This window comes from Celeribacter litoreus (assembly GCF_020165855.1).
In the GTDB taxonomy this organism is placed as follows: Bacteria; Pseudomonadota; Alphaproteobacteria; order Rhodobacterales; family Rhodobacteraceae; genus Celeribacter; species Celeribacter litoreus.
The window spans coordinates 1,037,430-1,093,691 of the sequence record NZ_JAIUFY010000005.1 but is presented as its reverse complement, the minus strand read 5'-3'; the positions used below and the strand labels follow the sequence as shown (position 1 = coordinate 1,093,691).

57 protein-coding genes (2 of these 57 running past the window's edge) are annotated in these 56,262 nt (G+C 59.0%); 32 read left to right on the top strand and 25 right to left on the bottom strand.

Features of this window, described 5'->3' with window-relative positions:
- A protein-coding gene (locus LA304_RS07365) for a DUF2339 domain-containing protein (RefSeq protein ID WP_224502463.1) crosses the window boundary here: on the bottom strand, nt 1-282 show its start. Its footprint begins 2,598 nt before the window's first position; only the first 282 of its 2,880 coding nucleotides appear in the window; its start codon is at nt 280-282; its stop codon lies off the left edge, out of view.
- 297 nt (nt 283-579) lie between these two features.
- Here LA304_RS07365 and LA304_RS07360 point away from each other — a divergent pair, with 297 nt between their 5' ends.
- Nucleotides 580-1,206 carry a PRC-barrel domain-containing protein gene (locus LA304_RS07360; protein WP_224502462.1) on the top strand — a complete coding sequence of 209 codons (627 nt, stop codon included), beginning with the start codon at nt 580-582 and terminating at the stop codon, nt 1,204-1,206.
- 90 nt (nt 1,207-1,296) lie between these two features.
- Here the strand turns inward: LA304_RS07360 and LA304_RS07355 are convergent, their stop codons facing one another.
- From LA304_RS07355 to LA304_RS07330, 6 genes are all read right to left on the bottom strand, one after another.
- On the bottom strand, nt 1,297-2,280 hold the full coding sequence (locus tag LA304_RS07355; protein WP_224502461.1) for an ABC transporter substrate-binding protein: 984 nt from the start codon (nt 2,278-2,280) through the stop codon (nt 1,297-1,299).
- Nucleotides 2,281-2,346: 66 nt separating this feature from the next.
- Entirely contained in the window at nt 2,347-3,183 is an 837-nt protein-coding gene (locus LA304_RS07350; RefSeq protein WP_224502460.1) for an ABC transporter permease, read from the bottom strand.
- Nucleotides 3,180-4,043: an ABC transporter permease gene (locus tag LA304_RS07345; RefSeq protein WP_224502459.1), complete on the bottom strand. Its 864-nt coding sequence runs from the start codon at nt 4,041-4,043 to the stop codon at nt 3,180-3,182. The genes LA304_RS07350 and LA304_RS07345 overlap by 4 nt, the downstream gene beginning before the upstream one ends.
- A gap of 103 nt (nt 4,044-4,146) precedes the next feature.
- Nucleotides 4,147-4,923: an ABC transporter ATP-binding protein gene (locus tag LA304_RS07340; protein ID WP_224502458.1), complete on the bottom strand. Its 777-nt coding sequence runs from the start codon at nt 4,921-4,923 to the stop codon at nt 4,147-4,149.
- Nucleotides 4,924-5,019: 96 nt separating this feature from the next.
- Nucleotides 5,020-6,474 (bottom strand): dihydropyrimidinase, encoded by a 1,455-nt coding sequence (hydA, locus tag LA304_RS07335; protein ID WP_224502457.1) that lies wholly within the window; start codon nt 6,472-6,474, stop codon nt 5,020-5,022.
- Between the two features lie 105 nt (nt 6,475-6,579).
- On the bottom strand, nt 6,580-7,827 hold the full coding sequence (locus LA304_RS07330; RefSeq protein WP_224502456.1) for a Zn-dependent hydrolase: 1,248 nt from the start codon (nt 7,825-7,827) through the stop codon (nt 6,580-6,582).
- Between the two features lie 324 nt (nt 7,828-8,151).
- Between LA304_RS07330 and LA304_RS07325 the strand changes: the two genes are divergently transcribed.
- Nucleotides 8,152-8,724 (top strand): DoxX family protein, encoded by a 573-nt coding sequence (locus LA304_RS07325; RefSeq protein WP_224502455.1) that lies wholly within the window; start codon nt 8,152-8,154, stop codon nt 8,722-8,724.
- Nucleotides 8,725-8,924: 200 nt separating this feature from the next.
- Nucleotides 8,925-9,542: a TetR family transcriptional regulator C-terminal domain-containing protein gene (locus LA304_RS07320; protein ID WP_224502454.1), complete on the top strand. Its 618-nt coding sequence runs from the start codon at nt 8,925-8,927 to the stop codon at nt 9,540-9,542.
- A 142-nt stretch (nt 9,543-9,684) separates the two neighbouring features.
- Here the strand turns inward: LA304_RS07320 and preA are convergent, their stop codons facing one another.
- Nucleotides 9,685-10,986, bottom strand: coding sequence for an NAD-dependent dihydropyrimidine dehydrogenase subunit PreA (gene preA, locus LA304_RS07315; RefSeq protein WP_224502453.1), 1,302 nt, complete (start codon nt 10,984-10,986; stop codon nt 9,685-9,687).
- Nucleotides 10,987-10,989: 3 nt separating this feature from the next.
- The gene (locus tag LA304_RS07310; protein ID WP_224502452.1) at nt 10,990-12,327 is read right to left on the bottom strand and encodes an NAD(P)-dependent oxidoreductase; all 1,338 of its coding nucleotides are present in this window, start codon (nt 12,325-12,327) and stop codon (nt 10,990-10,992) included.
- 310 nt (nt 12,328-12,637) lie between these two features.
- On the opposite strand from LA304_RS07310, the gene accB reads away from it, so the two are divergent.
- From accB to aat, 3 genes are all read left to right on the top strand, one after another.
- Complete coding sequence (accB, locus tag LA304_RS07305) at nt 12,638-13,126, top strand: acetyl-CoA carboxylase biotin carboxyl carrier protein (RefSeq protein WP_224502451.1); 489 nt, start codon at nt 12,638-12,640, stop codon at nt 13,124-13,126.
- 11 nt (nt 13,127-13,137) lie between these two features.
- Nucleotides 13,138-14,484 carry an acetyl-CoA carboxylase biotin carboxylase subunit gene (gene accC, locus LA304_RS07300; protein ID WP_224502450.1) on the top strand — a complete coding sequence of 449 codons (1,347 nt, stop codon included), beginning with the start codon at nt 13,138-13,140 and terminating at the stop codon, nt 14,482-14,484.
- 89 nt (nt 14,485-14,573) lie between these two features.
- Nucleotides 14,574-15,209 carry a leucyl/phenylalanyl-tRNA--protein transferase gene (gene aat / locus LA304_RS07295; RefSeq protein WP_224502449.1) on the top strand — a complete coding sequence of 212 codons (636 nt, stop codon included), beginning with the start codon at nt 14,574-14,576 and terminating at the stop codon, nt 15,207-15,209.
- On the opposite strand, the gene LA304_RS07290 is transcribed toward aat, so the two are convergent.
- From LA304_RS07290 to LA304_RS07230, 13 genes are all read right to left on the bottom strand, one after another.
- Nucleotides 15,172-15,732 (bottom strand): DUF2155 domain-containing protein, encoded by a 561-nt coding sequence (locus tag LA304_RS07290; protein WP_224502448.1) that lies wholly within the window; start codon nt 15,730-15,732, stop codon nt 15,172-15,174. The genes aat and LA304_RS07290 overlap by 38 nt on opposite strands.
- Complete coding sequence (gene mlaD / locus LA304_RS07285) at nt 15,729-16,181, bottom strand: outer membrane lipid asymmetry maintenance protein MlaD (RefSeq protein ID WP_224502447.1); 453 nt, start codon at nt 16,179-16,181, stop codon at nt 15,729-15,731. Before mlaD ends, LA304_RS07290 begins: the two co-directional genes overlap by 4 nt.
- Entirely contained in the window at nt 16,181-16,564 is a 384-nt protein-coding gene (locus LA304_RS07280) for an NADH:ubiquinone oxidoreductase subunit NDUFA12 (protein ID WP_224502446.1), read from the bottom strand. Before LA304_RS07280 ends, mlaD begins: the two co-directional genes overlap by 1 nt.
- 178 nt (nt 16,565-16,742) lie before the next feature.
- Nucleotides 16,743-18,005 carry an ATP-dependent Clp protease ATP-binding subunit ClpX gene (gene clpX / locus LA304_RS07275; RefSeq protein WP_224502445.1) on the bottom strand — a complete coding sequence of 421 codons (1,263 nt, stop codon included), beginning with the start codon at nt 18,003-18,005 and terminating at the stop codon, nt 16,743-16,745.
- A 259-nt stretch (nt 18,006-18,264) separates the two neighbouring features.
- The gene (locus LA304_RS07270) at nt 18,265-18,888 is read right to left on the bottom strand and encodes an ATP-dependent Clp protease proteolytic subunit (RefSeq protein ID WP_224502444.1); all 624 of its coding nucleotides are present in this window, start codon (nt 18,886-18,888) and stop codon (nt 18,265-18,267) included.
- 304 nt (nt 18,889-19,192) lie between these two features.
- Entirely contained in the window at nt 19,193-20,287 is a 1,095-nt protein-coding gene (locus LA304_RS07265) for a DUF1513 domain-containing protein (protein WP_224502443.1), read from the bottom strand.
- A gap of 48 nt (nt 20,288-20,335) precedes the next feature.
- Entirely contained in the window at nt 20,336-21,370 is a 1,035-nt protein-coding gene (locus LA304_RS07260; RefSeq protein WP_224502442.1) for an imelysin family protein, read from the bottom strand.
- Between the two features lie 10 nt (nt 21,371-21,380).
- Nucleotides 21,381-22,988 (bottom strand): di-heme oxidoreductase family protein, encoded by a 1,608-nt coding sequence (locus LA304_RS07255; protein ID WP_224502441.1) that lies wholly within the window; start codon nt 22,986-22,988, stop codon nt 21,381-21,383.
- Between the two features lie 53 nt (nt 22,989-23,041).
- Nucleotides 23,042-24,292, bottom strand: a complete 1,251-nt coding sequence (locus LA304_RS07250) for an imelysin family protein (protein WP_224502440.1) — start codon at nt 24,290-24,292, stop codon at nt 23,042-23,044.
- Between the two features lie 186 nt (nt 24,293-24,478).
- Nucleotides 24,479-25,624, bottom strand: a complete 1,146-nt coding sequence (locus tag LA304_RS07245) for an ABC transporter permease (protein WP_224502439.1) — start codon at nt 25,622-25,624, stop codon at nt 24,479-24,481.
- Nucleotides 25,621-26,571, bottom strand: a complete 951-nt coding sequence (locus tag LA304_RS07240) for an ABC transporter ATP-binding protein (RefSeq protein WP_224502438.1) — start codon at nt 26,569-26,571, stop codon at nt 25,621-25,623. Before LA304_RS07240 ends, LA304_RS07245 begins: the two co-directional genes overlap by 4 nt.
- 3 nt (nt 26,572-26,574) lie before the next feature.
- The gene (locus LA304_RS07235; protein WP_224502437.1) at nt 26,575-27,537 is read right to left on the bottom strand and encodes an HlyD family secretion protein; all 963 of its coding nucleotides are present in this window, start codon (nt 27,535-27,537) and stop codon (nt 26,575-26,577) included.
- Nucleotides 27,537-28,199: a TetR/AcrR family transcriptional regulator gene (locus LA304_RS07230; RefSeq protein WP_224502436.1), complete on the bottom strand. Its 663-nt coding sequence runs from the start codon at nt 28,197-28,199 to the stop codon at nt 27,537-27,539. Before LA304_RS07230 ends, LA304_RS07235 begins: the two co-directional genes overlap by 1 nt.
- 282 nt (nt 28,200-28,481) lie before the next feature.
- Here LA304_RS07230 and LA304_RS07225 point away from each other — a divergent pair, with 282 nt between their 5' ends.
- From LA304_RS07225 to LA304_RS07210, 4 genes are all read left to right on the top strand, one after another.
- Entirely contained in the window at nt 28,482-30,143 is a 1,662-nt protein-coding gene (locus tag LA304_RS07225) for an NAD(P)-binding protein (RefSeq protein WP_224502435.1), read from the top strand.
- Nucleotides 30,136-33,753, top strand: coding sequence for a pyruvate:ferredoxin (flavodoxin) oxidoreductase (nifJ, locus tag LA304_RS07220; protein ID WP_224502434.1), 3,618 nt, complete (start codon nt 30,136-30,138; stop codon nt 33,751-33,753). Before LA304_RS07225 ends, nifJ begins: the two co-directional genes overlap by 8 nt.
- Before the next feature lie 213 nt (nt 33,754-33,966).
- Nucleotides 33,967-34,392: a cupin domain-containing protein gene (locus LA304_RS07215; protein WP_224502433.1), complete on the top strand. Its 426-nt coding sequence runs from the start codon at nt 33,967-33,969 to the stop codon at nt 34,390-34,392.
- A 139-nt stretch (nt 34,393-34,531) separates the two neighbouring features.
- Nucleotides 34,532-35,191: a L,D-transpeptidase gene (locus LA304_RS07210; protein WP_224502432.1), complete on the top strand. Its 660-nt coding sequence runs from the start codon at nt 34,532-34,534 to the stop codon at nt 35,189-35,191.
- 35 nt (nt 35,192-35,226) lie between these two features.
- Here the strand turns inward: LA304_RS07210 and LA304_RS07205 are convergent, their stop codons facing one another.
- Together LA304_RS07205 and LA304_RS07200 are read right to left on the bottom strand one after the other, a co-directional pair.
- Nucleotides 35,227-35,499 carry a hypothetical protein gene (locus LA304_RS07205; RefSeq protein WP_224502431.1) on the bottom strand — a complete coding sequence of 91 codons (273 nt, stop codon included), beginning with the start codon at nt 35,497-35,499 and terminating at the stop codon, nt 35,227-35,229.
- Between the two features lie 98 nt (nt 35,500-35,597).
- Entirely contained in the window at nt 35,598-36,563 is a 966-nt protein-coding gene (locus LA304_RS07200) for a 2-hydroxyacid dehydrogenase (protein WP_224502430.1), read from the bottom strand.
- Between the two features lie 320 nt (nt 36,564-36,883).
- Between LA304_RS07200 and LA304_RS07195 the strand changes: the two genes are divergently transcribed.
- The 15 genes from LA304_RS07195 (at nt 36,884) to LA304_RS07125 (ending at nt 49,013) form a co-directional block, all read left to right on the top strand.
- The gene (locus LA304_RS07195; protein ID WP_224502429.1) at nt 36,884-37,435 is read left to right on the top strand and encodes a Na+/H+ antiporter subunit E; all 552 of its coding nucleotides are present in this window, start codon (nt 36,884-36,886) and stop codon (nt 37,433-37,435) included.
- Entirely contained in the window at nt 37,428-37,691 is a 264-nt protein-coding gene (locus LA304_RS07190) for a monovalent cation/H+ antiporter complex subunit F (protein ID WP_224502428.1), read from the top strand. Before LA304_RS07195 ends, LA304_RS07190 begins: the two co-directional genes overlap by 8 nt.
- A complete protein-coding gene (gene mnhG, locus LA304_RS07185) occupies nt 37,688-38,026 on the top strand; it encodes a monovalent cation/H(+) antiporter subunit G (protein ID WP_224502427.1) in 339 nt (112 codons plus the stop codon). The genes LA304_RS07190 and mnhG overlap by 4 nt, the downstream gene beginning before the upstream one ends.
- Nucleotides 38,023-38,274 (top strand): hydrogenase subunit MbhD domain-containing protein, encoded by a 252-nt coding sequence (locus tag LA304_RS07180; protein ID WP_224502426.1) that lies wholly within the window; start codon nt 38,023-38,025, stop codon nt 38,272-38,274. Before mnhG ends, LA304_RS07180 begins: the two co-directional genes overlap by 4 nt.
- Nucleotides 38,271-38,978 (top strand): Na(+)/H(+) antiporter subunit B, encoded by a 708-nt coding sequence (locus LA304_RS07175; protein WP_224502425.1) that lies wholly within the window; start codon nt 38,271-38,273, stop codon nt 38,976-38,978. Before LA304_RS07180 ends, LA304_RS07175 begins: the two co-directional genes overlap by 4 nt.
- Nucleotides 38,975-39,334, top strand: a complete 360-nt coding sequence (locus tag LA304_RS07170; RefSeq protein ID WP_224502424.1) for a sodium:proton antiporter — start codon at nt 38,975-38,977, stop codon at nt 39,332-39,334. The genes LA304_RS07175 and LA304_RS07170 overlap by 4 nt, the downstream gene beginning before the upstream one ends.
- A complete protein-coding gene (locus tag LA304_RS07165) occupies nt 39,328-42,453 on the top strand; it encodes a proton-conducting transporter transmembrane domain-containing protein (protein WP_224502423.1) in 3,126 nt (1,041 codons plus the stop codon). The genes LA304_RS07170 and LA304_RS07165 overlap by 7 nt, the downstream gene beginning before the upstream one ends.
- Nucleotides 42,450-43,367, top strand: coding sequence for a respiratory chain complex I subunit 1 family protein (locus LA304_RS07160; RefSeq protein ID WP_224502422.1), 918 nt, complete (start codon nt 42,450-42,452; stop codon nt 43,365-43,367). The genes LA304_RS07165 and LA304_RS07160 overlap by 4 nt, the downstream gene beginning before the upstream one ends.
- Nucleotides 43,368-43,377: 10 nt before the next feature.
- Nucleotides 43,378-44,067 (top strand): NADH-quinone oxidoreductase subunit B, encoded by a 690-nt coding sequence (locus LA304_RS07155; protein WP_224502421.1) that lies wholly within the window; start codon nt 43,378-43,380, stop codon nt 44,065-44,067.
- Between the two features lie 8 nt (nt 44,068-44,075).
- On the top strand, nt 44,076-44,618 hold the full coding sequence (locus tag LA304_RS07150; RefSeq protein WP_224502420.1) for an NADH-quinone oxidoreductase subunit C: 543 nt from the start codon (nt 44,076-44,078) through the stop codon (nt 44,616-44,618).
- On the top strand, nt 44,618-45,796 hold the full coding sequence (locus tag LA304_RS07145; RefSeq protein WP_224502419.1) for an NADH-quinone oxidoreductase subunit D: 1,179 nt from the start codon (nt 44,618-44,620) through the stop codon (nt 45,794-45,796). The genes LA304_RS07150 and LA304_RS07145 overlap by 1 nt, the downstream gene beginning before the upstream one ends.
- Nucleotides 45,797-45,801: 5 nt before the next feature.
- Nucleotides 45,802-47,598: an FAD-dependent oxidoreductase gene (locus tag LA304_RS07140; RefSeq protein WP_224502418.1), complete on the top strand. Its 1,797-nt coding sequence runs from the start codon at nt 45,802-45,804 to the stop codon at nt 47,596-47,598.
- Nucleotides 47,595-48,089 (top strand): ferritin family protein, encoded by a 495-nt coding sequence (locus tag LA304_RS07135; RefSeq protein WP_224502417.1) that lies wholly within the window; start codon nt 47,595-47,597, stop codon nt 48,087-48,089. The genes LA304_RS07140 and LA304_RS07135 overlap by 4 nt, the downstream gene beginning before the upstream one ends.
- 121 nt (nt 48,090-48,210) lie before the next feature.
- Entirely contained in the window at nt 48,211-48,375 is a 165-nt protein-coding gene (locus LA304_RS07130) for a hypothetical protein (protein ID WP_224502416.1), read from the top strand.
- Nucleotides 48,375-49,013, top strand: coding sequence for a ParA family protein (locus tag LA304_RS07125; RefSeq protein WP_224502415.1), 639 nt, complete (start codon nt 48,375-48,377; stop codon nt 49,011-49,013). Before LA304_RS07130 ends, LA304_RS07125 begins: the two co-directional genes overlap by 1 nt.
- A gap of 16 nt (nt 49,014-49,029) precedes the next feature.
- On the opposite strand, the gene LA304_RS07120 is transcribed toward LA304_RS07125, so the two are convergent.
- Nucleotides 49,030-49,422, bottom strand: a complete 393-nt coding sequence (locus LA304_RS07120; protein ID WP_224502414.1) for a RidA family protein — start codon at nt 49,420-49,422, stop codon at nt 49,030-49,032.
- Between the two features lie 253 nt (nt 49,423-49,675).
- On the opposite strand from LA304_RS07120, the gene LA304_RS07115 reads away from it, so the two are divergent.
- The 7 genes from LA304_RS07115 to LA304_RS07085 form a co-directional block, all read left to right on the top strand.
- Nucleotides 49,676-50,671 carry an ABC transporter substrate-binding protein gene (locus LA304_RS07115; protein WP_224502413.1) on the top strand — a complete coding sequence of 332 codons (996 nt, stop codon included), beginning with the start codon at nt 49,676-49,678 and terminating at the stop codon, nt 50,669-50,671.
- A gap of 65 nt (nt 50,672-50,736) precedes the next feature.
- Entirely contained in the window at nt 50,737-51,543 is an 807-nt protein-coding gene (locus LA304_RS07110) for an ABC transporter ATP-binding protein (protein ID WP_224502412.1), read from the top strand.
- A complete protein-coding gene (locus LA304_RS07105; protein WP_224502411.1) occupies nt 51,540-52,394 on the top strand; it encodes an ABC transporter permease in 855 nt (284 codons plus the stop codon). The genes LA304_RS07110 and LA304_RS07105 overlap by 4 nt, the downstream gene beginning before the upstream one ends.
- A gap of 8 nt (nt 52,395-52,402) precedes the next feature.
- Nucleotides 52,403-53,677 carry a cytosine deaminase gene (locus LA304_RS07100; protein ID WP_224502410.1) on the top strand — a complete coding sequence of 425 codons (1,275 nt, stop codon included), beginning with the start codon at nt 52,403-52,405 and terminating at the stop codon, nt 53,675-53,677.
- A gap of 4 nt (nt 53,678-53,681) precedes the next feature.
- Nucleotides 53,682-55,097 (top strand): FAD-binding oxidoreductase, encoded by a 1,416-nt coding sequence (locus LA304_RS07095; RefSeq protein WP_224502409.1) that lies wholly within the window; start codon nt 53,682-53,684, stop codon nt 55,095-55,097.
- Nucleotides 55,094-55,684, top strand: a complete 591-nt coding sequence (locus LA304_RS07090) for an NAD(P)H-dependent oxidoreductase (RefSeq protein ID WP_224502408.1) — start codon at nt 55,094-55,096, stop codon at nt 55,682-55,684. Before LA304_RS07095 ends, LA304_RS07090 begins: the two co-directional genes overlap by 4 nt.
- Nucleotides 55,684-56,262: the 5' portion of an NAD(P)H-dependent oxidoreductase gene (locus LA304_RS07085; RefSeq protein ID WP_224502407.1), read on the top strand. It continues 42 nt past the right edge of the window; only the first 579 of its 621 coding nucleotides appear in the window; its start codon is at nt 55,684-55,686; the stop codon falls past the right edge of the window. The genes LA304_RS07090 and LA304_RS07085 overlap by 1 nt, the downstream gene beginning before the upstream one ends.

The window sequence follows — 56,262 nt, the reverse complement described above, 5'->3', positions numbered from 1 at the left end:
TTCAGTCCGCTCATCCGCTGCGACGAGGTCGTCGCTTGGGGACAGTTCGGCCTCCGGCGCCACGTCTGTCTTATCTGGCGCAGAGGCAGGCCGCGCGTCCGTCTCATCCGTTCGCACAGCGCGTCGCGCGAGCACGGACAACCGCGCTTCGAGTTGCTCGACTTTGTCCTCCAGACTGCGCTGTCTTTCCTGAAGCCGTGAGAGCCGCGCCAGAACCACGAAGAAAGCAACGCCCAAAAGCAGGACAAACACGGTCGTCAAACCTCCGAACCCGAAATACATAGCGTCCCTCCCCAAATGGCCACTTCACGTGCATTGGAAATAATTCAATCTATGACTTACAGCTTGGTGGATCGGACGGGTGCTGGCAAGCATTCGCAAAAATCCACATCCCGACCGCATCTGGCCCGGCTCGGGGAAAAGTCTCTAATGGAAAAAAACAAAACAGAAGTAAAGCACTGTTTTTATTATATTTTAAATCTCAACCCATGCACCCCAAGAAACTTTCTCGGAACATCAGAGGGCCCTTCTTCATTGAGACCCCATACCGAATGCAAACGCATGAGAGAGGACCACACAATGATTTCTATCAAGAACACCCTGATGACCACCGCCGCGATGATCACCGTTGCTGCGACCCCACTCTTCGCAGAGATGACGACTGAGGCGGATGCTTCGATCTCTGACGACGGCGTGACGATGCAGAGCGAGACGAGCGTCGAGACCAATGTTGTCGAGGACACTGTTGAGACCGCGGAGACCGAGACTGAGGACGCCATCGACGCGACCGAAGAGATGGCAACCGACGTGGCAGAGGCCACCGAACGCACTGCTGGAGATCTCTGGGACACCACCAAAGAAGGTGCGAAAACCATTGCCGCCGCCGCGAAAGATTTCGGCAAGGAAACCGTGTCCGAGATCGTCGGCACTCGCGTGATGTCGCAGACCGGCGAAGACATCGGTGAGATCGACGCCCTCGTAGAGGTCGACGGTGAAGCCAAAGCGATCGTTGGTGTTGGCGGCTTTCTCGGCATCGGCGAGCACGACGTCCTGATCGAGATGGATCAGTTTGCCATGGTCGGCGAAAACAGCGTGATGCTCGATGGTGCGACCGAGAGCGAGATTGAATCCATGCCAGAGGTCGATCTCGCGGACTATACGGAAATTGATGGCGAGATGAGCATCGAAGACGCAATGGCGTCCTAATCCAACCGTGTATCACGCTCCCCCCCATTGAGCGTGAGGCCCGCCCCGGATTTTAGTCCCCGGGGCGGGTTTTATCGTTTCACGCGACGCTTACTTCAGAGCTGCGTCGGTGATTTCGAGGGTGTAGGCACCTTCCGGCTCTTTGGTGATGACCGGATCGGAGCCACCTGCGAGAAGGGACGCAACGGTGCGCTCGTAATCGGCCACATCCAGAGCGCCAGCGGAACCAGCGGTCAGTTTGGCAACTTCAGACATCATGCGAACCTGATGTTCCATGGTCTGCGCACCGGTTTCATCGTACTCGAGCACGATTTCAGCAGCTTCTTCCGGGTTTGCCTCTGCGTATTTCCAGCCTTCCATGGAGGCGGCAACGAAACGAACCATCTTCTCTTTGAAGGCTTCGTCAGCGAGGCTCTCTTCGAGGACGTAAAGACCGTCTTCGAGGGTCGCGACGCCCTGATCTTCGTATTTGAAGGTGATCAGATCGTCGGCGGAGATACCGGCGTCAATGACCTGCCAGTATTCGTTGTAGGTCATGGTGGAGATACAGGCCGCCTGTTTCTGCAGGAGCGGATCAACGTTGAAACCCTGCTTTAGAACGGTCACGCCGCCCTCGGAGCCATCGGTCGGGATGTCGAGTTTGCCCATCCAGGACAGGAACGGGTACTCGTTGCCGAAGAACCAAACGCCGAGCGTCTTGCCCGGGAAATCTTCAGGAGACGCAACGCCGCTCTCTTTGAGACAGGTCAGCATCATGCCGGAGGATTTGAACGGCTGGGCGATGTTCACCACAGGCGCGCCGTTTTCACGGGCAGCCAGAGCGGACGGCATCCAGTCAACCATGACATCGGCGCCACCACCGAGAAGAACCTGAACCGGTGCGATATCCGGGCCACCCGGTTTGATCGTCACGTCCAGATCAGCCTCTTCGTAGAAGCCTTTTTCAAGCGCCACGTAGTAGCCCGCAAATTGAGCCTGTGTCACCCACTTGAGCTGCAGCGTCACCTCGTCAGCGGCGAAGGCACCGGTTGCCATAGCGGCCAGAGCGGCGGCGCTCGTCAGTAGCTTTTTCATAGTAATACAACCTCCAAGTTGTCGAAATGGCAGGGTTTTTCCCTTAGCCGTTTAGTAGATGCGGTGTTATCCGCGTTGGGACGGGTGCCAAAATGTGACCCCTTTTTCGATCAGCGACACCAGCCCGTAAAAGGCTGATCCCGTGATAGCTGCCACCGCAATCTCTGCCCAGACCATATCAAGTCCGAGACGTCCGACTTCGGTGGAAATCCGAAACCCCATCCCTTTGATTGGGGAACCGAAAAACTCTGCGACAATCGCACCAATAAGCGCCAGCGTTGTCGCAATTTTAAGCCCGTTGAAAACAAACGGCATGGCCGCAGGCAGGCGCAATTTGAGGAGCGTCTGACCATAGGAGGCCGAATAGGTGCGCATCAAATCCCGCTGCATCGTATCCGTGGCCGCCAAACCCGCAACTGTGTTCACAAGCACAGGGAAGAACACCATCACAACGACCACGGCGGCTTTGGATTGCCAGTCAAACCCGAACCACATGACGAGGATCGGTGCGATCCCGACAATCGGCAGCGCCGCGACAAAGTTCCCGATGGGCAGAAGCCCGCGCTGTAGGAACGGAGAGCGGTCGATGAGCACAGCGGTGACAAAGGCCGCGCCGCAGCCCATCAGGTAGCCACTCAGAGCGCCCTTAACGATGGTCTGCACAAAGTCTTCCCAAAGTGTCGGCACAGACGTCACGATCTTCGCGCCAATCGAGGTTGGCGCCGGCAGGATCACGGGCGAGACTCCGAATAGGCGCACGACCATTTCCCAGATCAGGATCAACGTGATGCCGAACAGAACCGGCACGACCCACTGGGTTTTGCGGCGCGCCGCAAAGCGGGTGTTGAGCCACCAAAGCCCGAGCCAGACGGCGAGAACGAGGAGTGTATAGAGAAACGTCATTTCGCCATCCCCATCCGTTTGAGAACAACCTTTTCAAGGATACCCACGATGATCACGAGCGCGGCTGCAAGTGCGGCCGCTGCGAAGAGCGCGGACCAGATCTGGATCGTTTGACCGTAGTAAGAGCCGGACAAAAGACGCGCCCCGAGGCCACGCACCGCACCAGACGGAAGCTCCGCCACAATGGTCCCGACCAAAGCTGCGGCAACCGCGACTTTGAGCGAGGCAAAGAGATATGGCATCGACGACGGCAGACGCAGTTTCCAGAAGGTCTCCCCACCAGAGGCGTTGTAGGTTTTCATGAGATCAAGCTGCATCGCATCCGGCGCGCGTAGACCCTTCACCATCCCCACAACGACGGGGAAGAAGGACAGATAGGCCGCGATGATCGCTTTCGGGATGAGACCCGAAATGCCCATCGAGTTGAGCACCACGATAATCATCGGCGCAATCGCCAGAATGGGAATGGTCTGGGACGCAATCGCCCAAGGCATAACCCCCAAATCCATGGCCTTGTTGTGCACGATCCCGACGGCAAGCGCGATCCCCGCAACCGTGCCGATCCCGAAGCCGAGCATCGTCGCCGACAGGGTGATCCACCCGTGATAAACGAGGCTCCGTTTCGAGGTGATCTTTTTCTCGACCGTGGTTTCCCAGAGTTCAGCCACGACCTGATGCGGCGCGGGCAACTTTGGGCGGTCTTGGGAGAGCGTGTCTTTCACCAACTCGCCAAAGGTCAGTTCGACCTCCGCACGCGCGGCCTGATCCATCGCCCACTGGCTATTCATCTTCACCGCCGCCGCGTACCAAAGGACCACGATGACAGCGAGCATGGTGAGAACGGGAATGATCTTGTTCATGCCGCACCTCGCGCGCAGGTCGCCGCCCGCACTCCGCAGACGTGCCCGACAAAAGTCCGACACTTGTCCGACGATTTGCCGACAGCCAAATTCACCCCAAAACTCATGCGTCGTGCCCCGCTCTGAGACCCTCGCGAACACGGTGGGCGATCTTGATAAATTCCTCGCTGTCACGAATTTCGAGCGGGCGTTCTTTCGGCAGAGTGCTCTCGATCACATCAGTGATCCGGCCCGGACGAGGGCTCATCACGACGATCTTCGTGGAGAGGTAAACCGCCTCCGGAATGGAGTGCGTCACAAAGCCAATCGTCTTGTTCGTGCGCGCCCAGAGCTTGAGAAGTTCTTCGTTGAGCTTGTCACGCACGATCTCATCGAGCGCGCCGAACGGCTCGTCCATCAGCAGGATTTCGGCATCGAACGCGAGCGCGCGGGCAATCGACGCACGTTGCTGCATCCCGCCCGAAAGCTGCCACGGAAATTTCTTGCCAAACCCTTTGAGATCAACGAGTTCCAGCACTTTCTCAACGCGGCCCGCGATCTCGTCTTTCGGGAAATCCATGATCTCCAGAGGTAGGCGAATGTTGCCCGCAATCGTGCGCCACGGGTAAAGCCCTGCGGCCTGAAACACGTAGCCGTAGGAGCGCGCTTTACGCGCCTCATCCGGCGTCAAACCATTCACGGTGAGCGCCCCGCCCGTCGGCGTCTCCAGCGCCGCGATACAGCGCAGGAACGTCGTCTTGCCACAGCCCGACGGTCCGATGAAGGAGACAAAATCTCCCTTGTTAATCTCAAGATTGACATCCTTGAGCGCATGCACCGGCCCGTCGTTCGTCTGGAACGTCAGGTCCACCCCACGCGCATCAATCACTGGCTTTTTCATTTGGCTCGTTCTTCAATCGGCCTTGTGTTGGTCACAAGGTCTTGTCCCCTCGTCTGAACACGGGGCCGAAATTCGACCCCGTATCAATGCTTTATCTTAGACGCCCGTCGCCGGAATACCGGCACGTTCGACCGGACGCGGAGAGGTGAGTTCCTTCCACTTCGACAGCGCCTTGTTGACCGTCGCATTCGGGTCGCGGGCAACGAACTCGCCATGGCCTTCCTTGGCCTTGAGCTCGCCCTTATCGACCGCCACATAGCCACGGCTCAGAACATAACGCGGCAGCGCTTTGACCTCGACGCCCTCAAAGACGTTGTAGTCAATCGCAGAGGCCTGGCTCTCGGCAGTGATCGTTTTGCTCATCGACGGGTCCATCACAACGATATCCGCGTCCGCACCCACAAGGATCGCACCTTTTTTCGGGTAACAGTTGAGGATTTTCGCAATGTTGGTGGAGGTCACAGCGACGAACTCGTTCATCGTGATGCGGCCTGTTTCAACACCATAGGTCCAAAGGACCGGAAGACGGTCTTCGAGACCACCTGTGCCGTTCGGGATCTTCGAAAAGTCGCCAACGCCGTAACGCTTCTGATCGGTCGTGAACGCACAGTGGTCGGTCGCCACACACGACAGCGTGCCAGAGGCCAGACCCGCCCAGAGGCTATCCTGATGCTGCTTGTTACGGAACGGCGGCGACATCACTCGGCGGGCCGCATGGTCCCAGTCCTCGTTGAAGTATTCGCTCTCGTCGAGAACAAGGTGCTGGATGAGCGGCTCACCCCAAACGCGCTTGCCCTGCATCTTGGCACGGCGGATGGCCTCGTGAGCCTCCTCGCAAGACGTGTGCACGACATAAAGCGGTGCGCCAGCCATGTCGGCAATCATGATCGCACGGTTGGTGGCTTCGCCCTCAACCTGTGGAGGACGCGAATAGGCGTGCCCCTCAGGACCATTGTTGCCCTCGGCGAGGAGTTTCGCAGTCAGCTCAGCAACCACATCGCCGTTTTCCGCGTGGACGAGCGGCGTTGCACCGAGTTCCGCGCAGCGTTTGAACGACGCAAAGAGCTCATCGTCATTGACCATGAGAGAGCCTTTGTACGCCATGAAATGCTTGAAGGTGTTGATCCCTTTTTCGTCGGTGATCACCTTCATCTCGTCAAAGACCTGTTCATCCCACCATGTGATCGCCATGTGATAGGAATAGTCACAGGAGGCTTGGCCAGATTTGTTGTCCCACTTCTTGAGCGCGTCCAACAGGCTTTCACCCGGATCAGGCAGAGCAAAGTCCACGACCATCGTCGTCCCGCCAGCAAGCGCCGCGCGCGTGCCAGAGGCGAAATCGTCGGCGGAATAAGTGCCCATGAACGGCATCTCGAGGTGCGTGTGCGGGTCGATCCCGCCCGGCATCACATAGCAGCCTTCCGCATCGAGAATCTCGTCACCCGTCAAATCAGGGCCGATCTCGACAATAACTCCGTCCTCGATTTTCACATCTGCCTTGTAAGTAAGGTCAGCGGTTACAACCGTTCCGCCTTTGATCACCTTGCTCATGTTGTCTCTCCTTGTCGGTGAGGCGCGGGCACCTTGGGCCCACACCTTCTTTTGTCCTTAAATATCCCGGGGAGCGCGAGGGGCTGGCCCCTCGCCCCTTTCATCTCACTCTACGATTTCAGCAGTTTCAAGCACAGCATGGAGCAGCACATCGGTGCCCGCCGCCGCCCATTCCGGGCTGATCTCTTCGGCCTCATTGTGCGACAGACCATCCACACAGGGACACATGATCATCGTAGTCGGCGCAACAGCGGCGGCCCAGCAGGCGTCGTGGCCCGCCCCAGAGACGAGATCCATGTAGGAATAGCCCAAAGTCTCCGCCGCATTGCGCACGTTCGACACAAGCTCCGGCGTGAAGGTCACCGGATCAAAGTGACCCACGGCCTCAACCGCATAGCCGACGCCGAGTTCTTCACAGATTTTCTCTGCACGCGCTTCGATTTGGCTCCGCATGGACGTCAGCTTGTCGATGCTCGGCGTCCGGATATCGACCGTGAAGACAACCGTCCCCGGCAGCACATTGCGCGAGTTCGGGCTGAATTGCATCTGGCCGACACCGCCCACCGCGTTCGGCTGGTGATCCATGGCAACCTCTTGCACCATTTCCAGAATACGCGCCATGGCAAGACCCGCGTTGGTGCGCATCGCCATCGGGGTGGAGCCGGTGTGCGCCTCTTTGCCGGTCAGCGTGAATTCGAGCCACCACAGGCCCTGACAGTGGGTCACAACACCAATGTCTTTGCCCTCGGCCTCGAGGATCGGGCCCTGTTCGATATGAAGCTCGTAATACGCGTGCATCTTCCGGGCGCCGACCTCTTCGTCGCCTTTCCAACCGATCCGCGCGAGTTCCTCGCCATAGGTTTTCCCCTCAAGATCGGTGCGACCGTAGGCGTAGTCAAGCGTGTGTTTACCTGCAAACACGCCAGAGGCCAGCATGGCAGGTGCAAAACGCGCGCCCTCTTCGTTCGCCCAGTTCGTGATAACGATCGGGTGCTTTGTCTTGATGTCGAGATCATTCATCGTGCGCACGGCTTCAAGCGCGCCAAGCACGCCGAGCACACCGTCATATTTGCCGCCGGTCGGCTGGGTATCGAGGTGCGAACCCATGTAGACCGGAAGAGCCTCCGGATCGGTGCCTTCGCGCGTCATAAACATGGTGCCCATGGCATCGACACCCATCGTCATGCCGGCCTCTTCGCACCATTTCTGGAAAAGCTTGCGACCGTCTGCATCTTCGTCTGTCAGGGTCTGGCGGTTACAGCCACCAGCGACACCGGGCCCGACCTTTGCCATCTCCATCAGACTGTCCCAAAGACGCTCCGAGTTGATTTTGAGATTGTGCTCCGTGTTCATTTGACCCTCCAGAGATATTGACCATTTGGTCAATACATTGACGCTCTCTTGATCAGGATTGCAAAGATTTTCCCGACGCGCCACGTCCTTTCGCCGACTTCACGAAGGGTTGCGCAAAAATTAGGCATAATCGCCAAAGAAGACATCACCGCCTAATATAGCCCGCGCCACCGCAGAGCCCAAAATGATCCAAATCAAGAGTTTTCCGTTACTTCTGCGCCGCAGCGCACAGTCTTGGTCCGCAGTTTCCGAATTGGCAAATCGTTCCAAAAACGCAAAAAATATCAGCATATCAACGCCGACAGCCCGCAATAGGAGGCACACATGTCTGATATCTTTGTTCCCGAACGCCAACGTCTGATCCTGCCCTTTCTGGAAAAATTCTACAGCGGTTTTGCTGAACCTCTCGGTTGGGCAGCGTTCCGTGTCACCATCGGCGTCTCGCTGATCGTTGCCGGTTGGCCGAAGATTCAGGCCCCGCTCGCACAGGCCGGTTTCGTTGAATCCCTCGGCATGGCACCCGGTTGGCTCTTCTCCCCGCTTCTCGCAGCGATGCAATTCTTCGGCGGCTTTATGATCGCCATCGGCATCCTGACACGCCCGATCGCATTTGCGAACGCCATCATGCTCCTGATCACGCTCTGGTTCCACATGGCAAACCCGTATCCAGAAGCCTTCTTCTCCGTCGAAGGTCTCGCCTTCTTGCAGGCGAACCCTGACATGTTGACACCGGAAGCTGCAAAAGCACTCCTCGCTGACAACGGAGCCATGTTCGGTATGCGTATCCAAGAGAAAGCCATCTACGCCTCCCTCTTCTGGGCAGCAGGTGCCGCTCTCATCGCAGCCTTCGGTGGTGGATACTTCTCGGTCGATCACAAACTGAAAAAAGAGTTCTGATCTCTCACACCCCATTCAGCATCCCCCCCCCAAACGGCCCGCCAACTCGCGGGCCGTTTTATATTTCGAGAGCCATATTTTTCCGCACCCAGACCCGGGACAATTCAGACTTCCTACCTAAAAATACGGATTGGCGCTTTTGTTGGGTTTCACAATAAGATAACTCAGAGAGATCGGTTTATTTAGCAGGACAGGAACGGATGGTGGCAGGACGGCAACCACAGACGAGAATTCAGAAAAAGAACACCGAAACCATTCTGGAAGCTGCACTTGACGTGTTTTCCCAGAACGGATTTCGCGGGTCTACGCTTGACCAGATCGCAAAAGCTGCCGGTCTTTCGAAGCCCAATCTGCTCTATTATTTCCCGTCGAAAGTTGCCATTCACCGGTCTCTGATCGACACCCTACTCAAGACCTGGCTTGATCCGCTGAAGAAGATGCAGGACGACGGCGACCCCGTCGAAGAGATTTTGGGCTACGTCTGGCGCAAACTCGACATGGCGCGTGAGTATCCGCGCGAGAGCCGCCTCTTTGCCAACGAGATCGTGCAAGGCGCTCCGAACATCATGGACAAGATCGAGGGGGAACTTGCGACCCTCGTCAACGAGAAAGCGGAAACCATTCGCGGCTGGATCGCGGAGGGCAAACTTGCACCCGTTGACCCCTATCACCTGATTTTCTCGATCTGGGCGAATACGCAGCATTACGCAGATTTCGATGCACAGGTGCGCGCGATCCTTAAGCCCGAGGGCGATACACATTTCGACGATGCCCACGCCTATCTCGACACGATGTATCGCAAACTTCTGACGCCCTAAGGCAGATCAACACCTGCGAAGTCATCCATAAAAAGATCCCCGCGACGTTGGTCACGGGGATCTTTTTTTCGTGTCGATGGAATAAGAGCGATGTGGGAACGCTGCGCGCGCGTCAGGGACTACACGCGCGCAGTTTCGTCACTTATTCGGCAGACACAGCAGCAACGTTGTTCGGGTGCTGGGTCCAGTTTGCGTAATCGCCGACCGGTTGACCCGTGCGCTCGTCCACTTCGCCTTTTTCAAGCGTTTTCATGGTGATGCAGTCCTCAATCGGGCAGACGTTAACGCAGAGGTTACAGGCCACGCATTCATCGTCTTTCACAGTGAAGACGCGATCCTCGGACATCTCGATCGCCTGGTGAGAGGTATCCTCACAGGCGGCGTAGCAGCGGCCGCACTTGATACAATCATCTTGATTGATCACGGCTTTCGTGACGTGGTTCAGGTTCAGGAACTGCCAATCGGTCACGTTCGGAACCGCGCGGCGGGACAGTTGGTCGACCGAGGTGAAGCCCTTCTCATCCATGTACTGGCTGAGACCGGAGATCATTTCCTGAACGACCTTGAAACCGTAGGTCATCGCTGCGGTGCAGACCTGCACGTTGGACGCACCAAGCGCGAGGAACTCGGCTGCATCACGCCATGTGGTCACACCACCGATACCGGAGATCGGCAAGTTGGCCGTCTCTGCGTTGCGCGCGATTTCGGCCACCATGTTGAGGGCAATCGGCTTGACCGCCGGGCCACACATGCCGCCGTGCGTACCTTTGCCGTCAATCGTCGGCTCCGGAGCAAAATCGTCGAGGTTCACGGAGGTGATGGAGTTGATCGTGTTGATCAGGGACACCGCATCCGCACCACCGCGAAGCGCGGCCTCGGCAGGATAGAGAATGTTGGTGATGTTCGGCGTGAGTTTGACGATCACCGGCAGGTCCGTGGACTCTTTACACCAACGTGTCACCATCTCGATGTATTCCGGAACCTGACCAACAGCAGAGCCCATACCGCGCTCGGCCATGCCGTGCGGACAACCGAAGTTCAGCTCAAACCCGTCACAACCGGTTTCCGCGACGCGCGGAATGATGGTTTTCCAGCTCTCCGCATCACAGGGCACCATGACAGACGCGATCAAGGCACGATCCGGATAGTCCTTTTTCACGCGGGTCATCTCTTCGAGGTTCACTTCGAGAGGACGGTCGGTGATCAGTTCGATGTTGTTGAGCGCGAGAAGGCGACGGTCTGCGCCGTGCATCGCGCCATAGCGCGGGCCGTTCACGTTCACAACGGGCGGGCCAGCCTCACCGAGGGTCTTCCAGACGACACCACCCCAACCGGCCTCAAAGGCACGGCGGACGTTGTATTCTTTGTCGGTCGGCGGCGCAGACGCCAGCCAGAACGGGTTCGGGCTCTTGATGCCACAGAAGTTGCTTGTCAAATCGGCCATGGCTCAGCTCTCCATCAGCTTGGCGTGGATATCTTCGGCGGCATCGCGCCCTTCTGCGACAGCGGTCACGGTGAGGTCTTCGCCGCCTGTGGCACAGTCACCACCGGCCCAGACGCCCTCAAGCGAGGTGCGACCAACCGCGTCAACGGCGATCTTTCCACCTTCGAGAGTGAGGCCTTCCGGCACACCTTCGAGGCTCTGACCAATCGCTTTGAACACTTGATCGGCCGGCAGGCGGAATGTCTCGCCCGTGTTGGTCAGGCGTCCGTTTTCCTCAACGGTGTATTCGAATTCAATCTCTTGGGCAGCGCCCTCACCGAACACACCAACCGGTGCCGCATTGTAGAAAATCTGAACGCCTTTCGAGGCGGCGAGGTCCTGTTCGTAGTCAGAGGCGCTCATGCGGGCGCGGCTGCGGCGGTAGACCATCGACACGTTCTGCGCGCCGAGAAGTTTCGCCTGAACAGCCGCGTCAACAGCGGTCATACCGCCACCGATCACGACGACATTGCGCCCGATCGGGAGGGTCGAAAGGTCTTCGGTCTGGCGAAGCTCTGCGATGAAATCAACCGCATCCACAACGCCCTCTTTCTCGACGCCATCGGCGCGAAGCGCGTTCACACCAGCGAGACCGATGGACAGGAACACGGCGTCATAGTCGGCTTTCAGCGCATCAAGGGTCAGGTCTTTGCCCAGCATCTTGCCCGTCTCGACGGTGATCCCGCCGATTTTCATGAGCCAGTCAATCTCGGACTGGGCGTAGCCGCCCGGCGCCTTATAGGATGCAATCCCGTATTCGTTGAGACCACCGGTTTTCGCGCGCGCATCAAAGATCACGACATCATGGCCAAGCATGGCCAAACGGTGAGCTGCGGAAAGACCAGCCGGACCAGCGCCAACAACGGCAATCTTTTTACCGGTGGACGCGGCACGGGTGTAGGGATGCGTGCCATCGGCGATCAGAGTATCTGTCGCATAACGCTGAAGACGACCGATTTCGACCGGTTTGCCCTCTGCTACTTCGCGGACACAGACCTCTTCACAGAGTGTCTCGGTCGGACACACGCGGGCGCACATGCCGCCGAGGATGTTCTGGTCGAAAATGGTCTTTGCCGCCGCTTCCGGCGTGCCCGTCATGATCTGACGGATGAACAGCGGAATATCGATTGATGTCGGACAAGCCGTCATGCAGGGAGCATCGTGGCAGAAATAGCAGCGGTCCGCCGCTACAAGCGCTTCGTGATGATCCAATGGCGGGTGCAGATCGGAAAAATGATCCGCGTAACTCGTCTCCGGCAGGCGTCCGGGCGCGATCCCGGGCGTCATCGGTGTATTCGACATCTTGCTTGCTCCGTGCTTTATTGGGGTGGGATCACCCCTGGCTTGCGTATCTTGAGTTACAGAGTGCAGTGTCTTTGAATTTTTTATCAAGTGGTAAATTTTTGCCGCGTGATATTTTCGAACGAAACCGGCGCGTCACGCCAAATATTCATGCGCAAGCGCCCAAAACATGTGCAGAGTTTGTGCACGCCTCGCAAAATACAGGCCCGAAATCGGGTTTTCACGCAGGGTGACAGGGCCTATATATCCTGAAGAAGATCAATCAGCCCGGGCCATACAAGAACCGGGCGGCAAAACGAGTTGAGACATTATGACCAACAAAAACGACGCCGACGTGGCCTTCATTCAGGCACTGGCCGAACTGCTCGCCGCCAACGACCTGACGGAACTGGAAGTAAAGCGTGAATATGGTGAGAACGACCGTCTGAACGTGCGCGTCTCCAAAGCTCAAGAGATCGTCCAGACTGTTGCAGCCCCTGCCCCTGCAGCAGCGCCGGCTGCGGCACCTGCCGCTGCTGCCGCTCCGGCACCTGCTGCTGTCGACACGAGCGACCCGGCAAATGACCCGAACGCAGTTCCGTCCCCGATGGTGGGCACCGCCTACCTCGCACCGGAACCGGGCGCTGCGCGTTTCGTAAAGGTCGGCGACCAGGTCTCTGAAGGCCAGACGCTTATGATTGTTGAAGCCATGAAAACCATGAACCACATTCCGGCGCCGAAATCCGGCACTGTGAAACGTATTTTCGTGGAAGACGGCCAGCCGGTCGAATTCGGTGCGCCTCTGATGGTCATCGAATAAGGGGCGCCCCGATGTTCGATAAAATCCTCATTGCCAACCGGGGCGAGATTGCTCTGCGCGTGATCCGCGCCTGTCGCGAGATGGGCATCAAATCCGTCGCAGTGCACTCCACCGCTGACGCCGACGCGATGCACGTGCGCATGGCTGACGAAGCCGTCTGTATCGGCCCGAACTCTTCGGCACAGTCCTACCTGTCGTTTCCGGCGATCATCGCCGCCTGTGAGATCACGGGCGCCCAAGCGATTCACCCCGGCTATGGCTTTCTGTCCGAGAACGCGGCCTTTGTTCAGATCGTCGAAGATCACGATCTGACCTTTATCGGCCCGTCCGCAGAGCACATTCGCCAGATGGGCGACAAGATCACCGCCAAAGAAACCGCAGAACGTCTCGGCATTCCGGTCGTTCCGGGCTCCAAAGGCGGCGTGCCTGATGTCGACACGGCCAAGAAAACGGCCGCCGAGATGGGCTATCCGGTCATCATCAAGGCAACCGCCGGTGGCGGCGGTCGCGGGATGAAGGTCGCGAAAGACGAAGCGGAGCTTGAAATGGCGTTCCGCACCGCGCGGTCCGAGGCCAAAGCGGCCTTTGGCAACGACGAAGTGTACATGGAGAAATACCTCCAGAAACCGCGCCACATCGAAGTTCAGGTCTTCGGAGACGGCCAAGGCGGCGGTGTTCACCTCGGTGAACGCGATTGTTCGCTCCAGCGTCGTCACCAGAAGGTGTTTGAAGAGGCCCCTGGCCCGTCCATCACGCCGGAAGAGCGCGCCGAAATCGGTAGCATCTGTGCGAACGCAATCGCAGAGATGGGCTACAGAGGCGCAGGCACAATCGAATTCCTCTATGAGGACGGCAACTTCTACTTCATCGAGATGAACACCCGCCTGCAGGTTGAACATCCGGTGACTGAAGCGATCTTTGATCAGGACCTCGTGCGCGAACAGATTCGTGTTGCGGCGGGCGAGAAACTCTCGTTCACCCAAGACGACCTGGAACTCAAAGGTCACGCCATCGAAGTGCGGATCAACGCAGAGAAACTGCCGAACTTCGCCCCCTGCCCCGGCAAGATCACCCAGTATCACGCCCCGGGTGGCCTCGGTGTCCGTATGGATAGCGCCCTTTACGACGGCTACTCGATCCCGCCCTACTACGACAGCTTGATCGGCAAGCTGATCGTGCACGGTCGCGACCGTCCGGAGGCTCTCGCGCGTCTGAGCCGCGCTCTGGGCGAATTGATCGTCGACGGCATCGATACCACGCTTCCGCTCTTTGATGCGTTGTTGCAGGAAGAGGACATCCTCACCGGCAACTACAACATTCACTGGCTCGAAAAGTGGCTTGAGAAAAATCTCGGCTAAACCTGCCGCAGAGTTTGAGACAGGCCGCCTTTCGGGCGGCCTTTTTCATTCCCCTTCCCTTTGACTGACGCACGCACCAAACTCACACCATGGATCATCTCGCGCTCTCGCCAGAACTGCTCTTGCAGGCCTACGCAAACGGAGTCTTCCCGATGGCGGAGACACGCGACGATGACCGGCTGTTCTGGGTCGACCCGAAGCACCGCGGCATTATTCCGCTGGACGGCTTTCACCTCTCGCGCTCTCTCAAACGGCTCATCCGCCAAGACCGCTATCAGGTAACATTCGACACCGCATTCGATGCAGTGATGGAGGGATGTGCAGACCGTGAAGAAACATGGATCAACGACACGATTTTCGACCTCTACGGGCAGATTTTCGATCTCGGCTTCGGGCACTCCGTTGAGGTGTGGGAGGGCGAGACACTCGTCGGCGGGTCTTACGGATTGGCGCTCGGAACGGCTTACTTTGGCGAGAGCATGTTCTCTCGGCGCTCGAACACCTCAAAACTCGCGCTCGCGTTTCTCGTCGCTCGGCTCAAGCGCGACGGCTTCACTCTCTTTGACACGCAATTCCTGACAGACCACCTCGCGTCCCTCGGAGCGATCGAAATCCCGCGTGCGGAATATCATGAGAGGCTAGAAGAGGCGCTAGAGACCGTCGCGACGTTCAACGCCTCAGTGCCGCTCACTCCTGAGCAAGTGATTCAGGCAATTGACAGGTAAGAGGCCACAGATCGTAGCGCTGGTGATCCATGGCATTGAGCGCAGGGCTCGCCGCGACCATCCATCCGGCGAAGGCAGCCTCCTGCGTGTCATGCAAACGAACGGTCACATAGGCGTAGGCGTTGCCCGAGGGGTTATCATCCGGATACCGGCAATCGCCCAAGATCACATCAATACGACCAAAAGTTTGCGTCTCGCCCACAGCAAGGTTCAGATCGGCCACCTCGCCGGTCAATTTGTCGAGTGCGCGCAAAGTGCCGCCAGACGCGGAAGTCACATTTTCCTGAATCTCGGTGGTGATATCGCGAAGTTCGTCGAGAAACCCGCCATTCGGAAGGTTCTGAAGATCTTCAAGCGTTAACCCGCCCGTACCGAAACCGAAGGTATCGTCGTCATCAAGCGGCTGGATCGTGATCTGGTCGAGGCCGGTCTGAAGGTCGTCATTAAACCCGCCGGCCTCTTGGGCCTGAACCGCGCTCACCGTCACCAACAGCGCAGCCGTGACAACCGCGCGCGGGATCATTCCTCGCCGCTCCCGGTCACAAACTTGAGCATGAGGTTCACGAGGCTGACAGAACCTTGCGTATCCGCGATGACCTGTCCGTCTTCGAAATTGAACATGGATCCGCCAGGCACCAACTCAACGAAGTTGCCGCCGAGCAGGCCTTCTGAGGAAATCAGAGCCGCTGTGTCATCCGGCAACAAAATGTCGGAATAAAGCGAAAGCGATGCTTCCGCGCGGAAGGTTTCGGGGTTCAGGTCGAGAGACGTCACGGAACCGACTTTCACACCGGCGAGACGCACATCTGTGCCTGCGCTGATGCCTTCTGCAGAGCGAAAAGAAGCAGTCAGTGCGTAGCGATCGGAACCACCACCGGAGAAACCGGACACTTGCCCAGCATAGACCAAAAAGCCGAGGGCGAGCGCAATCACGCCCGCGCCAACGGCCACTTCTGTCGGATTCTCGGACATTATTCGGGCTGCCAAGCCTCGTAGTCACGACGCTCCACCGGTTGCGCCTGACGGATCGAACCAGCAGGTGCATAGGCCGCAATCGTGCCCGTGAGGTTTTCCACGTGACCTTTTTCCCAAGTCTTGTGCTCAAGCGGCTCGTGGCCCGGGTGGTTTGCGAAGGTGTGGTGCAGCCAGCCATGCCAATCGGGAGACACGCGGGAGGCCTCAACCTCACCGTTGTAGACCACCCAGCGGCGGGTATCATTCTCGTTACGGTAGAAGACGTTGCCCTGAGCATCTTCGCCAACTTTGATGCCGTGACGCCAGGTGAAGATTTGCAAGCCTAACGTCTGGTCTTTCCACCAAATAAGTGCACGCAGAGCCGAGTTCACAATACCCATATGGATGTCACCTTCTTCAAAGTCTTGGGTCGTTTTCTCTATGACCGATCCGCAGCAAAACGTCCAGAGGGAGCGCGGGGCTTCACGCGGTTTTCAGCCATCAGAGGCCACAAAATCAAAACCCCGCCGTGAAAGCGGGGTTTTGGGTGAATATTTATCGACTTAGATCATCACAGGATCAGGAAGCTGTCGCTTCTTTTTCCTCGGAATAGATCATCAGCGGCTTGGCATCAGAGGTCACGGCCTCTTCGTTCACAACCACCTCGGTCACGTTGTCCATGCCCGGAAGTTCGAACATCGTGTCGAGCAGGATGTCCTCAAGGATGGAACGCAGACCGCGCGCACCGGTTTTCCGTTCGATCGCACGCTTGGCGATCGATGCGAGAGCTTCCTCAGTGAAGTTCAGCTGAACGTCTTCGAGTTCGAAAAGACGCTGATACTGTTTCACGAGCGCGTTCTTCGGCTCGGTCAGGATCGTCACAAGCGCATCCTCATCGAGGTCTTCGAGCGTGGCCAGAACCGGCAGACGACCGACGAATTCCGGGATCAGGCCGAATTTCAGCAGATCTTCGGGCTCAAGCTCTTTGAACAGTTCACCCACACCGCGGTCATCATCGTTCTTCACATCAGCGCCGAAACCAATGGCCGTGCCTTTGTTGCGCTGCGAGATGATGCGGTCGAGACCGGCAAAAGCCCCACCACAGATGAAGAGAATATTCGTCGTGTCCACTTGCAGGAATTCCTGCTGCGGATGCTTACGCCCGCCCTGCGGCGGCACAGACGCAACAGTGCCTTCCATGATCTTCAGCAGTGCCTGCTGAACGCCCTCACCGGACACGTCACGGGTGATCGACGGGTTGTCAGACTTGCGGGTGATTTTGTCGACCTCGTCAATGTAGACAATACCACGCTGCGCGCGTTCGACGTTATATTCAGAGGCCTGAAGCAGTTTCAGGATGATGTTCTCGACATCCTCACCGACATAACCGGCCTCGGTGAGCGTGGTCGCGTCAGCCATGGTGAACGGCACATCGAGAATGCGTGCAAGGGTCTGAGCCAAAAGCGTTTTACCGCAACCGGTCGGACCGATGAGCAGGATGTTGGATTTCGCAAGCTCAATATCACCCGCGCCTTTGGCGGCGTGATTGAGGCGCTTGTAGTGGTTGTGCACCGCGACAGACAGCACACGTTTCGCGGTTGCCTGACCGATGACATAATCATCGAGAACCTGACAGATTTCTTTCGGAGACGGCACGCCTTCGGACGATTTCAATCCGGAGCTTTTGGTCTCTTCACGAATGATATCCATGCAAAGTTCGACGCATTCGTCGCAGATGAACACGGTCGGTCCCGCGATCAGTTTACGGACTTCATGCTGGCTCTTGCCGCAGAAGGAACAATAAAGCGTGTTCTTGCTGTCGCTGGACGAATTGCTCATCACATTCCCCTAAGGTCTACAGTCGCGAGACCTACTTGCGTTTCAGCGCGGCTTAACGCCCCGCCATTTGTGGATTTGCTACATCTGCAAGCGATCCGGAGGATCAACATTTTCCGCAGCGCACCGCCCTGTTTCGACCAAGTGTAGGTCAGCGATTTTTCGGGCACAATGGCAAAATCCAATTCAGAGTTTGCCCAAATTTTAACCCCTTGGCGGGGTGGTCTGCGGCCCCAAGGCATCGCCCCGAGGCCGCAGCTTAGTCTCAGCTTTCCGGAACAGCGCGGCTTTCGACGATTTCGTCGATCAGACCGAACTCTTTTGCATCTTCCGGAGACATAAAGTTGTCACGCTCGAGCGCGTCCACAATGGTCTGGAATTCCTGACCGGTGTGCTTCACGTAGATCTGGTTCAGACGATCCTTGAGCTTCTGGGTTTCTTGAGCGTGGATCATGATGTCCGTCGCCTGCCCCTGATAGCCGCCGGACGGCTGGTGGACCATCACGCGGGAGTTCGGGAGCGAGAAGCGCATGCCCTTTTCACCAGCGGTCAGAAGGAGCGAGCCCATGGATGCCGCCTGACCCATCACGAGGGTGGAGACCTTCGGACGGATGTATTGCATCGTGTCGTAGATCGAGAGACCGGAGGTCACGACACCACCCGGGCTGTTGATATACATCGCGATTTCTTTGTTCGGGTTTTCAGCTTCGAGAAACAGCAGCTGCGCACAGATCAGCGAGGACATGCCGTCATGAACGGGTCCGTTGAGGAAAATGATGCGCTCTTTCAGGAGACGGGAAAAGATGTCGTAGGCGCGCTCGCCCCGGCTGGTCTGCTCAACGACCATCGGCACGAGAGTGTTCATGTAGGTATCAATCGGATCTTTCATATGTCCTGCCTGTTGCTGCGGTGCGTCGTGTGTAACGCGTAAGTGTTACTTGGATGTTAGTGTTCGTCCTCAGGGGCTGCAAGCGATCCCGTGCAACATCGGGCTAGATGATCCCCTGTTCTTTTGAAAAACCCGTGAAGAAAAACGCACAGGGTCTGAATTTTTACTTTTGAAACAAATGCCTGCCGGAATTTCATCACAGCCAGCCAGAGTGCAACACCAACGAGAAATTGACGTCACTTGATGGCCACAAAATCCGGCGCGGTAAAAATTTTGGGATGTTTGAAAGGCTTGCGCCCGACGCTCAGACCAGTGACGGCAAAGCAACGAGGTGATTGTCCCAAGCGAGCCCCGGAACGGCGTTGAGCGGGCGCATCGTGTCTGTGAGTGCGAGCAAAGCTCCAAACCCGTCGGAACCAAGATAACCATTGCCCATTGGGGCGAGACCACAAATATCGCCACGCATCACGGACCCGAGGAAGGTTCCGTCAGGCGCAAAGCGATGCATCCGCCCGCCACGAGGAGATGTAATCGCGATTTCCGCCCCGTCACCGGAGAAGGCCACAGAGCCTGCGTAGCCCCTCATCGCCATCTGCTCCGCGAGATCTGCCTCGCAAAGGACGACCTCCTCGCCACGGCGATGCAGACCGAGCAGAGGAACGGTATCAAGAGGATCGCCCTCCCATTGCATCGCGAACCCGACCTGATCGTCCGCGCCGAGCGACAGGTGGCGGATGGAGTTCTGGTGCAGTTCGGAGGCAAGTTCGTGCTTTTCCGTAAAAGTATAAGAAGATGACAGGTAGACTAGGGATCCGACCATGTCAGGGATATTGAGCTTTTCCCGCCCTTCCCCGATTTCCGGATGAGTGAATATCCCGCCGTTGGCGATCACGAGAGAGCCGTCGGACAGCTGTTTTACATCATGCGGACCGATCCCGTGCGTATCGACCTCACCGACGCGCGCATACCCCGCAGAGCGCTTCCAAATCCCGAGAACACCCTTCTTCTCAGCATAGTTGTTCTCTGGCGTGAGTAGCGTCTCTCCGCCATCCACGAAAAGCCCATGCCCCATGAAGTGGCGCCCTTCCGGTGCCGTGAGCCGATGCGTGACGTCACCGGTCACACAGTTCAGAACGACGGCAAATGTGCCAGGACGGCGTGCGAAGGCAACGGCCTCCGGCTTTTCCGGATGCGCGGCAGCGGCATGCCCCCGCGCGGGGAGCGGCACACGGAACAGAATCTGCGCGGCTTCATCGAGACCGTAAAGCGCATAATCCCCGGACGCGTCCTTCGCCGCCCCGAGATAAGCGGGCGATCCGGCATCCGCCCAACTCACACGCGGAATGACAGCGGCAGCAAGAGCGGCTTTGAGGAAGGTGCGGCGGGAGGAGGTGGTCATTTGGCTGCTTTCAAATTATGGGGCTTCGAGACGTTCCGGCAATTTGCCTTAGTCTCCGTCAGACGCGTTGAACCCAGCGGACACACCCAACGACGCACCGACCTCATTCGCGATATGCCCGAGGATCGTATCGATGTTTTGCCCCACAATCTCGATCTTCAGACGCCTCATCGGGTCGGCCGCACCGGAGAAATCGGGATCATCAAGCGCCTCCGCCAAGGCCAAAGTCTGTTCAAAGGCGTCGTCGGTTTTCGGTGTCTCGCCAGGGGCCAGCTTGTGCGCCAGGTCGCGCGCTGCTTCGAGTTGCAGGATCACGTTGCGCTCTGACCGCGCCGAGCGGTAGGCCTCTGCACGGGTCGGGCGCGGACGCTCAAACGTTCCGATCGGACGACCGATGCGCTGATCCTTGGTGTTCTCGAGGGACGAATTCAGCATGGTGTACAGCGCCTGAACGCTCTCCATCTGGCTCAGGTAAATTGGGCTCTCCGCCTCACCGGCCAAAAGGAGCGTATCCTTGAACCCGCCATCTTCGGTCCACTCCATATCAATCGCATGCGCCATCCGACCGAGATCGTTAGAAATCGCCTGAACGAGCGCACAGGAATAGGAGCCCGCGTCATAGTCGTCGAACTGCGGATCAAAGAGCATGTATTCGAGTGCGAACAACCCGCGCAGAGCGATTGACGCATCCGAGAAACCCTCTGCGTCATTGACCACCGCGTCCTCGTCCGCGATCGCGCGGGCGAGCGTTCGGGGGATCATGCCCTTTTTGTCCGGCCAGAATGCGATTGCGAGGATGCGTCCGTTTTCCTCGACCGGCCCCATATGGAGGTGTTGCAGCCCCATCCACGCATCAAAAGCAGCATGATAGGCCGGCTGCATGGCTGCGGGTGTGCAATCCGCTGCGCTCGCTAGAACCAGGTCGCGTGCAGCATCATCAAAGCGCTCCACGGCGGGAACCGTGTGCTCCATGACGGCCCGCTCGAGTGACCGCGCCTGTATCTCCGCCAAACTCGGCTCCGACTGCGCGAAGAGCGGGGAACACATGGCGGTGGTCAGAAGAGCAGCGAGGGTGAAACGCATCGAATTTCTCTCAAAGTGAGTTCAGGAAACGGAGGAGTGCGGCGCGACGCTCCGGCTGGAGGTGGACGACAGCATCGCGCGCCGCCTCGGCTTCGCCACCATGCCACAGAATAGCCTCAAGAACAGAGCGCGCTCGTCCGTCATGGAGAAGGTATGTATGGCCAGAAACCTGCGCCGTCAAACCGAGACCCCACAAAGGGGCTGTGCGCCACTCTGCGCCGGTCGCGCGCCCCTCGGGCCGGTTATCTGCGAGACCCTCCCCCATATCGTGGAGCAGCAGATCGGTGTAGGGCCAGATCAGTTGGAACGAGAGCGGCGCGTCTTGTTCGTCCGCGAGGCGGTGGGTCACGAAATTCGGCTGATGGCAGGCCGCGCAGCCGATGTCATGGAACACTTCCTTACCGAGGAGAACTTCTGCATCCCCCGCCTCCGTCCGGCGGGGCACTCCGATGTGGGTCGCGTAGAGCGTCAGGAGATCGAGACCGGTCTGGTCGATCTCCGTGCCCCGCACATCTCCGTCTCCATGTGGCGCTGCGATGCAGTCGGCTTGCTCCACTGTGCAATCGCCCCATGCGGCGGGAAAAAGCGGCGAGGAGATGCCGATGTCTGACGAGAGTGCGGAGGCCGATTGTTGTTCAACGGTTGGATTGAACGCCTTCCACCCGAACCGGCCGAGCATTGGCGTGTCGAATTCCCGTGACCAGACGATATTCGGGCGACCGGAGATCCCGTCCCCGTCTTCGTCATGAGGATCGGCAAGCGCGAGTATGTCATCGACCGGAATGGCCTCCAGAAGTCCTAGGCCGATCATCGGATTGGCGACGCGCGGAGAGACCTGAAGATCATCGGGGAGCGGTCCTGAACGCAGATCACCAATGTCAAACGTCGGTTTGCGCAGGAACGCGGTTTCTCCGCCGGCAAGTAGGACTTCTATCTCTTCGTAGTTGACCGTCCATTTCGCCTCGGGTTCCAGCCCCAGAACCGCACGATCCTGAAGCTGACCACCATATGCCGGCACAGGGCGTGCGCGCGGCGTGGCGGCGTCCCCGTCTAGCGCCTGCAAATAGGCCTCAATCTCGGTCAGTGGCGCTTCGGGTGCGGCAGGCACCGAAAGTTTAAGGAACATGGAGGTCTTCAATCCGCCGAGAGCGGCTTCCCCCTCAGGCGGGCGACCACGACCGTTTCCCGGATGGCAACGCAGGCAGGCCCGCGCATTATAGAGTGGCCCGAGACCGTCAGACGCTTTTGTCGAGGACGGCGAGGACACCCAAAGCTTGTCAAAAAGCGCCTCTCCAAGCAGAAAATCAAGTTCCGTGGCCTTATCAAACCCGCCAGATGGTTTTCTGAAAACACCATCTTCCTCGGTGCGCTCGGTGCTGGCCGCGCCGGCAGACAAGGCTTCGAAGGGTTGTGGGGTATCGAAGGACTTCGGAGCAGACAGAACACCGGCAATCCGGTCCCGCTCCACATCCGTGCGCGGCACGACATTGAGGTGCACATCGGAGAGCGATTGCGCGGTCAGGTCCGTTGCAAAGGTCGTCGGGAGCAAAAGCACAAGCGTCACACCAATGGCGTGACGCTTGCGAAGATTTTTCACGCTGCGGAGGAATACGGGCATTGCGCTTTCCCGGTCATGAAAAGGCGGGCCGGATGATCCAGCCCGCCACAAAATCACTGGAATACAGCGTCGGGATTATCGAGGCTGTCGGACCCTTCCACCTCGATCTCGGTAGACAGTGCGGCAACTGCGCGCTCGATCTCACGGGTCTGCGCGACAAGTGCGTCAACCGCAGACATGATCAGTTCTTCACCGGCTTCGTTGCCTGCTTCGAGCATTTGGTCATAGGAAAACCCTGCTTCTGCAGCGGCCTTGATCTGGCCAAGTTCGGCAACTGTGTGATCGACAGCCGCTGTCAGGTCGGCTGCAAGCGCCGGATCGGCGGCTTCGAGCAGGTCCTGAAGGCTCTCACCGGACACGAGCGTTCCATCGACGCGGACGTACTGACCGACGTAAACGTTATGGATACCCAGTCCGTCGTAATAGTGCGAGTTGTGGGTGTTGTCGGAGAAACAGTCGTGCTCTTCTTCCGGATCGTTGAGCATCAGGCCAAGCTTCATGCGCTCACCCGCTTGCTCACCATAGGACAAGGAGCCCATGCCGGTCAGCATCGCGGTGATGCCTGCAGACGGATCGGCCAGAACGGTTTCACGTGCTTCACCGCCGTCGGCCCATTGCGCAGCCATATACTCGAGATCGGAAACCAACAGTTTCGTCGCTGCCGTCAGGTACTGAGCACGGCGATCACACGCACCGCCGGTGCAGCCCTCGCCCACAACGTAGTCGGTGTATGGACGGTTGCCCGCGCCATGGTCGGTGCCATTTAGGTCTTGCCCCCACAGCAGAAATTCGATGGCATGATAGCCGGTGGCGACGTTGGCCTCGACTTCGTCCGCCTCATGCAGCGTCTCGCCGAGCAGCTCCGGCGTGATCACAGACGCATCAATCGTTTCGCCCGAGATTTCGAACGTCGGGTTCGCAATCACGTTGAGCGCGGCCAGCGGGTTCTCGTCGGTGGCGCCGCCATACACAGCGTCAACATAGTCGATCAGCCCCTCATCGAGCGGCCATGCGTTCACCTTGCCTTCCCAATCATCAACGATCGGGTTGCCGAAACGGAACACCTCGGATTGCTGATACGGCACACGGGCGGCAAGCCACGCGGATTTGGCAGCCGTCAGCGTTTGATCGGACGGAGCAGCAACAAAAGCTTCAATCGCAGCGTCCAGGTGCTTCGCCTTGATCAGCGAGTCTCCGTAGATTGCTTCTGCGATATCGGCGTAGTTGGCCACCACTTCGGCTTCTCCGGCGAAGGCGGTGGCTGGCAGAGCGGCGGCGATCATGGCCGTCATCATGCGTTTCATGAACTCGTGTCCCTTTTGGTTTGGTCGGCCTGTGCGTCGGCCCTCAGTCTCTCGATTTGCATAGACCCATGCCGCCCCAAGGGGCTGCATTTGGCATGCGCCAATAACTGAGCGAATTACTTGGTTATGTCAATCCTGATTATTTTAATAGGATTTTGACCCGCGCGCATTGCACCGTAGCTGGGCTCAATCGAGTGTCTGCCGATACCGCTTGAGCGCGATGACGATGACCACGAGAAGAATCACGACGATTGCCCCCATGTTGGGGAGCACCTCCTGAAACCCTGCCCCTTTGAGCATCACCTTACGCACGAGGCGGAGGAAATGCGTGGCAGGGATGGCCGTCCCGAGGGTCTGCGCCCAGACGGGCATGGCGGCAAACGGAAACATGAAGCCGGACAGGAGGACGGTCGGCAGGATCGTGAAAAAGGACAGTTGCATCGCCTGCAACTGATTCTGCGCCACAGTCGATACGAGAAAACCGATGGCGAGGTTCACAATGATGTAGAGATTGAAGCCAACAAAGAACGCCCCAAAGGAGCCGGAAAAAGGCACCGAAAACAGCACCCGCGCGGCCACGAGGAACACCACCGTCTGCACGTAGCCGACAAACACATAGGGCAGGATTTTCCCAAGCATCACCTCGGCGGCGGTCACAGGCGTCGCGATGAGGCTCTCCATTGTCCCTTTTTCACTCTCGCGGACAATCGCTACAGCGGTAATGAGGATCATCGTCATGGACAGAATGATCGCCAAAAGTCCGGGCACGATATTGATGGAGGTTTCCTGCGCCGGATTGTAGGCGCGGTGGATGACCACGTCGAACGGCGCTTGCGAGCTCGCCGAAGATGCATGCGGGCCGGTCAGGCTTTGCTCTATCGCAGTTTCGACAACCCCGTTGATCGCACCGATCGCCCCCGCCGCTGCAACGGGATCAGAGGCATCCACTGTGAGCAGGATTTGAGGATGGAGGCCGCGGATCATGTCGCGCTCGAACCCTTCCGGCACCGTCAGAACCACCTGCGCGGTGCCGTCCTGAAGCGCCTCTGCGCTCTCCGTTTCCGACGTTGAAATCCCGATAAAGTCGAAATAGTCCGAGGTATCCATCGCCGCCGTCAGCGCCCGCACCACGACGGCTTCATCGTTCATTTCCACGAGGGTCGGCAGGTTATGCGGGTCGGTATCAATGGCGTATCCGAAGAGCAAAAGTTGCATCACCGGAATGCCGATCATCATGCCAAAGGTGACACGATCACGGCGCATCTGGATGAACTCTTTGACCAGAACCGCGAGGAAGCGTGCGAAGGAAAAGACGTCGGACATCCGTTTCATGCCGCGCCCTCCGTTAGAAAGTTGTCCTTCGCGCCCGCCATGAGGTAGATGAACGCCTCTTCGAGACCCGCACGCTTCGCCGTCCACTCATGCACGCCGCGCGCCCTCTCACGCGCGGCCAAGGCATCGAGCGCCGCCTGATCCGTGCCGGAGACATGCAACTCCGCCCCGAATCGGATCACCTGCCCCGCGCCCTCCGCATCTGCGAGATAATCCTCCAAGGCGCTCAGGTCAGGCCCCGTCACCACATAGGTATGCAACCCGATCTGGCGCGGAATCTCGCCCGCTGCTCCGTCAATGAGCTTTTTCCCGTAGGCGATATAGGCGATGTGGTCGCATTGGACGGCTTCGTCCATATAGTGTGTGGACACGAGGACCGTCACACCCCGTGCGGCCAGCCTCCTGATTTCATCCCAGAAATCGCGCCGCGCCTTCGGATCCACACCTGCAGTCGGCTCATCGAGGAGTAGCAAATCCGGATCGTGGATCATACAGGCCGCGAGTGCGAGCCGCTGCTTCCACCCGCCCGACAGCGTGCCTGCCAACTGCCCTGCCCGCCCCTCAAGGCCCAGATCGCGCACGGCCTCAACCACCCGTGCCTTTCGGTTCGGGACGCCGAACATACGGGCCACGAAATCAAGGTTCTCCGCGATGGTCATGTCTTCGTAGAGCGAAAACTTCTGCGTCATGTATCCGACGCGCTTTTTGATCTCGCGGCTGTCATTGACGATATCGAGCCCGAGGCAATGTCCCTCCCCACCATCAGGTGTCAGCAGCCCGCACATCATGCGGATGGTGGTGGTTTTGCCCGACCCGTTCGGCCCGAGAAAGCCATAGATCGCCCCCTTCGCGACCTCCATGTCGAACCCGTCCACCACGGTCCGCTCACCGAAGATTTTGGTCAGGCCACGGACAGAAATGGCAGGATCGCCTTTGCCTTCGGCCATGTCCTACTCCTCCGCAGCGGTTGAGGCATCAACGGTCACAGGCTGCCCCGGACGCAGGTTCGCGGCCCCCTCGACCGTCGCTTCAACGCGGTACACCAAACGCCCCCGCGCCTCCCGCGTGTAGAGGATGGGTGGCGTGTACTGCGGATCAGAGGCCAGCCGCGTGATGGTCGCGGTCAGGTCGGGCGCACATCCTTCGCACGACAACGCCACCTCATCCCCGACTTCCAAATCCGCGCGCTCTGCTTCCGGCACAAAGAACAGCGCAATCCGACCGTCCGGCGGCAGGATCGACACGACAGGCGTGCCAGCCGAGGCCACTTCGCCTTCTGTGAAATAAACCTTCTCGACCCGACCGGACACGGGCGCAAAGACTTTGCGATCTTCAAGGTCCGAACGCGCCAGATCAACCTGTGCCCGCGCGGCCTCAACCACTGCCTCAGCCGCACGTCGCTCCGCGTCGCGGGCGGGCAATTCGGCAACTGACAACTCCGCTTCGAGCTGCGCGACTGACGCCTTCGCCTCATCCACCGCCGCCCTCTGATCGTCGACAGCCGCCTGCGTCGTTGCGCCTCGATCCAGAAGCGCCTCGGACCGCTCCAGCCGCGTTCGCGCAATATCGAGCGCCACGCGCGCCTGATCCAACGATGCGCGAATAACGGCAGTCTCCGCATCGCGCGAGCCTGTCGAGAGATTGACCAAAGTCGCCTCGGCCTGCGCCAGTTGCGCCTCTGCCGCCCTCAACGCGGCCGCATACTGCGCATCGCGGAGCGCAAATATCAAAGCGCCCTCTGACACCTCTCCGCCCTCGACCACCGCAATTTCCTCGATCCGCCCCGCGGTCGCAGGCGCGGCGTAGGTGAAGTCGCCTTCGACATAACCGTCATACACATACGGTGTCGGCGGCACGATACCCGGATAAATCGACGCGATGATCGACACGAGCCAGCTAGGAAGATCAGTCATCAGGACACTCCTTTTTCCGGATCGAGGCCTGCAAAGAAGACACTCAGATGCGTTTCAAACAATCCGTTGAGATCAAGCCCTTGTTCAGGGGTAATGCCGAAGACCTCAGCCAGAAGCATATGAACGAATATCGGCCCGATGAGAGACCGCGTGAGCATCTCGGGATCGAGGCGTCGGATATGCCCCTCATCCATGGCGCGCCCGAAGAGCGCCGAGAGTTCGGGAAGGAGACGGGACAACACCCGATCCGCGTAAATCTTCGCAAGTTGCGGCTGGCTGTTGGCTTCATGGATGATGAATTTCGGCACTGCGAGAATCTTTTCATCACCGATCCCCGCTGCAATCAGTCCGGCCAAACGGCGGATCAACGGGCGCGGATCTCCGGTGTGAGCACGGATCGCGGCGATGACCTCATCCGCCATGCCCCCGACGGCCCGATCGACGAGGGCGGCCGCGATGGCGTCTTTCGAGGGGAAGTAGAGATAAACCGCCCCTTTCGAGACCCCTGCACGGCGGGCGATGTCTTCGACCCGCGTTCCGGCGAAACTCTTCTCGACGAACAAAGATAACGCCGCATCGAGAATTTCATCCGGCCGCGCCTCTTTGCGGCGGCGGAATTTCGGCTCCGGAGTTTGACCTGAATCGGCTGTCTCGTCGGACATGTTGCACCTCGGATGAGTCGCGCCCAAAATAAATAACTGACCAGTCATTTATCTAATTTCGAGCCAGAAGTAAAGATGATGTCCGGCGGCACCAGACAGAGCAACAATCGATCAAGGCCCTCAGTCGAGCCAATCCTGAACCTCAGAAAATTTCAAAAGAAACACACTGAAAATCATAGCGTTGCGAGGCAAATCTCACATGCGCAATCCTTGATGTATATCAACGCCCAAAGCCCTTTTCCCCGCCATGGTGCATCAACCTCAGGATGAGAAAGCCTCGCCATGCCCAACTCCGCGAATACCTCAAAAGGCACCAAACGCGCCGATTTTACGCCGCTCGTTGACCAGACGAAGACCGCAGGCACAGGTCCGATCCGCAGCCAAATCCCGAGCTATGTCACCCTCACCCCACCCTGCGCTGCGGCCTGTCCGGCGGGGGAAAACATCCGCGAATGGCTCGCGGCTGCATTAGACGGAGATTACCGGACCGCGTGGGAAATCCTGACCGCTGAGAACCCGATGCCCGCCGTGCACGGTCGCGTCTGTTATCACCCCTGCGAAGGAGGCTGTAACCGTGGGGAGGTTGACGCCTCTGTGTCCATCCATGCGGTGGAACGGTTCCTTGGCGACATGGCAAATGAAAAAGGCTGGACCTTCACCGCAACCCAGCCTCCCTCCGGCAAAAAGGTGCTCGTCGTGGGGGCCGGTCCATCCGGCATGTCCTGCGCCTATCACCTCGCCCGGTTGGGCCACAGTGTCGAAATCCGTGAAGCAGGCCCCATCGCAGGCGGTATGATGCATTTCGGCATTCCGGCGTACCGGATGCCCCGCGCGGAGCTAGCCCACGACGTCGCGCGAATTGAGGCGCTCGGCGTGAAGATCACGCTGAACCACAAAGTTACCGATCTGATGGCGGAGAAAACGGCGGGCGGTTTCGACGCCGTCTATCTCGCCATCGGCGCAGGTGCGGGCAAACATGTTGATATCCCCGCGAAGGAAGCGCCGAAAATCCTCAATGCCGTGACCCTGCTCTCCGAGGCCTCGAAAGGCGATGCCCCTCTTCTCGGTCGTCGGGTCGTTGTTTACGGCGGCGGCAATACCGCCATGGACGCCGCCCGCACCGCCAAGCGCCTCGGAGCGACAGAGACCCTCATCGTCTATCGCCGCGACCGCGAGCACATGCCCGCACATGAGTTCGAAGCGGACGAGGCCATGGCCGAGGGTGTCAAAATCAAATGGCTCACCTCGATCAAAGAGATCGAGGGCGACGCGCTCAAGGTCGAGCGGATGGAGATCGACGCGAACGGACGCGCCAAGCCGACGGGAGAATTCGAGACCCTCGCCGCCGATGCGGTCGTCCTCGCGCTCGGTCAGGAAACCGACAGCAGTTTCTTGCAATCCGTGCCGGGCCTAACGTTTAGCTGGAATGGGACGGTGGAGGTCGGAGAGAACCGGATGACCGGCTGTGAAGGCGTCTTCGCGGGCGGCGACATGGTGCCCGACCAGCAGAGCGTCACAATCGCCACGGGACACGGCAAGCTTGCCGCCCGTCACATCGACGCGTGGCTCGACGGGCGGACTTATGAGGCAGATGAACCGCCCGCCCTCGTGACCGCCGATATGCTCCACCTGCCCGTCTACTCGGATGTGGACCCGAAGGAACAGGCCTCTATCGCAAAGGTCCGACGCGAAGCGAGCTTTGACGAAGTCCTGCTCGGCCTCACCGAGAAAGAAGCCCGCTATGAGGCCTCGCGCTGCTATTCCTGCGGGTCTTGTTACGAATGCGACAACTGCTACGCCGCCTGCCCTGAGGACGCGATCCAGAAGAACGGCGCAGGCAACGGCTACACCATCGACGCCGCCAAATGCACCGGCTGCCAGTCCTGTTTCGACCAATGCCCCTGCCACGCGCTCGAGATGATCCCGGAGGTTTCCCATGCTTGATCACGGCCAAAACAATCCGGCGAATGCGCCCGTGCAAGCCACGCTCGACGGCAACACAGCGGTCGCCCATATTGCCTACCGCGTGAATGAGGTGTGTTCGATCTATCCGATCACACCGTCCTCACCGATGGCAGAACTCGCTGATGACTGGACCGCCGCAGGTGTCAAAAACATTTGGGGCGATCAACCGGTCATTCAGGAAATGCAATCAGAGGCGGGCGCTGCCGGCACCGTGCACGGCAGCCTTCAAGCGGGGGCGTTGACGACGACCTTCACCGCGTCTCAGGGCCTCATGCTCATGTTGCCTAATATGTTTAAAATCGCTGGGGAACTGACGCCGACGGTGTTCCACGTCGCCGCACGCGCCTTGGCGACCCATGCGCTTTCGATCTTTGGCGACCACTCGGACGTCATGGCCGCGCGCTCCACAGGGTTCGCGATGCTGGCCTCCGCGTCCGTGCAGGAAGCCCACGATCTCGCGCTCGTGTCCCACGCCGCCACGCTCCGCGCCCGCATTCCGTTCATGCATTTCTTCGACGGGTTCCGCACCTCGCATGAGGTGAACACAGCGACGCTCATTCCCGATGCGCAAATCCGTGCGATGATTGACGATGATCTGGTCCGCGCCCATCGCAAGCGGGCATTGTCGCCCGAAAACCCGTTTATTCGCGGCACCGCGCAGAACCCTGACGTGTTCTTCCAAGGGCGCGAGGCGTCCAACCCGTTCTATGCCGCCGTGCCTGATATCGTGGCCGAGGAAATGGAAAAGCTCGGTGCAATGACAGGCCGCCATTACCAACCGTTCGACTATGTCGGCGTCCCTGATGCCGAACGGGTGGTGATCGCCATGGGGTCCGGTGTCGAAGTGATCAAAGCCACCGTCGAGGACCTCGTCGCGAAAGGCGAGAAGATCGGCCTCATCATTGTCCGTCTCTATCGCCCCTTCTCCGTCAAACACCTGCTCGCCGTCCTTCCCGAAAGTGTCTCGAAAATCGCTGTTCTCGACCGTTCCAAAGAACCTGGCACGACGGGGGAAACGATGTATCTCGATGTGGTCTCCGCATTGTCAGAGGCCTTTGCGACGGGTGCGAGGGCGACAATGCCGCGTGTGATTGGCGGGCGGTATGGCCTGTCGTCCAAAGACTTCACTCCCGCACAGGTCAAAGCCGTCTTCGACAACCTCGCTAAAGAGACCCCCAAAACGGGCTTTACCGTTGGCATCACGGACGACGTGTCCCACACCTCTCTGGCCGTCGACCAGACCTATGACATCGAAAAAGACAACGTGGTCCGTGCCGTGTTCTATGGCCTCGGCGCAGACGGCACGGTCGGGGCCAACAAGAACTCGGTGAAGATCATCGCCGATGAACCTGGTCACTATGCGCAGGGCTACTTTGTCTATGACAGCCACAAATCCGGCGCGGTGACGGAAAGCCATCTGCGGTTCGGCCCCGAGCCGATCGAAGCCCCCTATCTGATCCACTCCGCGAACTTCGTCGCCTGTCACCAGTTCCACTTCCTGATGAAGATGGATGTGCTCAAGTTGGCTGCAAAAGGCGCGACGTTCCTTCTCAACTCCCCTTATGGTCCAGAAGCCACATGGGACCGTCTCCCGCGCTCCGTTCAGCAGTCGATCATAGACAAGGACCTCAAATTTTACGTGATCGACGCTTCTCAGGCCGCCCGCGCGGTTGGCCTCGGGGCGCGGACGAACACGATCCTGCAAACCTGTTTCTTTGCGCTCTCAAATGTCCTCCCCCGCGACGACGCCATCGCGAAAATCAAAGCAGCAATCAAAAAGACCTATCAGAAGAAGGGTCAGGCCGTTGTCGATATGAACTTTGCGGCTGTGGATGGAGCGCTTGCGGGTCTCCACGAGATTGCGGTCCCCTCCGAGCCAACAAGTATCATCGAACGTCCCTCCCTCGTTCCGCAGGATGCGCCCGACTTCGTGCGCGACGTGACGGCGAAGATGATGGCAGGTCTGGGTGACGATATCCCTGTCTCCGCCCTCCCTGTTGACGGTACCTTCCCCTCTGGCACGGCTGCGTGGGAGAAACGCAATGTCGCGGAGGATGTGCCGGTTTGGATCGCGGAGGACTGTATCCAGTGCGGCCAGTGTTCCTTCGTCTGCCCGCACTCTGTGATCCGCGCGAAGTATTTCGATGAAGAGTTGCTCGACGGTGCACCCGAGGGCTTCAAACACGCGCCGGTCAATGCGCGGGGCTATCCGGGGGCGGAATTCGCGCTGGAGTTCTATTTGGAGGACTGCACGGGTTGCAGTCTCTGTGTCGAAGCCTGTCCCGCAGTATCGGAGTCCGACCCGACACAGAAAGCCATCAACCTGCATCCGAAAGCCGATCTGCCGGAGAAAGAACGCGAGAACATCGCCTTCTTCGAGAGCCTGCCCGTGAATGACCGCTCCCGCGTCGATTTCGCGAATGTGCGGGGCGTGCAATTCCTCGAGCCGCTCTTTGAGTTCCCCGGCGCTTGCGCGGGCTGTGGCGAGACCCCCTATGTGAAGCTTCTAAGCCAACTCTTCGGGGATCGCCTTATGGTCGCCAATGCCACAGGGTGTTCGTCGATCTACGGCGGCAACCTGCCTGTGACACCGTGGACGAGAAACGCAGAAGGACGCGGGCCTGCATGGGCGAACTCTCTCTTTGAGGACAACGCAGAGTTTGGCCTCGGCTTCCGTCTCGCGGCAGACAAACAGACGGCTCTCGCACAAGACCTTCTCCGCAAGCTGGCCCCAGAGGTCGGCGAGAACTTGGTCGAGGCCATTCTCACTGCACCGCAGGTCCGCGAGTCAGAAATCCGCAGACAGCGCGAGCGTGTGGGACAGCTTAAGACAAAGCTCCTCTCGCTCCCGCGTTCCGCAGATACCGACCACCTTCTCTCCCTCTGCGATCACCTCGTCAAACGGGCGATCTGGCTCGTGGGCGGTGACGGCTGGGCCTATGATATTGGCTATGGAGGGCTGGACCACGTCCTCGCCTCGGGCCGGAACGTCAATATCCTCGTGATGGACACAGAAGTCTACTCCAACACCGGCGGTCAGGCCTCCAAAGCCACGCCGCTCGGCGCCATCGCCAAATTCGCCGCCGCAGGCAAACGCACCAACCGCAAGGATATGGCGCTCCAAGCAATCGCCTATGGCAACGTCTACGTGGCGCAGGTCGCACTCGGCGCGAATCCGCAGCAAACGCTCCGCGCTTTCCGCGAAGCCGAGGCGTGGGACGGTCCCTCGATCATCCTCGCCTATAGTCACTGCATCGCGCACGGGATCGACATGTCGAAAGGCCTCGATCAACAGGGCAAAGCGGTGAAATCGGGCTACTGGCCACTCCTGCGCTATGATCCGGCGCTGCACGGCACGGGCACACCGCCCTTCATGCTCGACAGTCCACGCCCGTCCCTGCCGTTCAAGGACTACGCCTATGGGGAATTGCGCTACAGGCAACTGAGCCAGACGCGCCCCGAGGAGGCCGCCGAACTTCTGAAAATGGCGCAGGACGGTATCCTCGACAAATACCGCACCTACGAGGAGTTCGCGGAGATGGAGAAAGGGCCAGACCCGAGCCGCGTGATGGGAACCGGCTCTTTCTAGACCATGCAACAGACAAGGACGACACAAACGCCCGCTCCCGCCCGAGCGGGCGTTTCCTTTTCAGAAACGGGGACATGGCGCGAAACCTTCCCCCCACCTGACTATTGACGCGAGGTCACCTCTCTGACCGAATATCTGAAACCACTCCGTCAGAGGGTGGCGAAAATAAACGCATATCAATTTTCAAAATGAAAAGAGACACGGGAGGACCCTATGCCAGAAACGCTTGAATGGCTCGGCACCAGCTACAAAACAATTCTCAGCCCCGAAGGCAGCGGCGGCGCCATGTCCATCGTCGACAGCACCTCTCCGCCCCAAAGCGGCCCGCCGCGTCACATCCATCACAACGAGGACGAGGCCTTCGTGATCCTCACAGGCGCGTGCAAGGTCTGGATCGCAGGCGAGGAGACCATCGTGAAGGCTGGCGAAACGGCGTTCATTCCGCGCGGCACAGAACACACATTCAAAGTCGTCAGCGAAGAGCCCTGCCGGCACCTCGTCATTCTAACTCCGGGTGGATTTGAAGGGTTCTTTGCCGCCATGGCCAAAGATCAGTGCAAAATCCCCGAGGACATGCCGAAAGTCATAGAGGAAGGTGAGAAGTTCAACATGACCTTTACCGGCCCGCCGCTCGACTAAGGCCGGGCCTTGTGGACAGCGACGCAGCCTCGAACACGCGTTTGTGCGTCGCTTTTCACCTTAGCTTCATCTCTAATAGATTTGATTTCCGAGGGCTTTGTCCCAGATATGAATGACCCCATGCGTTGAAAGGTCCGACATGCTAACGAGAAGACACTTTATCCGGACATCCACCGCGTTGTTCTCGACAACCGCAGTTGGCCTCCCTGCGATGGCAGCCACCAAAAGCGATTGGGATCGGTGGGACGCACAGGTCACACCAGCCGCGTTTGATATCAGAACAACGAATCCGTGGGGCCTCCACGACCGCTTCCTTCCGCGCCGCGTCGAGGCGAATTCGGGACTCATTCCCGGCGATATTCACGTCGATGCCGTGGCCCGCTATCTTTACCTGATCGAAGAAGGTGGCACTGCAATGCGCTATGGCGTGGCGATCGGGCGCGATGGTCTTTATGAGCCCGGCACATACACTATCAACCGCAAAGCCAAGTGGCCGTCATGGACCCCAACGGCTGCGATGATCGCCCGCGAACCCGAGGTTTATGAGAAATACGCCGACGGGATGCCTCCGGGTCCGCGCAATGCGCTCGGCTCCCGCGCGCTGTATCTCTACGTCGGCAACCGTGACACATACCTGCGCATTCACGGAACGCCCTACCCGCGCTCAATCGGAACGCGTGCGAGTTCCGGATGCGTGCGGATGGTGATGGCCCATGTCATCGATCTCTATGATCGTGTGAATACAGGCGCGACGGCTCATCTCTATCCCGCAGAGAACTACGTCACGGCGCAAAGCTGAGTGAACGGGCGCGCGACAAGGCGCGCCCCGACCCCTTACATCGCTGTTTCAAGCACTCCGGGCGATTGTGCACAGATCGGGCGGCCTGACGTCGTACGCAATGGCAGCATCGTCGTTTCCACCGGTCCGCGATGCTGATACCAGAAACAGTTGTCCGTAGGGTTGAGCTGAACAACGGTGAGATCTTGCGACGGGTCCGCCAATGACACGACACTTTCAGGAACTTCTTTTAGATACCCGTCCTGCGTCATGGGGGCAGCACACCCCGCGAGCGCAAAACAGCCGCCCAAAATCCAAGCATATCTCATCCGAAAATTCCCTTTCGCGTCATTCATCACCGGAGCACGTCCCCTATCCATGTAAGATAAACCGCCGTCACGTAAAGCATTTCTGCATCCACTCCCGTTCAATTGACCGGTGTCGGGAGCGGCGTCCCCTCAAAATACGCCGTCAGGTTGGCACATTGCGCGATGCTCATGTCGCGGCGGGTCTCAACAGTTGAGGACGCTTGGTGCGGTTGCAAGAGCACGTTCGGCAGCGCGATCAATCGCGGATCGACGTTTGGTTCGTTGTAGAAGACGTCTAGCCCCGCGCCCGCAATCTCTCCCGCTTCAAGCGCAGCGATGAGCGCCTCCTCGTCAATACATGTTCCGCGCGCGATGTTGATCACGACGCCACGCGGACCAACCGCGGAGATGGCCTCTTTTGACACATAGCCCTTCGTCTTTTCGCCACCGACCACAGCCACCACGAGCCACTCGACAGCATCCGCGAGCGCGACCACATTCTCTCCGTGATAGGTCCAATCCGCAGGCGTGTCCTTTGCGCTACGCGAGGTATAGTGCACTTTCATCCCGAACGCGGCACACCGGTCTGCGATGGCGCGCCCGATACGCCCCATGCCAGCGATTCCGACAGTCGCCCCCGACATTTTCCTGTTGAGCGGCAACTCACGCCCTGACGCCCATGTGCCCTCACGAACCCAGGCATCCCCGCGGACGATTTCTCGGGACCACGCAAGCATCATCGCGAGAGCCAGATCGGCGACGTCTTCGTTGAGCACATCCGGCGTGTTGGTTACGCGAATACCGCGCTCGGTTGCAGCCGCCACATCAATCGCGTCATACCCGACACCGAACTGGGAAATGATCTCCAGATTGGGAAAGAGGTCCATCTGCGCACCATCAATGGGGCGATGCCCCTTATTCGCGATTGCCCGAACTTTGCGGCGCACTTCTTCGGGCAATGCGGCACGGTCCTCTGCAGTCGCCGCGTGAATCGTCTCTCCAACCGTCTCAATCCGCGCCAACTCCCCGTCATCGAACGAAGCTGAGGAAATGAGAATCGCGGGATTTTTGTTTTCGGATGTCATGGCTCGGACCTTCTTTATGACCGTAAAGAAATTAACTTTCGACGCGCGTGGGCTGACTGCAGGTTTATTGTTTTGCGGGAACTTTACCCCGCAAAAGGCCAGAAAAAACCGCCCAGCCCCTCACAAAAAACGGTTTCTTTGTTCGAAGTCAAATAAGCAGCTTTGAATATGTGCTCTAACCGTCCCCAAGACATAGCTAACCTCCTCACCCCGAACGGGTTCGTCCCGATAATTGCTCCGACATTTGGCCACCCGAACCCGCAGGTCTGCGGCTCCGAACGGGTGCCTGCATGCTCACGCCAGAAACGGAGATCCTTCTCATGAGCGACACACATCTCGCAGACAAAGGTCAAACTGCGCCGCCGCCCCTAGACGGTCTCAGCGGGGGCGTCTCTCTACGCCTGTTCGCGACTTTGTTCCTCTTCTGGGTTTTGCTCAATGCGTCTCTGTCATTCGCGACAATCCTGTCCGGTCTTGTCGTCGCGGGCGTCATCTCGGCGGCCTTCGGGCGGCATTTATCCTTCCTGTCAGGCTTTAACCTCGCGCCAGCGGGCATCTTCGCGGCGTTCCAATTCATCGGGTATTTTCTCAAGGAACTGGTAAAGGCAAACCTCTCACTCGCCGCACTGGTCATGAAACCCTCGCTCCCCATCTCTCCCGCCATCGTCAAAGTGCGCACCACGCTCACCGATCCGGTGGCGCGGCTTTTGCTCGCGAATGCGATCACCCTCACACCCGGCACGCTCACCTGCGAGATTAAGGGCGAGTTTCTCTACATCCACTGGGTCGTCACCAAGAGCACCGACCTAGACGAAGCCACACAAGAGATCGTTGCCGGGTTCGAGCGGTATCTGGAGGTGATGTATGGCTGATCTGTTCCTCATCCTCGCGGGCGTCCTCACGGTGCTCACCTTCGCAATGGCGGGCTACCGGTTCTTCAAAGGCCCAACCGCCGCAGACCGCATTGTCGGCTTTGACGCCCTGACCATTGTCTCCGTCACAGGAATCATCCTCGCCGCCCTCATCAGCGGGCGGGCAATCTACCTCGACGTTGCACTGGTCTATGCGCTCCTGTCCTTCCTCGGCGTCCTCGTCGCCGCCAGATACATCGAAGGAGGTGAAGAATGATCCTCTCCGGTTTTCTCGACACTCTAGGCGCATTCGTTTTCGTGACCGGCGCCGCTTTCCTCGCGCTAGGAGGCCTCGGCCTCGTGCGGATGCCTGACGTCTACAACCGTATTCAGGCGGGCACGAAAGCCACCACCCTCGGCACGCTGCTCGTCCTCGTCGGCACCGCGCTCATCGAGCCGTCGTGGGCGATCAAACTGTTGCTCATCATGCTCTTCCTGATGTTTACCAACCCGCTGTCCTCACAGGTCCTCGCCCGCGCCGCCCATCGCGCCGGTGTCCGTCCAAAAGGCGATGCAGATTACCTGTCCCGCGACATGGAGGACCTGACATGATCGGCCTCACCATCCTCGGCGCGGTGCTTGCGCTCGCATCACTCTCCGCCGCCGTGCTCGCCCTGCTCGCCAGATCGACACTCGTCGCCGTGCTCGCGGCGGGCCTCGTGTCGCTCTTCGCCTCCGTGATGTTCCTGCTCCTCGCCGCGCCAGACGTCGCCATGACCGAGGCCGCCATCGGCTCCGGCCTCACCACGTTCCTGTTCATCTTCGTGATGGGCCGCATCCGTCGGGAGGGCACACAATGACAACACGCATGGCCATTCCATTGGTGCTCGTTGCACTCCTCGGGACCGTCTTCTTCGCTCTCTTCAGCAGCTACACGCCCGACGCCAGCCTAAATCTCACAGCAAGCTATTACGCGGATCAAACCGTTCCTGAAACTGGTGCTCAGAACATCGTGACGGCGATTATCGTGACCTATCGCGGGCTTGATACGCTCGGGGAAGTCACTGTCCTGTTCCTGACCGCAGCCATCGTCGGCCTTGTGCTGTCGCAGTCCAAAGCCCCCTCCGCCCATGCAGGCGCAGGAGGCCTGCCCTCGGGTGAGTTGCTCCAGACCGGCGCGCGGATGCTTGTGCCTGTGATCCTGCTCTTCGGCGCTTATGTCTTCATTAACGGGCACCTGACCCCCGGCGGCGGGTTCCAAGGCGGGGCGATTGTCGCCTCCGCGATGCTGCTTATGCTGCTCGCTGATCCCGCTGAACGCTTCTCACATGGCCTGATCTCGAAAATCGAAAGCTCCGCGGGCCTGACCTACGTCATCCTCGGTCTTCTCGGGCTGCTCTTTGCCGGTGGCTTCCTCGACAACAAGATCCTGCCGCTTGGCACCTTCGGATCGATCTTCTCCGCAGGAGCCATCCCGCTGATCTATGTGCTCGTGGGTCTCAAGGTCGGGGCGGAATTCTCCTCTATCCTGACATCTCTCGAAGAGACGGAGGACGCAGAATGACCCTCGTTCAAATCTCTCTCGCCACGGGCTTTGCCCTGATCTTCCTCGGCCTCTACGGCGCGCTGAGCAATCGCAATATCCTGCGCATGATTGTGAGCTTCACGATAGCCAGCACAGGCGTGAACCTCGTGCTCGTGGCGGTCGGCTATCTCCCCGGACGCGAAGCCCCGATCCTCGACACGATCCCCGTTGCATCTGCCGCCGAACGGATCACCGATCCGGTCCCACAGGCCCTCGTCCTCACAGCCATCGTCATCGGCCTCGGGGTCACCGCCCTCATGCTCGCATATGCCTACCGGCTGTTCCGCGCCCGCGGGAGCCTCGACATCTCTGATTTTACGGAGCTGAAATGGTAAATCCTCTCCTCATCCTCGCCGCAGGTCTAGGTGCGGCCTTCCTTCTCGGGCTTTTGCGCGAGACCTCAGAACGGGCGGCCTTTCACACAACCGTTGGCGCGCTGGCTGTCATGGCCTTCGTTGCCCTGTCATGGACCGTCGCGCTCGCCTCGGGTCAAACTGACCCCGTCGAAATGCTCACGGCAGGGGCGAAACCGCCCTTCGCCATCAATCTCCGGACGGGCATTGCCGAAGCCGCGTTGACCTCGGTCGTGACGCTCACGGGTCTCCTTTCTGCGTTCTTCATGCGCCGAGATCTTCTCCGCCTCGGGCGACGCGCCATGGCGGTGCTGCTCGTCCTCATCATGGCGCTTTCGGGCCTCATCATGACCCGAGACCTGTTCAATATGTTCGTTTTCCTCGAACTGATCGTGATCGCGACGGCGGGCCTCGTGCTGCTCTCCAAAGACACGCGCGCCTTAGCCGCTGGGTTCAAATACCTCGTCGTGTCGCAGGTCATCTCGATCCTACTCTTGATTGGCATAATCTTTACCTACCACGCCAACGGCTCGCTCAATATCGACGACATCTCCGAAGTCCCGATGGGCGCGAATGGCGCGTCGCTTGCCATGTTCCTCGTGTTGATCGCGCTGATCCTCGAACTCAAACCCTTCCCCGCGAACGGCTGGGCGCTCGACATCTATGAATCCGCCCATCCCGGGTTTTCCGCCATCTTCTCCGCCGCCTCCGGCAGCGCAGCCCTCTTTGCGGTCTACAAAGTTCTCGCCATGGCTGGTCCCGATTGGGCCCTGCTCGCCGCTGGGATTGGCATCGTGACCTTTGTCGGCGCGAACCTTCTTGCCCTCGCGCAGACACATGATCGCCGCCTGCTCGGATATAGCTCTGTCGGTCAGATCGGTCTCATCCTGCTCGTCATCGGGTTCGCGGATCGTCTGGGCGACAGCTTCCTCTACATTGCCGGTGGGCTTCTCGTGTCGCATGCGATTGCGAAGGCGGGCCTCTTCTGGCTCTCCGGCATGGTGAAAGCGCGCGACCTGTCCGATTGGGCCGCGCTGCGGGAAAACCCTGTGCTTGTGGTTCTGTTTGCCGTCTTCATCGCGATGCTGACGGGCCTGCCGCCCTTCCCCGCCTTCTACGCGAAATGGTCCTTCGTGCATGTCCTCGCGACCGATGGCGCCTACAGCCTCATGGCCGTCTTCCTCATCGCTGCGCTCATTGAGGCCACTGTGCTCTTTCGGTGGTTCGGGATGGCGCTCAAACGCAGCAGTGGGCATAGCCTCCATATTTCTCTGACGGGTGAGGCCATCGCACTTATCGCCGCCGCGCTGGCAATCGCTGTGAGCTGGGTTTGGGGCAACCTGTCGGGTCAAGAGAACTTAATCACACTCGTTCCCCTGCTCTTCGCCCTTCTGTTCCTGCCACTCGACATCCTGCCCGCGCGGATCAAGAACGTCCTCGCCATCGCAGGTCTCGTGTTCTGGTTTGCGGTGACGAAAAACGGCCTCGATCCACTCCGCTACGTCTTCCTGATCATCATGGTCTTGGGGGGCGCGATCCTCTTGCTGGCCTCGTTCCATGCAACAGGGCGTCGGATGGGTTTCTACACGCCAGCTCTTCTGATGTTCGCCGGTATGGGCCTACTCGTGACGTCCGAGACAAGTTTCCAGTTCTTCGCAGCTTGGGAATTCCTGACGGTTGGCAGCTATTTCCTCATCCTGCGCGGACAGGATAGCGAGCCTCATGCGCTCTCTTACATCACCTTCTCGCTCGGCGGGGCCTTTGCCCTCCTTGCAGGGTTTGCCATTGCCGCAAACGGCGCTCCGACTTTTCCCATCGAGAACCTGTCCGAAGTTCCGTCCAGGATCGCCCCCTATGTCTTCGTCCTCCTCGCCGCAGGTTTCCTGACGAAAACCGCCGTCATGGGCCTCCACATCTGGCTCCCCGGCGCACACGCAGAGGCAGAGACGGATGTGTCGCCGATGGTCTCCGGTATCCTGCTCAAAGCCGGTTTGTTCGGTCTCTTCGTTCTCCTGATGGAAATGGGGCGGCAGGAGCTCTTTGGTGTTGATCTCACCATCGTGCTCGTCTGGCTCGGGGCACTCTCCGCCTTCATCGGCGCGGTGCTCTCTGCCTTCCAAGAGGATGCCAAACGCCTGCTCGCCTACAGCTCCATCTCGCAAATGGGCTATGCGGTCTTTGGCCTCGCGCTCATGAACCACCTCGGATGGCTCCTCGCGCTCATGTTCGCGATCAACCACTTCGTCTACAAAAGCATGCTCTTCCTCGCCGTCGGCGGCGTCAAAGAGCGCACGCATACGAAGCTCATGTACAAAATGGGCGGGCTGATCACCCTCATGCCCTTCACCTTCGTCTCCGTGCTCGTCGGCATCATCGCCATGTCTGGCGTCCCGCCGCTCTCCGGTTTCGGGGGCCGCTGGATTTTCTACAACGCGATCATGTCCACGGACCTGCGTCTGCCGATGATCCTGATCTTCATGGCGGGTCCGGTCGGCTTCCTCTACCTGTTCCGCCTGATCCACACGATCTTCCTCGGCCAACTCAAAGACGAGTTGCGCCTCACGAAAGAAGCTCCGTTCTGGATCCTCCTGCCGCAGATGCTTTTCGTGGGCTTCCTTCTGTCCTTCGCGATCCTGCCCGGCATGATCTTGCGCCGTGTGGACAGCTATATCGGCACGCTCTTCGGGGATACGCCGCTCGTCTGGACCGGCAAGATCGTCGATAGCCAATACGGCACATGGAACCCCGTCGCGATCTGGGGCGTCATCGCCACGGTGTTTGTGGTCGTCTTCATCCTGCTCATCTGGATGAACCACAACGCGCAGAAGGTGAAGCAGTTCAACATCGTCTTCTCCGCCGAACGCCCGTTCAAACCGCAGACAACGCACTTTGCGTGGAACTTCTTTGCGCCATACCGCAAGGCCATGGGGTTCCTTGAAACGCCTGTCGCAACGAGCTTCTGGAGCGGCGTCTCGAACATGCTCCACGGCACCGCGGACTTCACCCGCAAACTCTACACAGGCAACGGCCAGACCTACGCCGTGCAACTGCTTTTCTTCGTCATTGCCGTCTACCTGATCGCCATGGGAGGCCTGTCATGAATTCGCTTCCGAACTTCGAATGGGTCCAAGTGGCCTATGCCCTCCTGACGCTCTTCATCGTCATCAACTACGGGATGGTGATGACCGCCGTCGTGCGCAAGATCGGCGCGCGGGTCGGAGGGCGCTACGGCATCCCTGTCTGGCAAAACTACATCGACCTCGCCAAGAACATCGCCCTGCGGTCCAAAATCACCCACGGCGTGATGTTCTATCTCGGGCCAGTGTTTCGTCTCACGGGCGGTGTGGGCCTACTGTTGTTCGTTCCGACGATCTACGGCTCCGAATGGCACCAAAACTTTTCCTACGCAGGTGACCTGATCCTCGCGCTCTACTTCATCTTCTTCGGCACGCTGGGCATGGCCCTCGGCGCGGGCGAGAGCGGGCATCCCCACAGCGCCATCGGCGTCTCGCGTGGCCTATCGCAAGTGACCATGGCCGAGCTACCGCTCGCCCTTGGGGTCTATGCTCTGTCGCTCCAGTATCAGACGCTCGACATCACCGAAATCGTCGCCGCGCAGCAGGGCTCCATCTTCAACTGGACCGTGTTCACCAACCCGCTCGCCACTGTCGCCGCTATGGTTGCCTTTGTGGGCACCATGATGCGCTCTCCGTTTGACGTGGTGATCGCGCCGCAGGAAATTCCGATCGGCCCGCCGACGGAATACCACTCCTCTTATCTGGCGCTGATGCAGACGAACCGCGTGCTGTTTCCGGTCGCGAAAACCGTCATCTACATGAACCTGTTCTTCGGAGGCGCCACCTCCTGGGCCGAGTTCGCAATCAAAGTGTTCTGCCTCTACATGGTGTCCGTCGTCATCGGCGTCGTGCACCCGCGTTTCCGCGTTGAGCAGAGCATCCGCTTTTTCCTCAAATGGGGGCTGCCGATTGGCGTCCTCGCCATCCTGACCGTGTGAGGGTGAGACCATGGAAGACGTTGACGACAAGTTTCTCAAAAAGAACAAAGAAGTCCCCCTGCGCGAAGAGCTTCGCCCGCGCAAAGTGACCACCCCCGACGGGCAGGAAATCGAGATTGAGCCGCTCCGCGACTACTTCTGCGAAGCGCAGCCGAAGGTGCATCCGAAGGCCTATTCGAAAATCGTAGAAGATTTCTACAACTGGGCGCGGTCCAACTCGCTCTGGATTTTGGGCTTTGGCACGGGCTGCGGCGCGATTGAAATGCGCCCTCTGATGACGCCCCGCTTTGACGCCTACCGCTACGGTATCCAGTGGCGCCCGACCCCGCGTCAGGCGAACCTCCTCGTGATCTCTGGCTATCTCTCGGTCAAAACCCTCAAACGCGCCATCCGCGCCTATGAGCAGATGCCGCAGCCGAAATACGTGATGGGCCTCGGCTCCTGCACCATCAACGGCGGGATGTATTGGGACAGCTACAACACGATCAAACGACTCGACGATTACCTGCCCGTCGATCTCTACATCGCGGGCTGCATGCCGCGGCCCGAGGCGCTTTTGCATGGGTTCATGGAACTCAAGCAGATCATCCGCAAGGGTGAAGCCGAAGGGGCCAACAAATACGCCGAAAACTTTGCCCAGTACAAAGCCAACCAGAAGGCGGTGATCAAGGACTGGGACATGCCGGATTACAATTGGTGAGCGCTATGATGAGAGAACTCCTATACCGCCTCAAAGACCGCTACCACTTCGGCACGCCGACGTTTCAGCGCGATGACCTGTGTTTCGTGACCGTCAAACGCTCTGAACTGCGTGCGATCCTGACAGAACTGCGCGACGTCGAAGGGTTCACACACCTGACGCTCCTCACCGCCGTGGACTGGATCGAAGAGCAGCAGTTTCAGCTCACCTACATGATCAACAACCGCGAGGCCAATCTGACACTGGCCCTGCGCGTGATGCTCGACCGTGAGGATGCGACCGGCGACACGATCCACGATCTCTGGCCAACTGCCGCCACCTATCAGCGCGAGTTGCGCGAGATGTTCGGCATCAACTTCCCCGGTAGCCCGCGCGTGGATGAGGAATTCATCCTAGAAGGCTGGACCGACCTGCCGCCCTACCGCCGCGATTTCGATACGCTCGCCTATTCGCAGCAAACCTATCACGACCGTCCGGGCCGTGAGACCCATGATCCGAAAACGCATATGCAGAAAGTGCTCTATGCGGATTACCCGAAAGGAGCCAAATGATGTTCTCCTTCTCCCCTGACCGCTCCCAATACCCCCAGCCCGGCCCCGACGGGAAAGTCGAAGTCGATCTGGAAACCGGCAAGTATCTCAAGCTCTGGCACGGCCCGAACCACCCCGGTATCACGGGCAACATGTCGGTTGAACTGACGGTGTGTGGTGACGAAGTCGTCGAAGGCAAAACCCATGTCGGCTACCTCCACCGCGGGTTCGAGAAACTGATGGAACGCCGGACGTTCATTCAGGTCTTCCCGATCGTCTGCCGCGTCTGCGTGCCGGAGCCGGATTTCAACGAATATTGCTACGCCGCCGCCGTCGAGGAACTCGCAGGGATCGAGGTGCCGGAAATGGCCACTTGGATCCGCACCCTGATCCTCGAGATGGGCCGCTTCAACAGCTACATGATGGCTATGGGCGGGATTTCCGGCGCGCTGGGTCTCGGTGTGGTCGGCCAATGGATGACCTACACCCGCGATCTGATGCTGGATCGGTTCGAAGAACTCACCGGTGCCCGCATCTATCACATGTTCATCCTCCCGGGCGGCGTGCGCGCGCATCTGCCCGAAGGGTTCGAAGGCCGCATGGAAGAGGTCCTGAGCACGGCAGAACGCTATCTGGCAGACGCCGAAAAGCTCATGTTCCATAGCTCTGTGTTTAAAACCCGCACGCAAGGCGTGGGTTATATCGACCCTGCCCTCTTCGAGCGCTACGGCGTCACAGGCCCGAACGCCCGCGCGGGTGGCGTCGCCAAAGACGTGCGTAAGGACAGCCCCTACCTCGTCTACGATCAGCTCGACTTCACCGTCCACACGGAAGAGGCCTCAGACATCTACGCCCGCACGATGGTGCGTTTCAAAGACCTGCACGAGACGATCCAACTCATCCGGCAAATCCTCAAAAAGATGCCGAAAGAGGGGCCGGTCATGGGCAACCTGCCCAACGTGCTCCATTGGAAAATTCCGCGTGGCGAGACCTACATCAAAGGCGAAAGCTCGCGCGGGGAGTATGGCTATTATCTCGTTACAGACGGCACCGGATATCCGCGTCGGATCAACGTGCGCGGGCCGAGCTATACGCACGCCATGGCTTTGCTCGAACACCTGATCTCCGGCACCAATATCTCCGATGTCGCCGCACTCATGGTGTCGCTCCACACCTACCCGCCAGAGATCGAAAGGTAAGCCCCATGTCCCTTCGCGATGTTCTCTCCCCATTCACGGCATGGAAACATGTCATCAATGATCCCGTGACGATCAAAGACCCGTTCAGCCGCGAGGCCTCGGACCGGTATCGGGGCTTTCACCAGAACGATATGGACAAATGCATCGGCTGCGGCTCCTGCGAAGAGATTTGCCAGAACGCCGCCATCGACATGGTGCCGGTTGAGGGCCAGAACGCCGGTCCCGGAGACTCGGGCCTGCGCCCGATGATCGACTACGGGCGCTGCTGCTGGTGTGCGCTCTGTGTCGATGTCTGCATGACCGGTTCTCTCACGATGTCGAACGAATACACCTGGGTTGATAGCGACCCTGACGCGTTCCGGTTTGTCCCTGGTGTGGACGCCAAATCGTGGGACCTGGAGCCAAAGGGCTATCAACGCGAGGACGAGCGTCGCCTGACCGGCACCGTCCGCGCCCCGATGGGAGAAACCTGCCCCGAGGATCGCATTGGAAACTTTGACGAAATCGTTGATGGGTTCACGGCGGAGCAGGCCATCATCGAGGCCGACCGCTGCGTCGAATGCGGGCTGTGTGTTGCCACCTGCCCCGCCCACATGGATATCCCCGACTACATTTCCAAAGTGCGGGACGGCGATTATGAGGGCGGTTTGCAGCTTCTCTATGAGACCAACCCGTTCTCGCAGGCTTGCGGGCGCATCTGTACCCACAAATGCGAAACGACTTGCGCCGCGATGCATGAGGGCGACGCCATCGCCATCCGCTGGCTCAAACGCTCAATCACAGACAGCGTGCCGCGTGAGCGCTATTTCGACCTGATCCAGAAACCCGATGTGCCGGAGACGGGTCAATCGGTCGCCATTATCGGTGCGGGACCTGCGGGACTGACCACCGCCTACGATCTCGCCCGCAAAGGGCATCAGGTCGTGGTTTTCGAAGCTCTCGACAAACCCGGCGGCATGATGCGCTACGGCATTCCCGAATACCGCCTGCCCTACCACGTGCTGGACCACGAGATTTCCGTCATTGAGAGCATGGGCGTCGAGATCCGCTGCAACATGCGGGTGGGTCAGGAAATCTCGATGGACCAACTGAAAACGGCCTATGACGCAGTCGTCCTTTCCATCGGCCTACACCAAGGCCGCTCCACCCGCGTGCCGGGTTCGGAGAAAGCCGAAGCTGCGATTGACCTGCTGCGCCGGATCACGGCGGGCGAAGAGGTTCCTGTGCCCGAACAAGTCGCGGTCATCGGCGGCGGCAACGTGGCGATGGATATCGCTCGTTCCATGGCCCGCCTGCAAAAGATCAAACACGGCAAGGTCGGCGTGACAGTGACCGCGCTCGAAGAACTCGACCGCTTCCTCGCCGATAAGGAAGAGATCGAAGAAGCGCTCGAAGAGGGCTGCGATATCTTCCCCGCGCGCGGACCGCAGGAAATTCTGGTCGATGGCGACACCGTCACTGGACTGCGCACATGGAAGGTCGATGCGATCTTTGACGCAGAGGGACGCTTTGCCCCGAAATACGATGAGGACGACGAGATGGTCCATCCTGCCGGTATGGTCGTCGAGGCCATCGGACAGATGGCCGATATTTCGCTCTTGGGCGCGGAACTCACCGAACAGCTCGAATGGAACCGTGGGCGGATCATGATTGATGCGGACGGCCAAACCTCCGAGCCATGGCTCTGGGCAGCGGGCGATGCGGTCTCTGGTCCCGACGTCATTCACGCCGTCGCGGACGGCCACCGTGTTGCGGTTTCGATCAGCAGAATGCTCACAGCAAAACGGGAGGCGCTGCAATGAGTGAAGCGAACAAGGAAAAACTCTCTGGCCTGACGACGGTCAAAGAGATCATGGACACCGCCACCTCGTTCGAGGTCGTTGCCCGCGATTTTTACGCAGCCCTTGCGCCGAAAGTCTCCAAGAATATCAGATGGCTGGTGGACGAACTTGCGGAAGAGGAACAAGGCCACGTGGACCTCTTCACCAAGCTCGCGAACGATCCGAAAGTCTCCGAGGCGATGGCGGAGAAAATCCAGCGCCCCGTGGCGGATGGCAAATTCTCCGACTGCGTGCAGGTGCCCGATCTGGGCGAAAACCCCGACGACCAGACAGTCCTCCAATACGCCCTGATGCGCGAAACGGCAGCGATGGAGCAATACACCGAACTCGCCACGACGGCGCCGGAAGGACCGCTCAAAGAGGCTTTCACCTTCCTTGCGAATGAAGAAGCAGAGCACAAAGAGGAGCTCGAAAAAATCTACTACGAGATCGTTCACTCCGGCGGCGTGTGAGCGCTATCAGCTATCCACCTCAATATTCAAGCGATTGACGCGGCGGCAGGAAAGTCAGACCCAAGGCCTTGACGCACCCAGATTGTGTATATACGCGGTATAGGCACTAGGAGACACGCGCATGGGCCAGAAAAACAAAAAAGACGCCAGTCTGATCATTCGCTTACCGAAGGAGGATCGCGATGCCTTTGTGGCATTGTGTGAGGACATGGACACATCCGCCTCTCGCGAATTGCGTGATCATATCCGGAAATTTTTGAAGAAGAACGCCAAGAAAGGGTCGTGATGAAAACTGTTCTCGTTGCCAACAGCAAAGGCGGTGCAGGCAAAACGATGACAGCGATCACACTGGCCGGAGCGCTCAAGTCCCTCGGCCATCGGGTTGCTCTTGCGGATGCTGATCCTCAACAATCCGCGCGTATGTGGGGCAAGAGACGCTCGGCCTATGCCGCACATATTCCGGTGCTGAACTGGTCGAAAGAGACGCTGCCGTCTGTGCCGAAAAAGACCGATTGGCTCATCATTGACAGTGGGGCGGGCGTTGGAGCCGATGACGTGAAGCCCTTCGTCAAGGACGCAGACTATCTCGTCACCCCAATCATGGCGTCGCTCTTTGACGAATTGGCGATCCGGTCCTTCCTCAAGGACCTGCAAGATCTCAAGCGCGTCCGTAAAGACAAGATTGATATCCTCCCGATCGGGTCGCGTGTCGATCTGCGCCGGAAGGACACCAAGCTCTTGGGCGATTTTGTGGAAGCCAACGGGCACAAGCTCGTGACGCTTATTTCCGAGCGTGCAGCCTATGTGGACCTCGCGCGCGAGGGGCTTTCGGTCTTTGACCAGACCCAAGCGCGCTATCGTCAGCTTCAGGAGCAATGGCACCCGCTTCTGAAAAAGATGGGCCTCAAGATTTCAAAGGACTAACGACAGGTAGCGCCACTTACGGCGCGACGGCGGTCACCTCGACCTCGACGAGAAATTCTTCACGGGTGAACCCCGTGACGATGAGCAGTGTCGAGGCAGGCTTTACCTCGACATCCGCAAGCCACGCGTCGCGAACGGCCATGTAGGTCGCGAAATCCTCACGTTTCGTGACGAACCCGCTGACCCGCACAACCTGGTCACGGCCAACACCCGCCTCTTTGAGGATCGCATCAATATTCGCGAAGCATTGCTCTGCCTGCGCGGTCACGCCCTCTGGGCAGGTGCCATCGGGAGAGAGCCCGAGCTGTCCTGAGGTGACGATCACGCGTCCTGCTGGTCCACTATCGATACCGTGGGAATACGCACCAAACGGCGCGGCAATACTATCGGGGGTCAATGCAGTTTTCATGATCAGCATCCTGTCGAGATTCGGAGGGAAGTTACGCCAAATTGCATGACACGAACCGACGCCGAAGGGGATTTTGTACACAATATCGCATCCGATCCCAAATCAATTTGATCATTTTTTGACCCGATGCTCAAAAAAATGCCTTGTATTTGAGCAAACAGGCGCTGTGCAGAAACGCCGTGCCCGCGCCCCCGTGCGCTCCCTGTCTGCAACGATATCGTGGGGGTCGGAATTTCACCCTTGGAGACTTTACATGACCACGACACGCGTTCTCGCGGGGCTTGCCCTTGCCGCGACGACTTCCACCGCCGCACTGGCATCTGACCTGACACCGGTTGCCTTCGGCACCAACTGGCTCGCTCAGGCTGAGCACGGCGGCTACTACCAAGCAGTCGCAGACGGCACCTACGCAGCCTGCGGCCTCGACGTGACCATCCAACCGGGCGGACCGCAGGTGAACAACCGCGCCCTGATGATGGCGGACAAAATCCAGTTCCACATGGGCGGCGACCTGCTTCAGGCGTTCAACGCAGCCAAAGAAGGCATCCCTGTTGTGGCTGTGGCCGCAACCTTCCAGAAACACCCGCAGGTGATCATTGCACACCCGGGCGTCGCGGAAACCTTTGAAGACCTGAAGAAAACCACGCTCCTCATCGGCGACAACGGCTTCGCATCCTACTACCAGTGGATGGTCGCAGCCTACGGCTTCACCGTGGAGCAGCGTGAGCCCTACACCTTTAACCCGGCTCCGTTCCTCGCGGATGAGATGAAGTCCATGCAGGGCTACCTCTCCTCCGAGCCGTATGTGATCGAAACCGAAGGCGGCTTTACCCCTGACGTCTTCCTGATCGCGGATGCAGGTTACTCCACCTACGCAACCACCATCGAGACCATGCAGAACACGATCGACGAAAACCCGGAAGCCGTGAAGTGCTTCGTCGATGGGTCCGCGATCGGCTGGTATAACTACCTCTACAACGACAACAGCGCTGCGAACGAAATGATCATGGCCGACAACCCGGACATGACTCAGGACAAGATCGACTACGCCATTTCGAAAATGAAATCCGAAGGCATCGTGGATAGCGGCGACGCGCTTGAGCTTGGCATCGGCGCAATGACCGACGAGAAGATCGCAGACTTCTACAACAAAATGGTCGAAGCTGGCGTGATCGAGGCAGGTCTCGATTACTCCGCAGCCTACACCACCGAGTTCACCAACATGAAAGTCGGCATGGACCTGAAATAAGGTTCCCGAAAACGCATTGCGGGGGCGGTCAGCCGCCCTCGCACCTCCTGATCTGAAAGACGCACATGACCCTTCCCTCCTCCATTCCGCCCATGGGGCAACGTGAAAAGCTCTTGGAGATGTCCGGCGTGGACAAAATCTTCAACGGCAATGTTGTCGCCCTGAAGGACATGAACCTGACCGTGAACCAAGGCGATTTTATTTCGCTTTTGGGGCCGTCCGGCTGCGGCAAATCCACGGCCCTGCGCCTGATTTCCGGCCTGATGCGCCCGACCTCGGGGCAAATCGCGTGGGAAGGCGGCATGAAGACCGGCGACCTCGGTGTTGTCTTTCAAGAACCGACCCTGATGCCTTGGGCTACGGTCGAACAGAACGTCTGGCTTCCTTTCCGCCTGCGCGGCAAGTCGATGGCCGACGTCCAAGACGAAATTATGTGGGCGCTCAAGATGGTGGGTCTGGAGAAATTCCAGAAAAGTTATCCGCGTGAGCTCTCCGGCGGCATGAAAATGCGCGTCTCTATTGCCCGCTCTCTCGTGACCGAGCCGCGCCTGATCCTCATGGACGAACCTTTCGCCGCGCTCGACGAGATCACGCGCCACAAGTTGAACAACGACCTGTTGGAACTCCGCGAAAAACTCAAGTGCACGGTGATTTTCGTCACGCACTCGGTGTTTGAATCCGTATTCCTCTCTGACCGGATCGTGGTCATGGCGGCCCGTCCGGGGCGCGTGTCCTCCGAGGTCACGGTCGATGCGCCCTACCCGCGCACCGAGGAATTCCGCACATCCGCAGATTACGCAGAACTATGCCGCAAGGCGTCTGATGCGCTGCATGCAGCAATGAACGAACATGGCGCGAGGGCTTCGGCATGAGCACGACAGACATCAACACCGCTCCAATCGTCGATGAGGAAGAGCTCCGCTACGCCCGCGCCCAAAAGCGTGAGAAGATCGGTAAATGGGTTCTGCCCGTGCTCGTGATTGCGCTCGCGATCTTCTTCTGGGACCGGATCGTCGTCTGGAACAACATTCCGCACTATCTCCTGCCTGGACCAGGCCTTGTTCTCGAAACCCTCATCCAGGACTGGGGGATGCTCTCCTCCGCTCTCTGGGTCACGGTCAAAATCACCTTGGCGGCGCTTGCTGTTGCCGTGATCGGTGGCGTTGGCCTCGCGATTCTGTTCACACAGTCGCGCTATTTCGAGATGTCCTTCTACCCCTTCGCAGTGATCCTACAGGTGACGCCTGTTGTTTCCATCGCGCCGCTGATCTTCATCTACGTCGATAGCCGCCTCGCGGGCCTACTGCTCTGTGCGTGGATCGTGGCGTTCTTCCCGATCCTGTCGAACACAACGCTCGGCCTCAACTCGACGGACCACAACCTGCGCGATCTCTACAAGATTTACGGCGCAACCCGTTGGCAACGCCTTCGTTACTTGCAACTGCCGACGGCTCTGCCGTACTTCCTCGGTGGTCTGCGCATCGCAGGTGGCCTGTCCCTCATCGGGGCCGTGGTCGCCGAATATGTCGCCGGCACCGGCGGCATCGGTTCCGGCCTCGCTTTCCGCATTCTGGAAGCGGGCTACCGCCTCAACATTCCGCGCATGTTCGCGGCCCTTCTTCTGATCGCCGCCACAGGGGTGGTGATCTTTACTGCAGCCTCGCTTCTCAGCCACTTCCTCTTGCACAAATGGCATGAGAGCGCGATCAAACGGGAGTCTTAAGGACTTATATGAGCTTTTGCGTTCTGCCCAGCGGCGCGAAGACACTTTTGAATGTCACAGTTCCGGCCAGCCTACTCGGTCAAACCGGAGACCTCATCACGACTGACCTCACTATTGCAGACGGCAAGATTGTAAAAACGGACGCTGGGCAACCGGCCGAAACTACAATCGATATGAAAGGGGCCATGGTGTTTCCGGCCTTCGTTGATATGCACACGCATCTCGACAAAGGCCACATCTGGCCCCGCGCCTCGAACCCTGACGGCTCCTTTATGGGCGCGCTCGAAACCGTGCGCGCGGACCATGCCAACTGGACCGCGAAGGACGTCGAAGCGCGGATGGATTTCGCTCTCCGTTGCGCCTATGCGCACGGGACTAAAGCGATCCGCACCCATATCGACAGCCTCGACAACCTCGCCTCCTCCTCCTTTGGCGTTGTTCAGCGCATGAAAGAGAAATGGGCGGGCAAGATCGACCTGCAGGCGTCCTGTTTGGTCGCCATCGACAAGGTCTTCAAGGACGAGGGTGATTTCCCGGCCGTGGCAAAGATCGTGGCAGACACGGGCAACATCCTCGGCTCCGTCACCTATCCGGTGCCGGATCTCAAAGAGCGTCTGCTGGATTTCTTCCACTACGCGATGCTCTATGATCTCGACGTGGACTTCCACGTGGACGAGACGGACGATCCGACCTCTGACACCCTGCGCACCATTGCGGAGACGGTTCTGGAGCTTGGCTTCAAGAACACGGTCACTGTGGGCCACTGCTGCTCCATCTCCGTGATGCCCGAAGAGACCGCAGACGAGATTATTGGCCTCGTGGCCAAGGCCGGTCTCAACGTCGTGTCCCTGCCGATGTGCAACATGTATCTGCAGGACCGTTACAAGGGCCGCACACCGCGGTGGCGTGGTGTGACCATGGCGCATGAACTTCACGCCGCCGGTGTGAACGTATCCTTCTCCTCGGACAACACCCGCGACCCGTTCTACGCCTATGGCGATCTCGACATGATCGAAGTGATGCGCGAAGCCACGCGAATTTGCCATCTCGACCATACAGAGGTGCCGTGGGTGAGTGCCTTCCTGTCGAACCCCGCCAAAGCCTGCGGTTTCGACATCCCGACACTGACAGAAGGCGCCCCCGCCGATCTCGTCATCTGTAACGCACGCAACTGGACGGAGCTATTCGCCCGCCCGCAATCTGACCGGGTGGTCTTGAGGGACGGAGATCCCATCGACCGCACCCTGCCCTCCTATTCTGAACTCGATGAAATCGTGAGCTAATCCCATGTCCGACATGAAACCGAACGTCGCCGCAGCCAAGGCTGCTCTGTCCCATCTGGAAATCGACGAAAACCCCGCAACGATCCGCAACAAATCGCGGGACTTCTTCTGGTATTCTCCGGTCCTGAAGGCCGAGATGGATCACCTTCAGGCCGACTTTGTCGTGAACCCGAAATCCGAAGAGGAAGTGATCGAGGTTCTCAAAACCTGCTACGCCCATGACGTGCCTGTCACCTGCCGCGGCGGCGGCACCGGCAACTACGGTCAGGCCATGCCCCTCGCAGGCGGCTGCGTCATGCACCTCACCGGCATGAACAAGATCAAGGAAATCGGCAAAGGCTATGCAGTTGCCGAACCGGGCATCATCGTCAAAGAGATGGACGACGAGCTGCGCGAGAAATCCGGTCAGGAACTGCGCATGTTTCCGTCCACCTATTCCCAAGCCTCCCTCGGCGGCTTCATCGCAGGGGGTTCCGGTGGCATCGGGTCCGCCAACTGGGGCGCGCTGCGTGATCTCGGCAACATCAACCGACTGCGCGTCGTGACGATGGAAGCCGAGCCACAAATCCATGAGTTTACCGGCGAAGAGCTCCACCGCGTGTCCCACGCCTACGGCACCAACGGCATCATCACCGAGATCGAAATGCCGCTCGCGCCGGCCTATGACTGGGTCGAAATGTTCGTGCGCTTCGACACCTTCCGCGCTGCGACCGAGTTTGCGGGTGCTCTGACGGCTGAACCGGGTATCCTCGTGAAACTGGCCTCCGTCTACGCCGCGCCGATCGCGCATAAATACTTCCAGCGCGTGAAAGCACACGTGACCGAGAACGATCACCTCTGTGGCTTCATCGTCGCGCCGCACAACATGGACGGGTTTAAAACCCTCCTCGACCGTTTTGAAGATGGCGAGGTCATCTATCGCTCTGACGATGTGCAGTGGGACCGTCACCCGGGTCCGGTCTATGAATACGGCTGGAACCACACCACGCTGCGCGCACTGAAGTTCGAGAAAGACCTGACCTATCTTCAGGTCCGCTATGGCGATGACATTGAAAAGATCATGAACGCCTACGAGACCTTCAAAGACGATCTCTACATGCACCTCGAAGTCATGCGCGAAGGCGCAGGTCTGTCCTTTGCCGGCCTCCCGATCGTCTTCCCGAAAGACAAGGAAGAGCTCAACGATCTCGTAGCCCGTCACGAGGCGCTCGACTGCATGATCTTCAACCCGCACCGCTACACGCTCGAAGAAGGCGGTCGTCAGTCCACCGACCAGCGCCAGCTCGACTTCAAACGTGAGTCTGATCCAAAGGGCCTCTTGAACCCTGGCAAGATGATCGCATGGGACGAGCCGGACTTTGATTATGCCGACATGTATTCCTACGCGAAGATCCTGCCGAAACCGGAGACCGCAGAATGAGTTCGAAAGGACGCGTTCTGGTCCTCTACGCCCACCCGTGCCCCGAGAGCTTCAACGCCGCAGTGCATGAGGTGGTCGTAGAGACCCTCACCAAATCCGGCTGGGAGGTCGATGATTGCGACCTCAACGTCGAGGGGTTCTCCCCTGTCCTCACTGAGGCGGAGCGTCGTGCCTATCACGACATTCCAGAAAACATCGAACCTGTGCGCGAATATGTTGAACGCGTGCAGGCCGCAGATGCGCTCGTCATGGTCTTTCCCGTCTGGAACTTCGGCTACCCCGCGATCCTCAAAGGGTTTCTGGATCGTGTGTTCCTGCCGGATGTATCCTTCAAGCTTCAGGACGGCGGCGTTCGTCCGGGGCTCACGAACATCAAAAAGCTTTACGCCTGCACGACCTATGGCGGCACGCGGTTCCGCGCGATGATGAACGGCGACCCGCCGCGCAAATGTGTGACACGCGCTGTGTGGTATGCCTGCGGGATGCCGAAGAAGAAATACATCGGTCTCTATGACATGAACAACAACCAAGAGCCGCAACTCAAAGCCCACCTCGAACGGGTGAGACGGGCGATGGAGGCGTTCTGATGAAGCGCGCCCTCGTCGTCTATTGTCACCCGCGCGACACCTCGTTCAATCGCGGCATTCGCGACCTCGTGGTCGAACGGCTGGAGACCGCAGGCGTCGAGTATCGTCTGCGCGATCTCTATGCCGAAGGCTTCGATCCCGTCCTCTCCGCGCATGATCACGAGATTTACGAAAATGTGCCGGAAAATCGCGCGCTCGTAGAGCGTGACTGCGCCGATATGGAATGGTGCGACAGCCTCATCTTCGTTTATCCGACGTGGTGGTATGGCCTGCCTGCGATGCTAAAGGGCTGGCTCGACCGCACGATGGTGTCGGGTGTGGCCTTCATCATGCCGCAAAAGGACGGGGATGACATCAAACCCGGCCTGACGCACATCACCAAACTCGGCGTGTTCACGACCTGTGGCGCGTCGCGATGGCTGACGTTCCTCGTCGGCGCACCGGGCAAGCGGACACTGATGCGCGGGTTGCGGGTCATCCTCGCAAAACGCTGCAAGACGGCCTTCGCCGCCCACTACCTCATGGACAGCTCCACGCCGGAAAGCCGCGCGAAGCACCTTGTGAACGTGGGTAAGCGT

What these genes read in the sequence shown, in the direction of transcription:
- LA304_RS07265 (WP_224502443.1), bottom strand. Translation starts at nt 20,287, where the DNA reads ATGACCACCTCCTCCCGCCGCACCTTCCTCAAAGCCGCTCTTGCTGCC.
- LA304_RS07150 (WP_224502420.1), top strand. Translation starts at nt 44,076, where the DNA reads ATGAGAGAACTCCTATACCGCCTCAAAGACCGCTACCACTTCGGCACG.
- aat (WP_224502449.1), top strand. Translation starts at nt 14,574, where the DNA reads ATGGATCATCTCGCGCTCTCGCCAGAACTGCTCTTGCAGGCCTACGCA.
- LA304_RS07340 (WP_224502458.1), bottom strand. Translation starts at nt 4,923, where the DNA reads ATGAAAAAGCCAGTGATTGATGCGCGTGGGGTGGACCTGACGTTCCAG.
- mnhG (WP_224502427.1), top strand. Translation starts at nt 37,688, where the DNA reads ATGATCCTCTCCGGTTTTCTCGACACTCTAGGCGCATTCGTTTTCGTG.
- LA304_RS07140 (WP_224502418.1), top strand. Translation starts at nt 45,802, where the DNA reads ATGTCCCTTCGCGATGTTCTCTCCCCATTCACGGCATGGAAACATGTC.
- LA304_RS07310 (WP_224502452.1), bottom strand. Translation starts at nt 12,327, where the DNA reads ATGTCGAATACACCGATGACGCCCGGGATCGCGCCCGGACGCCTGCCG.
- LA304_RS07325 (WP_224502455.1), top strand. Translation starts at nt 8,152, where the DNA reads ATGTCTGATATCTTTGTTCCCGAACGCCAACGTCTGATCCTGCCCTTT.
- LA304_RS07130 (WP_224502416.1), top strand. Translation starts at nt 48,211, where the DNA reads ATGGGCCAGAAAAACAAAAAAGACGCCAGTCTGATCATTCGCTTACCG.
- LA304_RS07245 (WP_224502439.1), bottom strand. Translation starts at nt 25,624, where the DNA reads ATGAAACGGATGTCCGACGTCTTTTCCTTCGCACGCTTCCTCGCGGTT.
- LA304_RS07145 (WP_224502419.1), top strand. Translation starts at nt 44,618, where the DNA reads ATGTTCTCCTTCTCCCCTGACCGCTCCCAATACCCCCAGCCCGGCCCC.
- LA304_RS07125 (WP_224502415.1), top strand. Translation starts at nt 48,375, where the DNA reads ATGAAAACTGTTCTCGTTGCCAACAGCAAAGGCGGTGCAGGCAAAACG.
- LA304_RS07160 (WP_224502422.1), top strand. Translation starts at nt 42,450, where the DNA reads ATGAATTCGCTTCCGAACTTCGAATGGGTCCAAGTGGCCTATGCCCTC.
- LA304_RS07115 (WP_224502413.1), top strand. Translation starts at nt 49,676, where the DNA reads ATGACCACGACACGCGTTCTCGCGGGGCTTGCCCTTGCCGCGACGACT.
- LA304_RS07345 (WP_224502459.1), bottom strand. Translation starts at nt 4,043, where the DNA reads ATGAACAAGATCATTCCCGTTCTCACCATGCTCGCTGTCATCGTGGTC.
- LA304_RS07350 (WP_224502460.1), bottom strand. Translation starts at nt 3,183, where the DNA reads ATGACGTTTCTCTATACACTCCTCGTTCTCGCCGTCTGGCTCGGGCTT.
- LA304_RS07205 (WP_224502431.1), bottom strand. Translation starts at nt 35,499, where the DNA reads ATGAGATATGCTTGGATTTTGGGCGGCTGTTTTGCGCTCGCGGGGTGT.
- LA304_RS07235 (WP_224502437.1), bottom strand. Translation starts at nt 27,537, where the DNA reads ATGACTGATCTTCCTAGCTGGCTCGTGTCGATCATCGCGTCGATTTAT.
- LA304_RS07105 (WP_224502411.1), top strand. Translation starts at nt 51,540, where the DNA reads ATGAGCACGACAGACATCAACACCGCTCCAATCGTCGATGAGGAAGAG.
- LA304_RS07175 (WP_224502425.1), top strand. Translation starts at nt 38,271, where the DNA reads ATGACAACACGCATGGCCATTCCATTGGTGCTCGTTGCACTCCTCGGG.
- LA304_RS07230 (WP_224502436.1), bottom strand. Translation starts at nt 28,199, where the DNA reads ATGTCCGACGAGACAGCCGATTCAGGTCAAACTCCGGAGCCGAAATTC.
- LA304_RS07240 (WP_224502438.1), bottom strand. Translation starts at nt 26,571, where the DNA reads ATGGCCGAAGGCAAAGGCGATCCTGCCATTTCTGTCCGTGGCCTGACC.
- LA304_RS07190 (WP_224502428.1), top strand. Translation starts at nt 37,428, where the DNA reads ATGGCTGATCTGTTCCTCATCCTCGCGGGCGTCCTCACGGTGCTCACC.
- LA304_RS07250 (WP_224502440.1), bottom strand. Translation starts at nt 24,292, where the DNA reads ATGAAACGCATGATGACGGCCATGATCGCCGCCGCTCTGCCAGCCACC.
- LA304_RS07280 (WP_224502446.1), bottom strand. Translation starts at nt 16,564, where the DNA reads ATGGGTATTGTGAACTCGGCTCTGCGTGCACTTATTTGGTGGAAAGAC.
- LA304_RS07120 (WP_224502414.1), bottom strand. Translation starts at nt 49,422, where the DNA reads ATGAAAACTGCATTGACCCCCGATAGTATTGCCGCGCCGTTTGGTGCG.
- LA304_RS07320 (WP_224502454.1), top strand. Translation starts at nt 8,925, where the DNA reads ATGGTGGCAGGACGGCAACCACAGACGAGAATTCAGAAAAAGAACACC.
- LA304_RS07330 (WP_224502456.1), bottom strand. Translation starts at nt 7,827, where the DNA reads ATGAACACGGAGCACAATCTCAAAATCAACTCGGAGCGTCTTTGGGAC.
- LA304_RS07090 (WP_224502408.1), top strand. Translation starts at nt 55,094, where the DNA reads ATGAGTTCGAAAGGACGCGTTCTGGTCCTCTACGCCCACCCGTGCCCC.
- LA304_RS07095 (WP_224502409.1), top strand. Translation starts at nt 53,682, where the DNA reads ATGTCCGACATGAAACCGAACGTCGCCGCAGCCAAGGCTGCTCTGTCC.
- LA304_RS07110 (WP_224502412.1), top strand. Translation starts at nt 50,737, where the DNA reads ATGACCCTTCCCTCCTCCATTCCGCCCATGGGGCAACGTGAAAAGCTC.
- LA304_RS07170 (WP_224502424.1), top strand. Translation starts at nt 38,975, where the DNA reads ATGACCCTCGTTCAAATCTCTCTCGCCACGGGCTTTGCCCTGATCTTC.
- LA304_RS07180 (WP_224502426.1), top strand. Translation starts at nt 38,023, where the DNA reads ATGATCGGCCTCACCATCCTCGGCGCGGTGCTTGCGCTCGCATCACTC.
- hydA (WP_224502457.1), bottom strand. Translation starts at nt 6,474, where the DNA reads ATGAGCAAGGTGATCAAAGGCGGAACGGTTGTAACCGCTGACCTTACT.
- LA304_RS07360 (WP_224502462.1), top strand. Translation starts at nt 580, where the DNA reads ATGATTTCTATCAAGAACACCCTGATGACCACCGCCGCGATGATCACC.
- LA304_RS07290 (WP_224502448.1), bottom strand. Translation starts at nt 15,732, where the DNA reads ATGATCCCGCGCGCGGTTGTCACGGCTGCGCTGTTGGTGACGGTGAGC.
- LA304_RS07100 (WP_224502410.1), top strand. Translation starts at nt 52,403, where the DNA reads ATGAGCTTTTGCGTTCTGCCCAGCGGCGCGAAGACACTTTTGAATGTC.
- LA304_RS07135 (WP_224502417.1), top strand. Translation starts at nt 47,595, where the DNA reads ATGAGTGAAGCGAACAAGGAAAAACTCTCTGGCCTGACGACGGTCAAA.
- accC (WP_224502450.1), top strand. Translation starts at nt 13,138, where the DNA reads ATGTTCGATAAAATCCTCATTGCCAACCGGGGCGAGATTGCTCTGCGC.
- LA304_RS07255 (WP_224502441.1), bottom strand. Translation starts at nt 22,988, where the DNA reads ATGCCCGTATTCCTCCGCAGCGTGAAAAATCTTCGCAAGCGTCACGCC.
- preA (WP_224502453.1), bottom strand. Translation starts at nt 10,986, where the DNA reads ATGGCCGATTTGACAAGCAACTTCTGTGGCATCAAGAGCCCGAACCCG.
- mlaD (WP_224502447.1), bottom strand. Translation starts at nt 16,181, where the DNA reads ATGTCCGAGAATCCGACAGAAGTGGCCGTTGGCGCGGGCGTGATTGCG.
- LA304_RS07210 (WP_224502432.1), top strand. Translation starts at nt 34,532, where the DNA reads ATGCTAACGAGAAGACACTTTATCCGGACATCCACCGCGTTGTTCTCG.
- LA304_RS07355 (WP_224502461.1), bottom strand. Translation starts at nt 2,280, where the DNA reads ATGAAAAAGCTACTGACGAGCGCCGCCGCTCTGGCCGCTATGGCAACC.
- LA304_RS07155 (WP_224502421.1), top strand. Translation starts at nt 43,378, where the DNA reads ATGGAAGACGTTGACGACAAGTTTCTCAAAAAGAACAAAGAAGTCCCC.
- LA304_RS07270 (WP_224502444.1), bottom strand. Translation starts at nt 18,888, where the DNA reads ATGAAAGATCCGATTGATACCTACATGAACACTCTCGTGCCGATGGTC.
- LA304_RS07260 (WP_224502442.1), bottom strand. Translation starts at nt 21,370, where the DNA reads ATGCGTTTCACCCTCGCTGCTCTTCTGACCACCGCCATGTGTTCCCCG.
- LA304_RS07215 (WP_224502433.1), top strand. Translation starts at nt 33,967, where the DNA reads ATGCCAGAAACGCTTGAATGGCTCGGCACCAGCTACAAAACAATTCTC.
- LA304_RS07195 (WP_224502429.1), top strand. Translation starts at nt 36,884, where the DNA reads ATGAGCGACACACATCTCGCAGACAAAGGTCAAACTGCGCCGCCGCCC.
- LA304_RS07165 (WP_224502423.1), top strand. Translation starts at nt 39,328, where the DNA reads ATGGTAAATCCTCTCCTCATCCTCGCCGCAGGTCTAGGTGCGGCCTTC.
- LA304_RS07225 (WP_224502435.1), top strand. Translation starts at nt 28,482, where the DNA reads ATGCCCAACTCCGCGAATACCTCAAAAGGCACCAAACGCGCCGATTTT.
- nifJ (WP_224502434.1), top strand. Translation starts at nt 30,136, where the DNA reads ATGCTTGATCACGGCCAAAACAATCCGGCGAATGCGCCCGTGCAAGCC.
- accB (WP_224502451.1), top strand. Translation starts at nt 12,638, where the DNA reads ATGACCAACAAAAACGACGCCGACGTGGCCTTCATTCAGGCACTGGCC.
- LA304_RS07200 (WP_224502430.1), bottom strand. Translation starts at nt 36,563, where the DNA reads ATGACATCCGAAAACAAAAATCCCGCGATTCTCATTTCCTCAGCTTCG.